This is a genomic window from Paenibacillus sp. FW104-T2 (genome assembly GCF_058789975.1).
In genome coordinates this window covers 57,860-115,530 of sequence record NZ_JBYTCE010000016.1, presented here as the reverse complement: position 1 = coordinate 115,530, position 57,671 = coordinate 57,860, and the positions used below count along the sequence as shown (strand labels likewise).

Here is a 57,671-nt window from a genome sequence, read left to right as displayed (position 1 = left end):
TCAATACGATGGTTGTCGAGATTGCACTACCGAAACCGTAACGGTAGGTTGTAAAGGTTGAATTATACATATACGTAGCGAGCAGCTCGGTTGCATGAGCCGGACCACCTTTGGTCATGATGTACACCAGATCAAACGATTTCAGACTGCCCGAAATACACAGAATGATCGCAACCTGCACGGTACCCCAGATCATGGGCAGTGAGATCGATACCAGCTTACGGATGCCCGAAGCGCCGTCAATTTTGGCAGCATCATGAATTTCACCAGGAATGTTTTGCAGTGCAGAGATGAAAATAATAAGGTACAAACCAACGAAGCTCCACAGCAGTGGCGGTACGAGAGAGAAGATGGCAATTTTGTCGTCAGAAAGCCATTGCAGCTTCCAGCTCTCCAGGCCGAGCGCATCCAGCAGGAAGTTCAGGATCCCGATCTGTGGATGATAGATATACTGCCAGATCATGCCGATAACGACGGTAGACAAGACCATGGGCAGGAAGACAGCAGAGCGCAGGAAGCGCTGCAGCGGATTGCTTTTGTGTAAAATGACCGCGAGCATCAGCGCTAACGGAATCTGACCGAACACGGAGGCCAGTACAAAAATGACGTTATTTTTCAGTGCCCGCCAGAATACCGGGTCATGCCAGATCTCCACATAGTTATTCAGGCCGATATATTTGGACTCCCCGATGCCGGACCAGTTGAAGAAGCCGTAATAGGCTGACCATACAACCGGAACAAATACAAACAATGCATATATGATGACTGCCGGAGCAAGCCCCAGCATAATAAAGCGACGACTGCGCAGTGCATTCATTCCTTCACTTCCCTTCATTAATGCCTTACATATCCCTACCACACATTGAAAGCCTGCAAATGAAACGGAAAACCCCTCCCCTGCCGGGAAGGGGCTATACTGCTCAGTTAATCCCATGAAGTACGAATCACCGAGCGTTTTCAATCTACAACCTATTCCTCATCGATTCTGTTAATTGCCAGCGGCATTAGCCTGTGCAGCCTGAATTTTGGCAGCGATATCTTCCGCTTTGCCGCCCATCAGCAGTTCCTGCAATCCATTATTAATAACTTCAACCGTTGCAGACCCCAGCTTGGAATCGTAAACCGGATTAATCTTCACTTCCTGCATCAGGTCGTACAATTCGATGAACAATGGATGTGCCTTGGATTTATCCAGCTCAATGTTGTAGCTAACGAGTGTACTGCTGTCCAGCGTAGCTTTTTGGCCGTCAGGCCCTGCCAGGGCATAGAACAGCTCCATGGCTGCCTCTTTTTGGGCACCACTCAGCTTTTTGCTTACACCCAGACCGGTACCTACAACGCCTGATGTCGTTCTTGGCTCTCCCTCACCACCATCTACCGGGGGAAGAATAGTAATATGCGTGTTGTCCAATACCTCCGCAGGTGCGTTGTTCACCAGGTTCGCCAGGGCCCATCCACCATTCATGACCATGGCTGCTTTCCCCTGAAAATACAGCTGCATCATCTGGGTTTCGTCAATGCTGTTGAACCCATCCTGAAATGCTTTGCTGTTACCAAGCTCCTGCATTTTGTTTAACGCCTCAATAAACTGCGGATCCGTAAAACTGGCACCATCCTGGGCTGCTGCTTTCAGAAACCAATCTGTACCCGTAATCCGGTCTGCCAATGTACTGAAGATCGTCGATTGTGCAACCCAGTTTGCCTTGTTCCCCAGGGCCATTGGAATAACCTTGTTCTCATTAAACGTTGCAATGGCCTGTTCCAATTCGGCCCACGTTTCAGGAACTTTGACGTTATACTGTTTAAACAGTGCTTCGTTGTAATAAATGAAGGAACTTGGCGCCAGATTCATCGGCACGGAGTAGATGTTTCCGTCAACTGTATATCCATCCAATGCATTCGGGATAAAGTTGTCCTTCCACTCCGGCTTCGCATCCAGCTCTGAGTTAATAGGCTGAAGCAGATCGCCTTTTACAAACTCTTTCGTCATGGCATCCGGCCACATCACAAACAAATCCGGCATTTCGTTTGCAGCTGCTACAGTACGGAGCCTTGTTTTAAGGCCGTCTGTCGGCAAGCCCTCATCCACCACTTCAATATCGGGATGTGCTGCCCGGAAATCTTCAATAATTTTTCGCATGGCTACTGCCTTTGCATCCTGTCCGGTCCAGTTATGCCACAGCGTAACCGTGACTTTATCGCTGCTGCCCGTTCCCTCCGAAGCATCACCGCCACTGCAGGCCGCGAGTACCATCGAAAACAAGGCAATTGCCACAAAACCCGAAAGCCATCTTTTTAACATCTCTATACTCCCCCTTGGCTGTTTGAATACCCTCATTGTAAATGGTAACGCTATCATAACGTAAGGTGACGATCCACGGATGGTGGGGTGAAAAATATCGGATGCCCCACCCAATAGCGTGTTACTTGTAATTAGAACAAAAAGAGCTCTCGATGTGAGAGCTCTTTAAGCAAACAATCTATTTCGTATGAAAAAGAATAAGTTCAATTTATTTCATGCTGCTTTTGATAAGTGCGGCAAAAGCTTCCGAGCCTTCCTTTGTCAGATGAACGCCATCTTTTTCAAAGTACTCATCGTGCCCTTCGCTTGCACTGTTCCAATCAATGAGGGAAACATTACTGTAGGATGAGGCTGCTTCGTCTAGTGCTCTGTTAACCGTTCGTTCCCAAGGACGAGGGACCCGGACAGTAACCAGATATACATGATTCTCATCCTTGAGGTAATCCAGCACGGAATCCAGGCTTTTGGAATTGAATGAACCGTTGGTTCCCAGTTCCAGGACAACCTGATTGCCGAGCTGGTCGTTTCGTTTGAGCCCATCCAGGACATCGGCTGCCTCCCACATCTGACGGCCAACATGACCGTCCACGTGTACCCCGGACATATGTTGTTCCAAATAAGGCTTGGCATCCAGGATGACCGAATCCCCTACCACGGTATAGTGGATCTTGCCGTCTTCAGCAGGGGGGGCTTTGTCTCCATCCTCTTGCGAAGCATCTCCTGGCTGATCCGGGTTCCCCGCAGAATCAGTCCCGTTATCATTGGCATGATCCTTATTTCCAGCAGCATCTCCAGCAGTCTGATTCGGCTCATCAGCAGCCGTTCCATCTCCTTCATCGGATGCCTGTTCCTCCGTTGTGGAAGGCTTTTCTGGCTTCGACGTCTGCTCTGCTGGCTTGTCTTGCTGATTGCCACCATCATCTGCAGGCTTGTCATTCTTCTGCGGTGCCGGCTTCTGACCGGAACCTGCAGTATCAACAGGAGCCGGAAGAACATCCTGTCCGATCTCTTCATGCACAGCATGTTCTCCATTCAATGTGGTAGACATCGATACAGAATGTGAGTCGGAGTTCGCTGCAGTGGAAATCATCATCTGTGACACGGTGAAGCACATAAACAGAACTGACATCACCACTCCGCCCCGCTTCAACCAGATCTGATGCGAACTAATACCGTTTCGCCCTCTACCCCATAGCCGGGACCAGGTATCAAGGAATCCGTTATAGCGGATTGGATTTTCGATAAACTTCAATGATAGTGAAGCCAGCACTACCGTTGCTGCCACCTGCAGAATCATTCGAACCGGATTTAAACCTCCCGTATCGACCACAGGACTTGTCAGGATGATTACAGGATAATGCCAGAGATAGAGCCCATAGGAACGCTCTCCAATCCACCGCAGCGGTTTTGCACCAATCAGGCGTCCCAGCATCGAAGAGGGATGAGCCAACACAGCCACCAGCAGCGTAGTAGCTATGGCTTGAAGTACCATCCCCCCTTGGTAGAGCGATGGTTCATATTCACTGCTGTTCAGCATCATGTAAACCAGCAGGGCCAGCGCTGCCAAGCCCGAAACATCGAGCACCGCTCGATTAAGGCTCGCAAGGGAGGAGGACAGTTTGCGGCTTGGCCACACAACAGCCAGGGCAGCCCCGGCCAGCAAGGCAAAAGCACGCGTGTCCGTTCCATAGTATACTCGGCTCGGGTCCAGATTCGGATTATATAGAATAGCCATTGCTCCAGCGGATAACTCAGCGGCAACGACAATAAAAACTACGAGCCATCCCTTTCTTTTGAACAGCTTAATTGAAAGGATAAGGAGCAGCGGCCACACCAGGTAAAACTGCTCTTCCACGGCAAGCGACCAGAAATGTCCGAACGGTGATGGAGGACCGAAACTCTCAAAATAGGATACTTGGTGGAAGATATACCACCAATTGCTTATGTATAATACACCCGATATAACGTCCCCACGCAGGGCAGCAAGCCGGGAAGGATCTGTGAAGAGAATCCAAATCATGACCACTGCAGTCATGGTAAGCATGCCAGGCACGAGACGCCTGATTCGTCTCACCCAAAAATCACCGAGTGATATGCGTCCATGTTCCTGCCATTGGGACACAAGAATATCAGTAATCAGATAACCTGATAAAACAAAGAAAATGCCTACACCGAGCAAACCGCCGGGAATAAAACTCAGATTAAGATGATATCCAATCACAGCAACCACGGCAATGGCCCGCAGACCATCCAATCCGTTCATATGCCGCCTGTTGTTCAACGTTTGTGACATTCGCGCCCCTCCTTGTTGCTTCGGGCCCACATCGTGGATGTCTGGGGCAGCTGCAAATCAGCTTGGCTTCGCATCGTGATTCTGGTTGTCATTAACATACGTATTGCACCTTTCGTCATTCATTTCCAATATATCGATCAACACTCACGTTTAGCATTATACGCTTAAGCGCAGTGAGATAAATTACAGCAGTAGTTACAAAGTGGTGAAACGATGTAACCTTTCCTGCCAGCTAATATAGCTGTAAAATCATACTCCAAAATTGTCGTTTAATACAGTCTTTTTCTTGGGCTGGGTAATATTACCTCACTACCATATCAATACAAAAAGACTGCCGACTTCCTCAGCAGCCACAATCCATTATAAACCTATCCCCAGCCGGATTGAAAGTTTTGCCCATAAATGCTTCTAGATGCCTAGGACTCTGGAGGTGAAAAGGATGAATCCTCTTTTATTCCGGGAATCCTCTAGTTGGAATCATCCTTTGAAGCTCGCTGATTCTACGTCAGGTCATACAAAAAGGGCGACCAAAGTGCTGGTCACCCTTAACTGTATTCTTCTCATCACATTAACCTGGATGATGTCTATCCTCTAATTACATTTGCTGTATCCACATTGGCTGCAAGTCTTGCAGCCTTCAATATTGATCAATGAAGCTGAACCACAGGAAGGACACAAATCTCTCGATGCTGTATAGGTTACTGTCGGTTCGTCAACAATTGCCGATTCAGAAATTCGATTCATACTCCGGTCTGCCTCTTCATTAGTAGAGGATGCACTCTCTTGAGAGGTGCTCTGTACATGGCTTTCGAGCGCTTTCGCTACTGCATCTGCGATGGACTCTACCCGGTTTACACCAAAGCCAATCGCTCCCGAACCACCGATGCCTTTCAGATGTTTGATAAGAAGTTCGACTTTATGTCCGTGATCACCATATCGCAGGAACAGGGAGCACACTCTTCCCAGTGCTTCCGCCATGGCGAATACATCGGAGCCGGCTTTACCCACGTTCAGGAAGATTTCAGCCGGAATGCCGCCCAGGTCGTTGATCGTAATATAAGCCATGCCAAACGGAGTATTTATTTTGTACGTTGCTCCCCGCAGTACCTGCGGACGACTCTTGTACTGTTTATCCAGTACTTTGGCAGATGACGAAGCCGCCACAATTGTTTTGCCCTTGTTCCCTGTCTCCGATGGTGTCGACGTGAAGGCTGTCGTTTCGTTTGCAGCACTCGTTTCTTTAACCGGATCTGTCACATTTGTTTGTTCACTTACTTCGCTCTTCGCCTCTTCCTTCTTCGTCGTGGAGAGGACCTGTACATCGCGGCTGCCGTCCCGGTAGATCGTTACGCCCTTACAACCGAGATCAAAAGCAAGCTCATACAACTGTGCCGTATCTTCAACCGTAAAATCAGCCGGACAGTTGGCCGTCTTCGAGATGGAGCTGTCCACCCACTGTTGAATCGCTGCCTGCACCCGAATATGATTTTCTGCTGACAGATCCATGGCCGTTACATAATAGTCGGGAAGTTCCTCGCCGGGGTGTTCATCCAGCCACTCCTGGGCAATGGGGACAAACTGCTCATCGTAACCGAGCCGGCTTTGACGGAAATATTTAAACGCAAAGTAGGGTTCGATCCCTGTCGACGTACCCACCATCGTTCCCGTACTTCCTGTTGGGGCCTGCGTGATAAGCGTTACATTACGAATGCCTTGCTTACGAATGGCCTCTCCCACTTCAGGATAGGTCCCGACCAGATTTTTCATGAATCCACTCTGTAAATACGGCTCCACTTCAAAGGCAGGGAATGCTCCCTTCTCGGCCGCAATCTCTGCTGATGCGAGGTATGCTTCTTTTGCGATAAAGCCATACAGTTTATCCAGAAATTCAAGAGATTCCGGACTGCCGTACCGGATGCGCAGCTTAATCATCAGCTCCGCGAGACCCATCGTGCCTAGTCCAACCCGGCGCTCCCGCTGCTGATTCTTCTGGTTTTCCTCAAAATGATAAGGTGTCGCATCAATCACATTGTCCAAAAATCTGGCCGAAATGCGTGTCGTCTCCGCCAGCTCCTGCCATGCTACATCATGACTGGTTTCATCGTAAAATTTGGATAAGTTGATAGCCGATAGATTGCAGACGCCCCATCCTGGCAGGCCTTGTTCGCCGCATGGATTGGTACATATAATCGGATTAAAGTACCAGCTGTTGGACATCTGATTGTAGTACTCCATAAAGACAACACCCGGCTCTGCTGATTTCCAGGCCGATTCGATAATCGTACGCCATATATCCCGGGCCTTTACTGTGCGGTAATGGATAACCTCGCGCCCGGCTTCCTTCCATTGCTGCAGATCCCCGTTCCACGCGTTGTCATACTCGGGATCGCTCGTATCCGGAAAAACAAGTTCCCAGTCCCCGTCCTGTTTGACGGCTTCCATAAATGCGTTGCTCACACATACGGACAGATTGGCATTGGTGACCTGCCCCATCGTTTGTTTGACGGTAATAAAATCCATCACATCCGGATGCCAGTCGTTCATCATCAGCATAAGTGCTCCCCTGCGGCTGCCTCCCTGTTCAATTAATCCAGTGGTATAACTGAACAGACCTCCCCAGGATACCGAACCGCTGGAAGATCCATTGACCCCTTTAACAACGGCACGACGCGGACGGAGTGACGACAGGTTGATGCCAACCCCGCCACCGCGAGCCATAATTTCCGTCATTTCAGTCAACGTTTTCATGATGCCGCCCCGACTGTCCTGCGGAGAAGGAATGACATAACAGTTAAAGAGGGTCAGCTCATCGCTAGCACCCGCACCAGCAGCAATTCGGCCTCCCGGAACCAGCTTCCAATCGTCCAGGACAGCCCGGAACTTGGATTGCCACTTTTGCTGTTCTTCCGGAGTGGACTCTACAGATGCCATCGCTCTCGCGAGCCGGTCCCACATCTCCTCCGGTGTTTTTTCTATATTAAGTGTCAGCTTCTCCACTTCCGTCTGGATCGTTTCTCCACTGCGAGTCTTCACTTTCACTGTCTGACCCTGCCGTTCCATGATTTCCCCCACTTCCTTTGTCGGAAATTTCGGGTCATCTTTCGTCAGAACGAGTACAACATCTCCTACCTTCGCATGGTTTGGATCAGCATCCTTCCAGGCATAACGGTCCAAAAATATTTTTTCACTTAGTCCTTCCAACTTGTGCGACAATTTGTTCGAATTCATTATGTTTAACAGCCTCCCCAAAAATCCCATTACATTTCTATTATGTGTTTAAATTATGCCAAAACACCACATATAGTGATTTATATTCAGTATAGTACACCATATATTGATTTTCCATGTGACTTAAGTCACAGCTTCCCTTTCTATTCGCCCTGTACTTGGACTAGCTCACTCTTACGCCATCAGACTCTCTCATTCAAAATTTGTGAATTTTTTTAGACATAAAGGTTCGAATTCGCACCTTATTTGGAGGTAGGTTATGAACTGCCTCTCATTCGTCCATACTATGAGCTACGAATAAAACGTCATCATGTATGGCAGGGGAGGAATCACCATGAACCGGAAACATCCGCTTCACATGAATCAACCTGCAGCAGAACTGCCCGTTCCGCTCGAATTCGATCGCAGCTGGCTGACCCAATTGGAGTCACGGCTCGATAAAGGCGGTCCTTGGGGAGATTACAGACTCTTTCAGCTTGGTATTCAAGCCGAAGAGACCAATCTGATTCCCAATTTTGATGAAATACAGTGTCTGAAGCATTTGCAGGGACTGACGCCGCTTCCGCACCAGATGGACACTGCACGCAAAGTATTATTTGAAATGTCAGGCCGTGCCATTCTTGCCGATGAGGTCGGTCTGGGAAAAACCATAGAAGCTGGTCTGATTTTGAAAGAATATATGGTCCGCGGTCTCGTATCCAAGGTCCTCATTCTCGTGCCTGCATCCCTTGTTCTTCAATGGGTACGAGAGCTGAATTCAAAGTTTGGCATCCCCGCAGTTGCACAGAAAAAAGCCTATTCCTGGCAAAATGAAGTGGTTGTGGCTTCCATGGATACGGCTAAGCGAGATCCGCATAAGGACATCTTGCTGAGTACGGACTATGACATGATCATTATTGACGAAGCCCACAAACTCAAAAATAAAAAAACGACCAACTATCAATTCATGCTGAAACTGCGGAAAAAATATTGTCTGCTGCTGACTGCAACACCTGTACAAAATGACATGAGCGAGCTGTTCAATCTCATAAACTTGCTGAAGCCGGGCCAGCTGGGTCGTCAAGGTGACTTTAGTGCCAATTTTGTCGTGGATAAACGAATCCCCAAAAACCAGGAACAGCTTAAGGACGAATTGTCCAAAGTCATGATCCGGAACCGTCGCGGTGAAGGACCAGTACAGTTCACCAAGCGGAATGTTTCCAATGTGAATTTGCAGCTATCTCCTGAAGAGCAGGCACTCTATGATGGGGTAACTTCCTTTGTTAAAGATCAATATCAGGAGGCTGGTGGAAACCTGAGCAGCATGCTCTCCCTTGTTACGCTGCAGCGGGAAGTGTGCAGCAGCCGGGATGCAGTATTTGTTACGTTGGTCAATCTGTCCAAGAAGCTCCCGCTGGACTCCCCGCTCCGGGACAAAATTTGGGATCTGGTTGCCCATATCAAGGCCATTAAGGAGAATACGAAGGCCGAGAAAACGATGGAACTGATTCGAAACATGAATGAGAAAGTCATCATCTTCACCGAATACCGGGCCACGCAGGAGTATCTGCTGAATTATTTTCGCAACAACGGACTTACGGCTGTTCCATATCGTGGCGGCATGAACCGGGGGAAAAAGGACTGGATGATGGACCTGTTCCGAGGTCGTGTTCAGGCCATGATCGCAACCGAAGCTGGTGGCGAAGGCATTAACCTTCAATTTTGCCACCATATGATTAATTTCGACCTGCCCTGGAACCCGATGCGTGTAGAGCAGCGAATTGGCAGGGTACATCGGCTGGGACAGCAAAATGACGTCAATATCTACAATCTGTCGACGACAGGCACAATTGAAGAACATATTCTGAATCTGCTGCATGAAAAGATCAACATGTTCGAGATGGTCATCGGCGGACTGGACGTTATTCTGGAACGCCTGGAGAAAAAGGAATCCATCGAAAAGAGTCTCTATAAAATCATGCTCGAATCCCAGAACGAAGATGACATTCGCCGGAAAATGGATTCGCTAGGACAATCGCTGAATTCCATTCAGCGTGAAGTCGCCGATGAAGTGCCCTCCGTCTCCCTTCTGGATCTGGGCAAAGGAGGACACTGACCATGACCATGTCACCCCAAGAAGTTCAAGCCTATGTGACAACCTATCTCGAAGCCATGGAATGCCAGATCATGGAGCGTTCTCCTGCACATCTAACTGTTAAACTATCGCCGGAAGCCGACAAGGCTTTAACCAACCGTCCGTACTATTGGGGATTTGTTGAGCGCACTGGAGCTCCGGCGGAAACGATGTCCTTTACGTTCGTATTTGATCCGGCAGCACATCAGCAAGCCATCGAGGCAGCAGAAGCCAGAGCCGCTCAGGCATCTCCCTCGCTCTCTGCAAGTCAGAGCGGACCTGTCGGCCCAGGCAGCGCTGGGTCTGGTTCTGGAGCAGATGCACCTAAAGAAACCATTCTTGGCCGCTATTTCGGCATTACTCCAGCTCTCCCGCAGCTCGGGCCAGGCCGCATCCTACGTGAAGACGTCGTCTATGGCAGTCGCAGGCTGCAGCAGATCTTCGAGGCAGCCCGTGAAGGCGGCGCATTCGTGAACCTGTTTGAGCAGGCACCCAAACGTCAGCTGCGCGCTGCCGCACCAGCTGTATATGAACCATGGCTTGGTGTATGTTTCAAAGTGGAATTCGCCTGTGATTTGAAACGGGAGGAGCTCCATTTTCTTGGCATCTCCCTTCGCACAGGTGAAATTATCGAACAATTCGGTTCCAAGCTGAACCGACGAGACCTCAGCCCAAGGCTGGCTGAGAACATGCATGTCCAGACAGCCAAGGTATCGCTGTCGGATGCTGGAGCAGCACTCGAGAAACACCTTACCAGGCGGCTGCTGGAACTGGATTATGGTTGGGCTGAACAAGCCAAGGCACGACTGGACCTGGAACTTGCTGTGGTTGATGCGTATTACGAAGCCGTACTGAGGGAGGATACACCTGAGGTTGAGTTAGACGACAACTCCGGAGGAGTTGGTCATAATTCTGCATCCACCAAGCAAGAGCCCGTGACGAACGCCATGAGGATTCAGTCTACTGCGGGGGATCACTCCGGTGTACCTCCTGTGAATCGAATATCCGCAGGCATGGCTAAATTGGAGACACACGCGGATGCCGAACTTGCTGCTGAACAGGCTGTCCCTTTCGATGAGGAAACGGATACCGAGCAGGAGAAGGCACGCCAGGCAGTTCTGGACCGTGAAGCGATGAAACTGCAATACGAAACCCGCCGGACAGAAATGATCTGGCAGTATGAGCCGAAAGTGAAGGTCACGGCCATAAGCAGCGGCATGTTTCATTTAAGATAGACGCAGACACTACTTTTCCAGCAAATGACGGCAAAAGTAGTGTTTATTCATGAGCAGCCACCCGACAGGTTACAGCAACCTTTGCATGGCTTGTCCACTAGAATGAACCTAGAAGTGATCGTGCAGCGAATAATCGTCCCTGTTCGTCATAATGTACTCCAGAAAAAGAAGGTGTTAATTGTGAACCAAATCTTCCATAGGCCATGGCTTGTCATCCGCCGGGCAGCCGGCGTGGGTGTCATGTGCCTTTTGGGTTTAACTACGTTGTCCACAACATTGCAGGCAGAAGATGTCTTAGATTTGCAAGCAGCCACCACAGAACTTTCCTACCAGCTAACGACGGCAAAAAGCGATGCTTCCCATGCATCTGACAAGTTTGCTCCTGCTGTTGTTCAGCAGTTTGCTCTTCAACAGGTCAAGGCCTTGGGCTCCTTACAACAGATGGACCAAGGCTGGAACCAGGCGCAGCTAGACTTTACGCCTCTTGGTCCCGGAACACACAGCTGGCTTGTAAACGCTCATATCGATGGAACATCTGTTGGATATATGATCATTACAGCTAACCGTACAGGGAACCTGCAGCTAAGCGAGTACGGACAGGGAGAACACAATCCATATGACCTCTCTCTGCTGCTGCAATCTCTTCAACGACATCATCTGAATCTGGAGGAATTGTCACATGCAGAAGACATCCAGTTACGTTATGCCTCCCCTCTTCTTGCCTATTGGAAAGTAGAGCAATCCGGTGCTGGCACCATCTATATCGATGCAACCAACGGTGACACTTTACCGAATGGTGCTGTAAAGGCCATGGAGCGTGAATCTCGGGTTGAACATACTCGGCCGCCTTCTCCTACGCTATCCTTGTCTGTACAACTCCAATCCAGAACAGATGAGGTGCCCAAGATTCCAGCCTTTTCAGCGGATCCGATCCACGTGCAACCGGATTTTGATCCTGCCGATAATCTCTTGTGGATTACTTCAGAAGCCGTCCCTGTAACAAGTTTACAGCCGTTGATACAGCAGTGGAAAAACCATCAGGCCGTTGTCTTTTCGGCAGATGAGCGCAATGTATTATATGGAGGCCCTCTTCCTGTTACCGGATATCAGATCTGGAGAATGGATGATGGTTCGGAGCATATGGAATATGTAGCGATTGGGGGACATTCTTCCGTAAAACGGTTCGTTCTGATCGACACGTTAATGAACGACGGTCATTTTTATACTTTCAAGCCGTGAAGCCGTGAGTTTTGTATAGTCTCAAGCAAATACAAATAAGACGCCTTCCTCTGATTTCAAAATCAGGAACGCGTCTTTTTATGTTGTGGCTAAAAGCCGTTTATCCCTTTCCAGAGGAGCTTCGCTTCTGCATTTCCCCGCGTGGATCCAGTGCTTTTTCCTTTTTCCCTACCCACAATGATACGGCAAAGGGGAGCATGCCAAACCATTTCATCGCCCAAGGCTCTTTTACCTTGGAGCGCCCTTTCCGCTCTTCCTTCGGTGTATCCATAAAATGAACAACCCGCTGCGTAATGTACTTCACCAGCTCATCACTCTTGGCCATCCATCTCTGCCTCCTTTTATACCTGAGCATTTATGTGAACTGCTCAACTGTAATGCGCAAGCTTACGATACATCTATTGTGTGCAAAACGGCCCATGCATAAACATTTTTTTTGCTGCTGAGAGTATGAAAAAACCAAGAATGCACAGTCTAATGCCAAAGGTATCCATCCTAATACGCTTTTGCAAGAGATGCCTATGAGAAAAAGGAGCGTGCATACACATGGTTAAGCTGCTATCTGCGTTAGTGGCATCGCTGATCGCGTTCAATTCTATACTTGTGTTATCTGCGCAGGTATCCTCCGCGGCTATTCCGTCAACTCATCCCAACTCAAAATCCGTGAGTCCTTCCTTGCTGCCTGTAACGGATGGTGACAGTTATCGTTCCACGCATCACGCATTTGCTGCACCAGTTATATTGCTGGATGTTGGACATGGTGGTATTGATGGAGGTACGTCTGATCATGGGGTGCTTGAAAAAGACATCAATCTGGCTATCAGTCAAAAGGTGTACCTCCTGCTTCGCAGCAAAGGATATGCTGTCATCATCAACCGGCTGGGGGATTATGCCCTTAGTGACGAAAACCGCTGGCTGAACAGCAGATCCCGCCATCGCAGGGATCTGGCACAGCGCAAGAGTCTCAGTGAAGAAGTAAGCACGGATATTGTGGTCAGCATCCATGGGAACTGGAGTCCAAAATCGTCTACAAGGGGGCCAGTTGTCCTTTACCAGAATGAAGGCAGGAGCTACCTTCTGGCAGACTCCATCCAGACCGAGCTAAACCATCTATTTGGCACTCGGCGCGGTGTTGTGTGGGGCAAGCCTTTCTACCTGCTGAATCAGATTAAACAGCCGGCCGTTATCGTTGAGACCGGATTTCTGAGCAATGCAGAGGACCGGGCCATGATGAATGATCCTGCAGAGCAGAAGCGCATTGCCCAGTCCATTGCAGACGGCATTATTTATTATTTGTCGGTAGTGTAGGGGCAGCATGCCAGTGCCAAACTTCACGCACCAGATCACCGATGCCAACAAACTCTATATCACCCTTCAGCTGGGTGACGGAATCGCGAACAACGCTGGATGTGTTTAGTCCCGTCTGACCAACATGCCCAATGACAACGCACATATTCTTCTCGACGGCTCGCTTGGCTGCCAATTCCATCTGATGGCGAATATGCGGCTTCGAATTCCGGTCGTCCAGAAAAATATCATTACCGACCGGAGGCATGCCTTTGGATACCGCGAGTTCACCCACGACCGAACGGAAATTGGTACGACTATCTACAAAAAACAGTCCTCGTTCCCGGCAAACATCAAGCACAATTGACATGATTCGTTTGTCCGAAGTAACTTTGGAGCCCATGTGATTGTTCATGCCGATGGCGTAGGGAACATCATCAATGGCTTTCTCCACTCGTTCGCGGACCTCATCGTCTGTGAGACTGGATGTAATCGCACCGGGACCGAGCCATTCAGGTCTTCCTGATATGGGTTCCATGGGCATGTGAACGATTACATCCATCCCTTTTTCATGTGCAGCAATAGCGTCCTTTTTCGTGGTGGGCAAAAACGGCATGACCGCAAGCGTCAGCTTGACTGGCATGTCCAAAATTTCCGCCGTGCCTTTCATATCGTTTCCCGCATCATCAATGATGATCGCCATTCGTTTGAGCTGTGGTTGGGATGAAGTCATTACCGCTGCCTGAGCAGGTTCTGTGACCAGTGATTCTGCACTACAGGTAAACGAGTTTACTCCATAAGTAATAAACAGCATATTCACCATCACCCATGCAGTACGAATCGTCCATGTACTGGACCATACTTTACGTTCGGCCTTTTTCATCCATCGTTCCCTCCTTTGTTCGTTCCCCTCATTATTTGAACATTGAAGAAGGAATATGTTAGACAAAAAAAGCCTGTTCCATGCATAAGAAAAGGCCCTCCCTTAGGAGAGCCCTCCACAATATCGTCATTCCGTGCAGCTTACTTGGTTCCCCATACTTCCATACGCTGAGCGTATTTCTGGTTAATAATATCCTCTACTTTCTCATCCCCTGCCTTTTTCATATCCTCTAGCATTTTGTCAAATATGGCATTGGCTTCCGCTTCAGTCGGGGCAATAATGGCTCTAGTAATGCTTTGGTCCATAATATCCTTGACCTTTTGTGCAGTCAGAGCTTCCGGTGTTCCCCCATCCGGATTGAGGTTATCATATTCAGCGGTATCCCATACCGAATCGCCCAGGCTCTTGATGGCCAGTTCATCCACTTCGCTGCGCTGATATTTGACGGCCATGTCGTACGGCTGTCCGTTCGGATCCAACCCGTTTTTGATAAACCACAGCCATTTACGAACCCCGCTGGTTTTCACCGTTTCATCCCAGTTATCCTTGAAGCTCTGCAGGAATGCAGGATCAGGTTGACGTTTGCCATCCACCATGGTGTATTGTTCGCCTTCCTTACCCCATAGGAGCAAGTGCTGTCCTTCATCACTCGCCAAATAGTTGAACAGCTTCATCGTTTCTTCCGGGTGTTTATTATTTTTAGTTATGGCAATGGCATCCCACCCAAGTGAGCTTCTCGGTCCAAAGGTCGTTTGAGCAGGGTCCACACCAGGAGCTACGACTTTATATGCGAATAATTGATTCTTCTCACCGCCATCCTTTTTCAATGCGGCATTGCCGTTGCCCGGATCCCAGTACGCGCCTGGTGTAGAGAATACCGCACCTGTTGTGAGCTTCTGAATCCATGTTTGCGTTTTGCTAATAGCGAATTCCTTCTCAATCAGCCCTTCTCGATATAGACGGTTCATATATAACAGCATTTCACGATACTTAGGATCCTTAACATCATATTGCAATCTACCATTATTATCGTAATAAGTTTTTAGACCCCACATGCCCTTGAAGGTACCCAGATTCGCCCCCATATTCTCGCCATTCATCGTCATGGGAACCGACTCTTTACCATCAATCGTGCTGTATTTTTGTTTAAACTGTTTAAGCAGTGCTTCAAACTCGTCTGTCGTGAGCAGCTCGGATCCATCCGCTTTCTCAGGAGCAAGCTCTTCCAGCAGGCTTTGCCTCATCAGCATACCGAAGACTGGATCACTGTCGAGCCCGTACCAGTTTGCCAGATAATAGTTTTTGCCGTCCGTATAACGTGTCTTGGTCAACGTGTCCCCGTACATTTGCTTTAAATCTGCTCCATATTCCTCGATTAACTCATCAAGCGGAATGAAGGCTCCGCTAGAAATATATTTGTCCAGTGAGGCATCTCCGCGGCTCATCACCACGACATCGGGGTAATCTCCGCTCGCCAGCATCAAGCTCAGCTTCTCCGTCGGGTTTCCCGTCGGCTGCTGTATGGAGATCTCTATTCCGGTTTTTTCGGTGATTTGCTGTGCAACCGCATCAGTGAATGGCTCACCTTTGGTATTACCATCAAACCAGGTCAGCGTAATCGGGCCTTGTTCAGCTCCTTTTTCATCTGTACCTGCGCTACCTGTCCCCTCGCTCGAAGAACATCCCGCAAGCAAGCCCACGACTAATGCAGTAGTAATACCCATAACCATCCATTTTTTTGTCTTTTTCATTGACACCCTAATTCCTCCCAATGAATGAAGTGACTTGCGTGTATAATGGAGCAAACCAATGAAGCTGTACCACCCCCCTTTCAGGAGTGCCCGCCGAGAGTTCTTCTCTGGCAGCCAGACCAGCAATGATTAACTCTTTACTGCTCCAAGTGTCATGCCTTTGACAAAATACTTCTGCAAAAACGGATAGACCAGAATGATTGGCAACGTAGCAACCATGGTCGCAGCCATTCGTATGGTGTCACTCGAAACAGCATTTCGCTTGGCTGAGTTGGCCAGCATCTGCGTTTGAGAGATCATCCCACCGGTCTGAAACTGACTCAGGATTTTGACAAGTACGGCTTGTAAGGTTTTCAAATCTAAGCTGTACGTGAATGCATAAGAGTCAAACCAGGAGTTCCAGTGTCCAATGGCCTGAAATAATCCCACTGTCGCGAGTACAGGCGTGGTCAGCGGCATAACAATTCGGAAAAAAATCGTAAGATCATTAGCTCCGTCGACTTTGGCCGATTCCTCAATCTCATGAGGAAGCTGCTCCATGAATGTTCGTACAATAATCATGTAAAACACATTCATCAGACTGGGCAGAATGAAGACGGAGAACGTATCAATCATATTCAGCGCTTTGAGTACCATGTAATAGGGAATCAATCCACCGCCAAAATACATCGTGAATATGAAGTACAAATTCCAACCCTTGCGCCCCACCAAATTCCGCCGGCTCAACGGATACGCCAGCATCGTGATAACCAGCACCGAGAGCGGTGCACCAATCAGCGTTCGTTTGACCGTAACCCACAGCCCATTCAAAATCTCACTGTCTTTCAAAATCTGGCTGTAGCTGTCCAAGGTTGGAACGCGTGGCCACAAGTAGACCCCACCACGAACCGTATCCTCCGCGCTATTCAAGGAGAGGACAAGTATATTCCAGAAAGGCAGAAATGTAACCAGTAAAACCAGGACCAGAATGAGATATACAAAGAACTTAAATATCCGATCACCGAATCGGTTCAATAACATCATGAGCACTCCTTTCCTTCTTGGTTAGAACAACGCCTGATCATTCACCTTTCTTGAGATCCGGTTCACAATAACAACGAGTATGAAAGCAACGACAGATTTGAACATTCCAACAGCAGCTCCATATGAAAACATGCTGTTCTGCAAGCCGTATTTGTAGGCATAAATATCGATGACTTCCGAATACTCAAGTACAGTGTTGTTTTGCAGGAGATACTGCTGTTCAAAACCCGCATTCAGAATTCCGCCGACCGCAAGAATAGCCAGTATGACAATGGTTGGACGCAAAGCCGGCAGAGTAATATGCCACATTTGCTTAAATCTGCTCGCCCCATCTACCCTCGCAGCTTCATAAAGTTCAGGGTTAATGGAGGAAATGGCCGCAAGATACATGATGGCGCTGAAGCCCATCTCTTTCCACATGTTCGACAAGGCGATAATCCACCAAAACAAAGGTCCATTTTGCAGGAAAGCGATCGGATCATCCACAATACCCAGCAGCACCAGAATATTATTGAGCATACCGTCTGAAGCCAGGAGTGTAATGACAATATTGGCCGCAATAACCCACGAGATGAAGTGGGGCAAATAGGATACCGTCTGTACAAAACGCTTGAAAAATCCCTGTCTGGCTTCATTCAGGACAAGCGCAAGGATGATTGGCGCAGGAAACCCAAACAACAGTGTGAGCAAGCTCGTTGCGAGTGTATTGCGCATAACCCGATAGAAATCACCTGTTGTGAAGAAATATTCAAACCACCGGAAGCCTACAAACTCTGCATGAAAAAACTGCCTAAAAAAAGACTCCCCTCCCGGCTGATAATTCGTAAATGCCATGTACAGTCCGAACATGGGACCGTAGGAAAACAGCAGGGTTGCAACGAAGGCAGGCAGCATAAGCACGAATAACCATTTTTGTTCTTTTAGTCTGCTGATCAGATTATTGGTTCTGACTGTTTTGATAGCGCTTGCCTTATGCATCAGATGCCCTCCCCTTTCTTTATACCATCATGATTGGCCTGATTCAGATTCAGCTGATTACCTTTTTATCTTAATTTTGATAGCGCTTGCTTTCTATACTTCAATTCTCCGATAAATGCCGCTTTTTAAAGATGTTTTCGGTGAAAACCGTTATTGGATTTCCATATTTGGTCTGCTATGATGAACTCTATGTAATCACTTTCAATTGAGAGAGGGCTGCTCCATGCGTCCATTTTACCGAAAATACATTTACATGCCTTTTGTTGATTTAAGCTTCAGATCCAAACTCTTTCTTGTTTTTGTGCTGGTCACCATTATCCCGATGATGCTGCTGGTTTATTTCTCGTTCGAACTTACCAAATCCAAGCTGACGGAACAGCTGTACATTAACATGATGAATTCAACCGCCCAGATCACCAAAAACCTGGAGAATAAACTCGATAGCTATGAACATATTTCAGCCTCCATTTATCTGGATAATCGACTTGCCAATTACCTGACGACAGAGTATCAGGATGATCCTTCCTATCTGGATGTTTATAATTACATTGGCAATCGCATCGATACCATTATGGCTGCCTACCCTGATTTTGATAGCGCATTCATTTATTCGGACAATCCGTCTCTGCCTAAGGATAACTACTATATCAAGCCCATTACACCCGAAGTTGAGGAGACCGAGCTGGTCCAGAAGCTGAAACAGTCGTATGGTAATATCATTCACCTCTCCTCCCCGCAAACGGCGGATGGACCTGCCATGTTTACCCTTGCGAGACTGCTGAATAATAATAGCAATCAATATCCGTATGGGATGCTGGTATTCCAAATTTCCGAGTCGGTTATCTATTCGTTAATGGAGAAGGAAGCCGGAGGCAAAGACATTTTTATCATGAATGACCAAGGTGTTATTCTATCTTCTGCAGACAAAAAATTAATCAATACACGGTTGCCGGAACTGCTTGACCAACAGTTTGATGACTCTCTTTCCGGCAGATTCGACACGACCTATCAGGGCGTTAAAGCACTAGCCGTCTATAACACACTCAAAAATGGCTGGAAGACCGTCTCCATCTTCCCTTATGAAAGTATTATTAAAGATGCCAAATCACTGTCGCAGCTTATGATTAAAGTGTCACTTGCCTTTATAGGTGTGGCTCTGCTGCTCATTTATATTACGGCTTCACTGTTCAGCAAACGCATCCGGACCTTAATCCGTATGATTCGCCGGATTGAGCGCGGAGACTTCACACCAACACATGAGGAACAATTGGGCAGTGATGAGATTGGACAGCTTCACTTCGCGTTCCAGCAAATGACGATCCGGTTGAGAAGTCTCATCACCGAGGTATATCAAAAAGAACTGCAGAGCAAGGAAGCCGAGCTCGATCTTTTGCAGGCCCAGATTAACCCTCATTTTCTGTATAACACACTGGGCTCGATCTCTTCTCTCGCGATTAAACATCAGGATCCGCAAATTCAGGAGATGGTATTAAATCTTGCCAAGTTTTATCGGATATCTCTGAACAAAGGAAAAAGTGTTCTGACTATCAATGAGGAGTTGAAATTAACCCAAAGCTATAACGCCATTCAGCTGATCCGATTCAAGGGGCAGTTAAATTTCATTTATACCATTGATCAGGCGATTTTACCCTACTCCACGGTTAAGCTTGCTCTCCAGCCATTTGTTGAAAATGCGATTATTCATGCTGTCTGGAATCAGGAAAGGCCGCTCAACATTCATATCAAGGGGGTCTTCGAAAATGACTCGATCATCCTCTCTGTCATAGATGACGGGATGGGCATGTCGCGTGAAACTCTTCTATCTCTACTTGAAGACAAACCAGGACGGGGATATGGTATTTCCAACGTGGACCGGCGGATTAAGCTGAAGTTTGGAGAGAATTACGGTGTCCACGTATACAGCAGATTGGGTGCGGGGACGACTGTGCAAATCATCCTTCCACAAAATGCCCTTTTATAGCAATCATGAATGCTATCGTACTATTCTCTACAAAAATACGGAAATAGGGCTGCGGATTACTCTGCAGCCCTTGACGTTTTATTTCAAAATCAAATTGTAGATGATCTGTGCCGCTTCTGCCCGCGATGCGATCCCTTTGGGCTCAAACTTGGCATGTCTGTTTCCTTGAATCAGGCCCCGATTGGCTGCTTCAGTTACTGAATCAGCTGCCCATGGTGAAACCAGATTCATATCGCCGAATATGGTATCGTTGGAATCAACAGGCTCCTGAGCCTTCCCCAAGGAATAACCCTTCATTACCATGACTGCCATTTCCTCGCGAGTAATCGGCAGATCTGGTTCGAAGGCATCCCGACTTTTGCCGCTTACAATCCCAGCCTTGTACGCGATGGAGATCGGCGCAGCATACCAGCGATCCGCCGCTACATCGCGAAACTCCATTTCCCCGGCTGTGGTCAGTCCCAGGGAATGTACGAGCATTGAAGTGAACTCGGCCCTTGTGACCTCACGGCCTGGTGCAAACAGGCCTGCATGTGTACCTTGAACAATCAGCTTGGCCGTCAACTCATGAATAACAGGGCTCGCCCAGTGGTAAGCAGGGACATCTGTGAAGGAGCGCTCCAGCTCCAATACAGCGTATGTGCCGAATGGACTGATTTCCCCTGTCAACATATTCGCTGCATATTCACCTCGGACAAATTCAAGCTTACCTTTATCTCCAATCGCATACATGCCACCTTTAGAAGAATCGAAACCTTCGGCCGCATGCAGACTCAACACGACGGACTTATCAAACTTGGAGAGTGTTTCATTTAACCCTGTTTTGCTCTGAATGGATATACTGAATTCGTAGATTTCACTCTTCAATGAAACCTTGGCTTGCGTCATGTCCTGTGCTGCGGCAATGATCTCATTACCTTTTCTGACGAGTTGAACCATCTTGAGAGAGACGATGCTGCCTTCCTGATGCTGTTCTGGCAGCTTTTTCATAAGCTGCTGAAGCACTTCTGCAGGAATTTGAAGGCTTAGCTTGCCCGATTTCAACACCAGTGCGTGGTTTCCAAGCTGCATGACAACAGTTGAGGATAACTGCACTTCCTGCGTGTCAGCCTTGATTTCCACTACGGCTTGACCTGACTCGTTGTTCGTTTCCAGCATATCTGCTGTGATGGACAGGGCTGTACTCACACTTTCTTGACTCCCATTGCTCTCATTTATGCTGCTGCCATGAGTATTGCCAGTGCTTCCTGAGTTTCCTGGCACGCCAGGGTTCCCTGGATTCCCCGGGTTGCTCGGATTGCCCGGATTGCTCGGATTCCCGGGAGTCCCCTGCATTTCCGTCAATTTCACCAATCTTGATTCAGCTGCTTCCAGCGTAACCGACCATGAACCCGTTACGGACGAAACTTCGCCTGTCCAGAGGTCTTTGAGCGAATACGTTTGGACAGCATTCAACCCTGCGCGTTCCAAGTTAATCGTCCGCTCAACAGGACTGGTCGCATTGTAATTAAATAGGGCAAGGTAATAATCATCTCCATCCTTCAACACAAACGTATCCGCAGCATTCGCGTTGGTGTTGCCTTCAAGAGGCCTGAATACTTTCCCTTTCCTCGCAACATTTAGAACATCCGTATTGTTGTACAGTGCAGTCATGTACTCCTGAGCCTTGGGATCATTCACATCATCGGAAGCCATCATGACCGTTCCCGCAATGACACCCGAGTTCACCCGGCTGCGGGCTTCAGTCAGCCTTGATGCTTTGGCCAGTACCAGATGGTCAGGGTCGGTATAGGAATATATGGTTCCATTTTGCCAGTAGCCGTAGGTCAGCGAATTTAACATGTATTCTGTCTCATTAATGCTGCCGTACGAATCGCAGGAGATGCGTCTGCTGTGCGCATATTGGCTTGGAAAGATCGGTGCAATGGATGCACTTATGAACATTTTTCCGTCCAGTCGCGCTTCCACATAACGCATACCTTGATTGTAAGCCTGGATGCCGGTGGTTACTTGCTCGTCATAATGCTTCCCTTCCAGAGAACCGTGCGTCAGAAAATCCAGTTTGATGTAGGTGAAACCGAGATTTTTGAACTTATCCAGAAAATAATCCATCCTTATCTTGGCTCCTGGATGTGTCACATCCAGGGGATACGCCCCGTCCAGGGTTGGCAGCGGTTTGCCGGTAGAGTCCTTAAGCACGATATCGCCATAGGTATATTGGTTGTTGGTGCCTTCGACCGTCTGACTCATATTGTTTCCCCAATACACGAATGGTGCCCAATAGATCCCCGCATGCTGACCGTTGCCCTTTATAACGGATACAGCCTGTGCAAGTTCTTCATCGCTCAGGTTATCCCAGTAGGAATCCATGTTGATAAATACATTTCCATCATTGTTAAAGTTCTCTAAGTTGTTCTTAAAATAGTTGGAGACATCCACAACGTTCTGATAAGACAGTGTACTGCCATACGCTCCCCAGCTATTCCAGCCAAAGGGAACGCCTTGCGGAAGTTCCGGATTTAATTCCAGTGGTGGCGTGATGACTGCATTGGCCTTACCGTATTCTTCAAGACCTGTCCGGTAATCACTGAACCCTCCCACCATAATCAACGGCGAGGACAGCTCCGTTCCCGTCAGACTGCCATGCGGCTGGGTGTCTCTTGTCACATCAGTGGCAGCTCCGCCATATACGGAAAGTTCATGAATTCGGTTGGCAGATCCTTGCCAATCAATACCTGTTTTCCAAGTATCATGTGTTACCGAACCAATCACCAATCCGTTACGTGTTGCGTTATTGAAGATGGCCGTCATTTCATAACTTGTATCTGTCCGATTCATGGTTTGAGATTTATACCTAATCCATGCATCATTGTCAAAAGGCACGGTGAGTACACGATTGTCCGAGCTAACACCGATGTCCACCCCACCTGTATTGGTCACCGTAATCGGGGACATGTAATTCGTTTGGATCTCCGTTTCCCCAACTGCATTTAAACCGGTCAGAAAATACGCCTTATCTTCATAGAAACGATACACCTGCTTCAACGTCGGTTTACCAGCAGATGTGTGGACAAATGAAAGCTCGATTCCTTTGCCGAATCCGTCTTCCAATTCCAGTGGTGCGCCAGCAGTGGTATGTTCCTCATAATCTTTGCTCTGCACGAGAGACTCATCACCGAGTTTCATGCTGCTGTATACGCCCCGTAGCTTCTGCCCGTCAGCCCAGCTGTAACCAACCAATCCTGACTGGGTATTATAAGTTACTTCATAATGTTCGTTTTCCACGAGAAATCCGTACGTATAATCCGTTACCGAGATTGTTCCATATTGGTGTGTATCCCCTGGTGTGCCCAGGTCTTCTTCTTCACCGGGATTCCCGGGCTCTGTCTCACTATCATCCAATCCGGCAATGACAATTTTGTCGATATCAGGTGAATACCAGTTGTTGTCATCGATCAGGATCGAGTTGTTCCCTGCGTTCAAGGGCAGCGTTACATCATATGTGCCTACGGTATCCCAATCCGCAGTCTTCGGTGGTTCTTCGAATTGTTTTGCCCCGCCGTTGGCACTTATGTTGAACGGCCGGGGATCACCCGAAATGTAATAAACGACAACTTTATAGTTTCCCGACTCGTTTACGATCACGTTATTGAATTGCAGCGAACTGCCTTGGTACATACCTCCGACCTTTTTGCCCCCCGATGCAGATGGACTATCCGATACACTCGCATTTCCGCTCAGCGTATTCCCATCCGCTTCGGCTTCATAGCTGTTAGGTTCACTGGCACTTACCATGGCTGCCGTTGGACCGATACCTGTCACCAGACAGAAGATCAAAAGGATTATAAAGGATTTTTGCAGGACTCGTTCTAACATAACATCCCTCCAACTTCAATAATTAGGCTAACGTTAGATTTACATGGATGATAGAGCAGTGAATCACATTTTTTGTAATCGCTTTCAATTTATAATTTAGTTTCTCATCCTCCTTTGTTCTTTCAGTGTTATAAGGGCTGCATATTGGTTACATGCCTAATTGTAAAAAGAGCGACAGGAATGATCCATATCGCAATGTTACGATTCATATTTGAATTTCTCTCTTTTACACAACAATCGGGCGATTTATAAACGTTCAGATCGTTTTCCTGTATTCATTCGGCGTTACTCCTTCATTCTTAAGAAAAAGGGAAATGAAGTAGGACGTGCTCTCGTAGCCTACTCTCTGAGCAATATCATGAATCTTGAGCGAGCCATCCGCGAGCATCTCCCTTGCTTTGCCAAGCCGGATACGCGTCAAATAATCATGGATGGTCATTCCTGTCTTTTCCTTGAAAATGGACCGCAAATAGTTAGGTGACAGATAAACCTGTTCAGACAGGCTGTTAATCGTAACCGGATGATTGTAATTTTGATCAATGAGGGTGCGTACCTTATGAATCAGTTTTTCATTTTTATCCATAAATCGCTCTCCCAGCAGATTCACGGCATGACCTGCCGCATCCAGAATTAGCCCCTCGATCTCATGCAATGTCGATGCATTATAAATGGAGTGGTATAACTCTGCACGTTGAACCCCCTTCGAAAAGGGCTCCTGCACCTGTTCCAGCAGTTCATCGACGAGATCGATGGACCAGTCACATGTCATCTTCTTCTTGATTCGCATGGCAGCCAGAGCTTCAATATATTGATGCAGCTTCTGTGCTGCCCACTCAAAATCCAGTTGATGTATGGCTTCAAACCATTCTTTCTTCTCAAAAGGCGGCATATGTTCGCTGTACAATTGATTCGTTACGGCTTCTGCATGGATCATCGTTCCCGTTCCTTCGTAGAAACGTTCGTTCAGGATCACACGCATTTGCTCATATAAACCGTGGAGATTGGACAATTCGGCAGCTTCGGCGCCTACCGCTGCAGTCACCGTAAAATCGAGTGCACTTCGCATTGCCACTGCCAAGTCCTCCCATGCATAATATCCTGGCTGTTGGTCTGCTTCCATAAATAGTCCTGTCTCGCCTTCCTTGTAATCAACAAAGCTAGCCTTCAGATTCTTCGCCTGGAAATAGTAATTCAGATAAGACACCAGCCGGGTGGTACATTCCTCCAGACTCTGCTGCTCTTCTTCCGCTTCGATGGGATCAATGCTGAACAAGGCCAAGGCGTACCGTGATGTAACGGGCAGACGGGTCAATCTACTATAGTCGGACGCAAGCTCCGCAGCACGAGTCATATCTTTTTCATAGGAAAGTTCCTTTAGAATCGTTGCTTTAGCAGCCTCAGTGGAACGTTTCTTGATTGCAACCTCTTCACAGCGCTGTTTCACTTTCGAAATAACGCTTTCAATTTCATTCAAATCAAGGGGTTTAAGCAAATATCCGACCGCTCCGACATGAAGCGCCGATTTCACATAATGGAATTCATCATGTCCCGTCAGGAACATCACTTGAATGGAATCATACAACTCATGTATTTTTCGAGCCAGGTCAATCCCGTTCATAATGGGCATCTGCACATCGGTAAGTACAATATCAGGCTGTAGGGCCTCGATTTTCTCCAAAGCCTCTCTGCCGTTGCTCGCTGTCCCAATAATGTAGATCCCCATCTCTTCCCAGCGAATATAATCTCTCATCATCCCAAGCCCGAGCTCTTCGTCGTCTACGAGAAAAATACTGTACATTGAAGTCCCCTCCCTTTAAGCTGTCTCTGTCTCTATTATATGTTTTCTCTCCCATTCGACCAGATCGGTTATGATACAGTTGCTTATTGGCATGATTCATTGATCAATCAAGTCCAGCTCACGATTCAATGTGTAGCTTCCTCCCGCTTCGGCATGAAAAGTCGTTCTCCGTTCTCCTCTGCATACAGTGTACTTTCCATACGTAAACGTACGGATGGTGGCAGATGTCAGCTCCCCATTCTCCCAGACTGCATCTACTTCGGCATTGCCTTTGGCTCTTAGCCCGGTTACCTTCCCTTTATTCCAAGCCTGCGGCAGTGCTGGCAAGAGATGAATTTCGCCTTCGTAACTTTGCAGCAGCATTTCCGCAATGACTGCTGTTCCTCCGAAATTTCCGTCAATGACGAAAATATTGGTTTCCGCACCGGCAATGCCTGACTTGGAATACGTAAACAAATTATCGAAGCACAGTCCACTAATCAGATGCGAGACATGTTTGTAAGCCATTTCTCCATCATGCAGCCTCGCAAAACCAAGTCCAAACAGGGCAGCTGTAAATTCCACATCCTCCAGTTCCTCTTGCAGCATCCGGTTTTGCATCGTCACTCTTGCTGCCGCACTAAGCTCAGGTGTCCGCTCAGGCGTGATCTGATGCCCTGGATACAGGGGGAATAGATGTGACAGATGTCGATGCTCCGGCTGTGCTTCCTCATGGTCCTCCAGCCATTCCTGCAGCTGTCCTTTCTTCCCAATCTGCAGCGGTGGCAGCATATCAACAGCTTCTCTCAGTTGTTCACCGAACTCCTGGTCCCTATCCAGCAGTTCAATCGACTTCAGGCAAAATTCAAACAGCTCACGCACCAGAACCTGGTCTAATGTCGTTCCCATGGAGAGCTGGTGCACAGCACCGTCAGCTGTACCCGGATAGAAATGATTCTCCGGAGAATTGGATGGACCCGTCACCAGCCAACCATATTCGGGATGAATGTCCATATAGTCCAGATAGAATACTGCGGCTTCTTTGAGCACAGGATACGCCGTACTTTCCAGAAAAGCACGGTCCTGGTTATATTCATAATGCTCCATTAAGTGAGTGGCGAGCCACAGTCCTCCGGTAACATTCAACCCCCACGATGTATCCCAGCCGGGAAGTGTGAATCCCCAGACGTTAGAGAAGACATGCGCAACCCAGCCTTCACTGCCGTATAAGTTACGTGCCGTTGACTTTCCGGCTGCTGCCAGGTCTTCAACATACCTCATGAGCGGAAGATGGCTGTCTCCCAGGTTCGTAATCTCTGCCGGATAATAATTCATCTGGGTATTGATATCCAGGTGATAATCACAGCTCCAGCCCATACGGCATGCTTCTCCGTCATTCCATATTCCCTGAAGATGAAGAGGAAGCGGAGAATTGGCACGCGAACCGGCAATGGTCAGATACCGGCCATATTGCAGAAATAGCGCAAAAAGCTGGGGATCATCATCCCCACCTCGGGCCAGCAGCCGGATGCGCTGATCTGTCGTCAGATTACTTTTGCTTGCAGTCCCAAGCTGAATGTCGACCTTGTTATACTGCTCTGCGTAATCCTCGATGTGATCCGTTCGCAGAAGGGAATATCCTTTGCCTAGTGCCTTATCGAGTATTACGCAGCTCTCCTGTTTCCACTCGGGTCCCATTTTGCGATAATCGGTACTGACCGTAAAGTAAATGGAGGCCTCATCCGCTCCATGGACGGTCAATCTTCCGTCTCTCCCGGTAACCGTACCGCCAGCCACAACAATCTTCACATACCCTTCGGCCGATACACCGCAGTTCCCATTGCTGTGGACATTTTCGGTAGCCTGGCCCTCAAACTTCAATGTACAGTCATCCATTGTTAAGCTGCGGAACGATCCCGCGTCTCCCTCCAGGCTGAGCGAAAAGGATACGCCCCCAGAGCGATCACTCCAAACCCTGGAAACAACCAGGTCGTCAGCATGTGAAGCAAAAACCTCACGATACACGGTTGTATCCTTGTTCCTCCAGGCAGCCTTGGCCAGCGCACGGTTTAAGTCCAGCTCACGCCGGAAGCTTCCCTCTAGCGTTCTGTCAGGGCTCTGCTCGGCAAATTGAATGACAACCTTGCATAACCCCAGATTGGTGCCAAAATTCTGCTTGTCGGGCTGCAAATATCGCTTCGCAAGACGATCTCCCTCATCATAATTGCCGGAATAGAACTGAAGCCGCATTTCCTCCAGCGCTCTCTTCCCTCCTGCAGGAGTCGGCTCTGGATCTGCTTGACCGGACCAGTAGGTCACCTCGCTCATGCTCCACACTTCACGTTGCGGTGCAGCCATGACCACAGCTCCCATTCTTCCGTTCCCGAGCGGCAAGCCTTGATTCCAATTCACTGCTGGGGTTGAGTACCATAATGTAAAATCGTCCATTTCACGCCCTCCTGTTCTAATGGATTATCTGAATCTATAATCGCCGAAACCCAAATAAAGCGCGCTGTCTGTGTCCAACAAAAGCGCGCCTATTATTAGGTTAATGCAGATTGTCAGCTTCTTTTCATCGTTAATCTAAAAATTTTAGACTCTGCTGGTTCCAGCGTTACGCTCATGTGGCCAATGGTTTCCCCTTGTGCCCCTTCCCATAAATCCTGATAAATGTACACCGTACTTGCATCCAGTCCGGCTCTCTCCAGGGAAACCGTTCTACGCGCAGCATTCGCAGCATCAAAATTAAAAACGGCCATATAAAAACTCTTGTCGTCTGCCGATTCCAGTACAAATACGTCTGATGCCTGCTTCCCGCAATCTCCTTCCAACGGACGGAACGTTCGGCCGAGTCGGGCGATGTTCATGATTTCCTTATTCGCAAGCCAGTCTTTTGCCCGCTCCGCAGCCTCTGCCTGACGGAAATCATCTCCGAGCAGCAATACCGTACCCGCAATCACCGAGGCGGTCAGACGGCTTCTTCCTTCGTGCCAGCCAGTTACTTCCTGGTTGAAGCTCTTATACAGCACGGAATGGTCCGGATCATTGTAGCGGTACAGCGTATTGTTCATCCACCAGCCATGGGTCAATGAATTTAACAGGTATTCCGTATCCTGAAGCGTACCGAAGACATCGCAGGAAATGCGGCGACTGTGAGCGAAGGCGTACGGAAAGATCGGCGCAATGGACAGGTTGATGAAGAACGGGCGGCCAATAGCCTCCGGTGAGAACTTTTGCTGTAAATAAAACATACCGTGGCGATAAGCTGCAATCCCTGTTGTGATGTCGGGGTCGTAATGCTGCCCTTCAAGGGCGCCATGTGCAAGGAAGTCCAGCTTAATATACTCGAATCCTTCCGAGACGAATTTATTCGCAAACCAGTCCATTCTCAGCAGATTTCCGGGATGTGTCGGGTCTATAGCCAAACCGCCATCCACATCCGGCAAAACCTCGCCTTCCATGTCTCTCAGCAGAATATCCCCGTAGGTATACTGACCATCCGTCCCTTCCACGACTTGGCTGAACTGTTCAGGGCTCCCCCAGAACGTAAATGGCGTCCAATACGTTCCGGCTCGGTGTCCGTTTTGCCGTACCCGGTCCAGCGCATCTTTCATCTGTTCAGGTGTAAAGTTGTCCCAGAAGGCATCAAAGTTAACGTATAAGGTCTCTTCGTTCTGGAAACCCACAGGCTGTACTTCCTTCTTCAAAAAATCACTAGTCGACGTATACAAGTCATAATCGAGTGTACTCATCGCTGCAGACCAGCTGTTCCAGCCGACCGGAACGCCGCCCTTCCATGGCAGTGGAGCCTCCACCCAGGTGTTAGCACGGCCGTAAGCTTCGAGTCCATCTCTATAATCTTCGTAAAATCCGATGAATGCGAGTGGTGATTCAATGTTTTTTCCTCTCACATATCCATGCGGCTGGGAATCGCGGGTCAGCTCACTGACAGCTCCGCCATAGAGATCCAGGTCTTCAATGTGGCCGCTCTTCTCGCTTTTAAACCGGATTCCCGTTTTCCATACCTTATGCGTGAGTGAACCCAGAATCACTCCCCGGCGGCTATCCGGCTCGAACACAGCTGCAGCTTCATAGCTTTCGATATCCACTGGAGGTTTGATAACCGTGTATCGAACCCATTTGTCGTTATCATAAGGAATCCGCAGGATGCTGAGCCCTTCCTGTTGACTTCCTTCGTTAAGTGATACCTGCTTGGATTGAACGACCGCGAAGCGATTGACCTTGATCTCTTTATCACTTTGGATTGTGCTCTGTACTAACACAAATGGTACAGACTCGTATACATAAAAATGCTGTTCTAATTGGGGAAGCTTGGACGACTGGTGCAGGATTACCAAGTGCACTCCTTTGCCGAATCCTTCCCGGACAATGCCTTCCTTGCTTTTCAGCTCATGTCTCTCGTAGTGTTCCGTGCTATATTCCCGACCTTGCCAGCGAAAAGCACTGCGAAAATGGTTAACAAGACAAGCGCGGTTGTCATTGCACGAAGCCTCACCATTTTCAAGATGAATCTCCAGATTTACATGGCCGTTGCTCACTTGGATCCGTGTGTCATTCTGCTGAACTTCAACGGCTGTATCGTTCTTTAGCATCATATGCCTCCTCGAGGTTGCATGGTTGGTTGGCAGGAGCGGTCGTTCCCTCCCCCAAGTCTGCCCTCATTATAAAGACAGGACAGACCGTAATCCATGCACCGATCTTCCGATCCATATCGCGATTTAACACACTTCCTGGCAAAATGTTTACTGGTCACCCTCCACTGCAATACTGTACGTTTGGCCAGCTGATGTCGGAAATTTCAGTGTCGAGGCATTGATGCGGATCGCATCCAACCGAGTGCCGTTCGAAGTTACGATGAGCGGGACATCACTACGAAGTACACAATCCGTACCCAGCGTAGAGGTGATCTGCGCTTCGGCGAGCTGTCCCCTATCCCACCAGATGCTAACTTCAAAACCGCCTCGGGCACGCAGCCCGGATACGCAGCCCTTCTGCCACGAATCCGGTAGGGCCGGAAGCAATTCAAGATACGAAAGGTGAGACTGCACCAGCATCTCGGCAATGCCGGCGGATGCAGCGAAATTGCCGTCAATCTGAAATGGCGGATGCGCGCCAAGCAGATTGGCGTACACTCCGCCGTGGTTGTACTGCTCCGTGTCCCCGTCCTGAACCAGGCGGAGCATGTTGGAGAGCAGTCGCAAGGAACGGTTACCATCCCGGAACCGACTCCAGAGTGCAACACGCCAGCCCAGGCTCCAGCCTGTACTTTCGTCTCCGCGACGCTCCAGTGAAGTTCTTGCCGCGGCAAACCATTCCGGCGTTTCCTCCTCGGACAACTGCCGTCCAGGATATACGCCTACAAGGTGCGAAGTATGCCGGTGGTAGGTATCCTCATCTTCGAAATCCTCCGACCATTCCTGAAGCTGACCATACTTACCGACTTGCAGCGGCTGCAGGCGTTCTCGTGCACGCTCCAGCTCCTCCCTGAATTCCATGTCTGTTCCAAGTCGTTCCGCGGCTTCCATGCAATTCGTGAACAACTCCCAGATCAGGGAAATATCCATCGTTGAACCCGAGCTGACTGCTGCTACACCTTCCGCTGTGCGAAATTTATGCTCCGGAGAAGTGGATGGGGCTGTAGTCCAATTTCCGCTTCCATCGTCGATAAGCCAATCAAGTGCAAAGAGTGCCGCCTCCTTCATGATCGGATAGGCAGTTGTTCTCAAATACGCTTCGTCTCTGTTAAAGGCGTAATGCTCCCATAAGTGCTGAGTCAGCCATACGCCACCCATTGGCCAATATGCCCAGCTTGGATCTCCACCTCCGTAATTTCCAACCGGGGCTGTATGCGCCCATAGATCCGAGTTATGATGAGCCGTCCAGCCACGGGTACCATAGTTAACCTGTGCAGTCTCAGTACCTTTCTCTGCCAGATTACCGATCAGATCCAGCAGAGGCATATGGCACTCCGCCAAATTACAGACCTCAGCCGGCCAATAGTTCATCTCCGTGTTAATGTTCAAGGTATAATTGCTGCTCCATGGCGGGCGGGTGAGTGCATTCCATATTCCCTGAAGATTGGCGGCCTGTGTACCAGGGCGAGAACTTGAGATCAGCAAGTAGCGTCCATATTGAAAGAGCAGCTCCACAAGTCCCGGATCTTCTGCCGCATAGGTCGTAATCCGCTGGCTTGTAGACATCCCTTCCGGGGCGATCGGCGTACCGAGGTGCAGTTTCACTCTGTCAAACAGGGAGCGATAATCCGAGATATGGGCGTCACGCAGACTTATATATGGCTGGGCTGTCGCCATGTTGAGTCGTGAATTATTCATCCCTGTGACCTCTCTTCCCTCCCCTACAGGCATGTTGTCATAGCCATTAAAACCTGTAGCTGCACTGAAATAGAAGGTGGCAGCGGTTGCCCCCAACAGATGAATGCCTTGACTATCCACAATCACCTGTCCATCCTCTGCTATCACGGCCAGCTGTCCTTCGAAAACCATGCCCTTCCCGGCTTCCGGTTCACCGTATCTAATGGGATGATCGCTTGTAACATAGCTGGGATCTACATGTTCCGGAGCGGTACCTGATAATACGAAGCGATCTTCCTTTACTTGAAGTGTGTGCCGAAGCGGGCTGTCCAGAGCGGCATGCACATGGAGTTTCCCCTGTACACTCGCGGTCAGACGCAGCACAATCACCTGATGGGGATTCGAAGCAAACATCTCACGCTTGTAGGTGACGTTCCCAACCTGGTATTCAACGCTGTGCAGCGCCCGTTCTATATCCAGCGTCCGTTTGTAGGAATGATGAATCCCCCCATGCTCAAAACGAAGATGCAAATCTCCGAAGGGCAAGTAGGATTGCGTATAGGGTCCCTGCATCTCTCTCGTCAGCGTATCTGCCTCTTGGTAGCGTCTCTCCTGTATCAGCTTGCGGACCTTCGGCAAAACCTCCTTCGCACCCGGATTATTACCGTCCGTTGGATAGCCCGACCATAAAGTGTCCTCGTTCAGACTGATTTTCTCCTGCTCTACTCCTCCAAAAATCATGCCACCGAGACGACCATTACCAATGGGAAGCCCCTCGGTCCATACACTGGCGGGTTTGTCATATTGAAGTTTCATAGGTTCTCTCCCTCATTCCGTTTTGGTATTGCTAATGACTGTATTGCCTTGAATATCAGCTTCAGTGCAAGCGGTGACATGGACGAAGTCTTCAATGCAGGACCGCAGATCCACTCCGCCAGTACGGATGATTTCATTCGATGTGAAGACTAGTCCGGAGGTACTCTTGGCACACAAGAGCATAACGTTGCTGCACGTCTCGAATTGATTGTTCTGAATAATCACCTGCTTGTGAACGGGTAAACCCTCATCCATCTCTTCGTTTTCCGGTGCAATGGAGATAACCGGGTATTCCTCGCTCCCGCATTCAACGAAACGATTGCCTGTAATGGTCACATCTTCTGCCCTCCCCGACTCATACCATGACTTGGCATCCGCCGCGATCAAAATAGCACTCATGTGCATCCGTTCGAACACATTGTTAGCAATCCATACTTTACGCCGGGTGGTTACCAGAATGCCCCGAGTCGGGACCCTGGCAAAATAGTTATTCACAATCTCTACCTCAGGTGTCCAGGTGATGTTCTCAATCACATCCTGGCTGCCTATATCTTCCGGAAGATCATGGGCAAGAGTCAAAATGAACTCGCGCGCAGTCAGCGGTTGGACTCCCACCACTTGGTTCGCTGCATAGGTGGTAAGAGAGCCAGCACGAACAAACTCGATCTCGTCCCCTGGGTAAAACGCAGGGAGACCATACGTCTGGGGATGCATGAAACGGACTTTTACGGAATTCTTCCCCACTCGCTGGATGATACGAAGATAAGTCCCATGCACATTAATGGAATCATCGTGTGAACCTATCAAACGGCTGTCCTCCACCACGACCTTGCCTCCACAGCTGGACAGATGAAGAAAATCGGCGAAGCCGGCAACCGTTCTTCGGGTTTTGGTACGAGGAGTCATATTCATTCGGCGAAAGGTAAGATTACGACTGAATTGGCTCACAACACCAAGTCCATGCATGAAATGCAGACCGACATTTGCAAAGGTGACGTCTGAGCATTCGGTGATAAATACACCCACCTGGTCACGAAGCCCATCCCGGTTTTGCAGGACATGACCCAGGCCAACATCAGGGGAGAAATCAAAATGAAAACGAAGCAGCCTCGGCTCGATCTCCTCAACATTTTTCGCCTGCTCCAGCCAGTTGTCCATTCTCCATGTTATGTTGCGCGAGGGATCATAGGTCTGCATCGGCCCGTTCATAAAGCTCCAACCCTCTCCGACCCAGGCCAGTTGTCCGTTAAGGATCTCATACCGGGAATCCGGATGAACCCTGGCATCAAAATAGCTGCTTCCCCTGTCTACAATCGTCATCTCGGTCACCGTTGGCTGGTCATAGTCAATACGCAGATTGCATATTTCCACACTGGTGCAACCGTCCAGAACCAGCATCGTCTGCTTCCCGTGGAAAATAAACAATGAGTCGTTGCCTTCCAGTTTCAGTCCATTCAGACCTTTCAACCACAAGCCAATCGTCTTGGTGATATCCGGGTTCTCTTCCTCACTGGCCGTATTTGAAATGTAATAAGGAGCCTGAATGGCCTCATGAGGATAAAAATGATACCTCCCTTGAGCACAGTCCAGCACCACTGGTCCGGAGATTTGAGAAACCGCCTGAATGGCACGAGTCATGGCAGGCTGAGTATCCTGCTCCGAATCCGGCTGAGCCCCATAATCCGTTAATCGTATGATCACAGGTGCAGCCTCTGCAGCTTGTTTCGACCGATGAATGAATATCCCCCCTTTCTTGTTGGTCATTGAACGAAGACTATTCACATCATCCTTATGCTGTGGATGCAACAAACATCAGGTGCCTGGTCCAACTCAGGCACCTGATGTTCGAATCTTCACCTGCTATTTGGATGCCTCATAGGCCTTTTGCAAAATTTCAAGATAGCGGTCCAGCTTCAGGTTTTCCAGACCTTTGACATATGCATCCCAATCTTTGTTCAGATCCTTGTTGCCCGTAATGAATTGAAGCTGGTTCTGCTCAATGTAGTTTCGGATATTGGTTTGCAGCAAGCTTGCTTCATCAATTTCGGAAGGGTCAATCCATACAGACCAGATCGGGAACAGCTCTTCTGGCTCGTGTCCTTCATACAGCAGCGTAGCATCATACAGTCTGCGCTCATAGCCGTCGGAGGCGTAGATATCCGTGCCTTGAACAAAGGTATCCCGATACTCCTTCGGCATATAGAAATGAGCCATTCCGCTCCAGCCCGCATTGCGCGGCGCTTCTCCCTCAGCCATTGGAATCTGTTTAACCATCGGCTTGGAATCCTTGCCCAGTGCCACGTCGCCTTCTCCCGGATCGGTCCAATCGATTCCTTTCAGACCACTCGCCCCGTTCGTTTGACCTTCGGCAGTGAACATATAGTCCACCATTTTGATTAGAGCGATCTGCGCTTCTTCGCTTGCCTTGTTGGTAATGACGAATTTGGCTCCCGGAGATACGCCGCCTCCATCATGCGTCGCGTACGATACGCCTCCCGGTCCGGAAATCGGAGGTACAGGGTTATAATGTGCCGAGCGTGTATTGCCAGGATCAATGTTTACGAAGATTGCGGGGTGCATTCCTGCCCCGACGCCGAGAATTTCCGCATCTGCATTTTCCCCAATTTTCTTAAAGGCTTCCGCGTTCTGTGTAAAAGCTCCTGGATCAATAAGACCTGCATCGTACAACGATTTGATATAGGTCAATCCTTCCTTCCACTCCGGCGTAATGGCTGCGGATTGAACCTTCCCTCCGGTCATTTGCAGGTAGTTGCGGTCATCATCGTACACAAAGGCATTCATGAGGAATGGGATGATGCGCACACCAAATTCTTCGATGGAACCGCTAAGAGGTACTTCATCGGCTTTGCCATTTCCGTTCGGGTCCTGCGTTTTGAACGCCTGCAGCACATTTTTGAATTCCTCCGTCGTGGTTGGCATCTCCAAATTGAGCTTTTTGAGCCACTCCGTATTCATCCACATCTTGCTCGGATAAGAGCAGTGGAAACATTCCGTATAAGCAACGAGGCCATAAATATTGCCATCCGGTGCTGTGTTAAGCGTTTTCAAATTTGAGTTACTTTCCATCGCTGCTTTGATATTGGGCGCATATTGATCAATCAGATCGTTGAGCGGCAAGAGGACGCCCTGTTTCCCATATTTCAAAAGATCCGCTTGGGAGAATTGGTCAATGTAATGAGTAAGCAGGTAGGCATCAGGATAGTCGCCACTTGCGAGCGAGATCTGGCGCTTCTCCTTGGCTCCGTCCGACGGATTGATCTGCCAGTTGAATTTGATGTTGAACTTGTCTTCCACGAATTTGGTGAATTGGTTGGTCGGGATATCGATCCCCGATTCCTGTACGGAAAATACACTGATGTTCACCGGACCGTCTCCTGCAGCCGGCTCTCCTGATTCAGGGCTTGACGAGTTGTCACTCGAGCATCCGCTCATTACAATCGTGAACGCCATGAGCAGCATGAGTATGATTGTCAGACTTTTCTTCAAATTGGATCACTCCCTATAGTAATTTACCGGTGAAGAAAATGATTTCCTAACTCAAGCTGTGAATTAGCCCTTAATGGAACCAACCAGCATTCCCTGTACAAAATGACGCTGTACAAACGGATAGATCACCAGCACAGGCAATGTAGCCACCACAATCAAGGAATATTTTAACAGATCGGCAAGCTGCTGTCTCTCCACCATTTTTGCCGCATCCATCGCTCCTGCACTGTTGTTCTGAATAATAATGCTGCGCAGAATCAGCTGTAACGGGAACAGATCAGCCGATTTAAGATAAATAAGAGCATCAAAATAAGCATTCCACTGCCCAACCGCATACATGAGTACCAGCACAGCGATAATGGGCTTGGATAGAGGGAGAACGATACTCCAGATGAAGCGCATGTCACTGCAGCCGTCCATCTCGCTGGCTTCCAGCAATTCCTCGGGAATGGAGGATTTGAAGAAGGAACGGGCAATGATGACTTGCCACACCCAAATGGCATTAGGAATCAGCAGCGCCCAGCGTGTGTCGATCAGATGAAGCTGCTTCACAACCATATACGTCGGAATTAACCCGCCGCTGAAAATCATCGTAAAGGTGATAATCATCATTAAGGCATTTCGGCCAAAAAAGCTTCTGCGGGATAGCGGATAGGCAATCATGATGGTCAGGACCACACTGATAAACGTACCTACCACCGTATAAAAGATGGAATTACCGTACCCTTTTAAGATTTCAGGTGTGTTGAATAGTGCCTTGTAACCACTGAATGAAATATCTACAGGCCAGAGCCATACACGGCCAGAAGTGACGGCTGCCGGGCTGCTTAACGAGCTGCTTATAATAAAAATCAGAGGATAGATCACCGCCAGTACAACGAGACTGAGCACAATATAGATCGTAATCAGGAACGCTCTGTCGGCGGCAGATTCCCTAATCCTTTTTGGTACCGTTGCTGCCACTTGAGGACCCTCCTTTCCTACCAGATACTATTGTTGGTCACTCGTTTCGCCAAACCGTTCACGGTAACCAGCAAAACGAGATTAATCAGCGAGTTGAACAATCCGACCGCGGTCGCAAAACTATAGTTGGCATTCAACAGGCCAATGCTGTAAACATAGGTTGCAATAATTTCAGAGTTGGCTAGGTTAAGCGGATTCTGCAGCAGGTAGACCTTTTCGAAGCCAATGGCCATGACATTCCCTACATTGAGAATCAAAATAATGACGATGGTCGGAACAAGACCTGGGAGGTCGACGTGTCTGATCTTTTGAAACCGTGAAGCTCCATCAACTTTGGCCGCTTCATACAGCGTCGGATCAATTCCGGCAAGAGCTGCCAAATAGATCACTGCACTGTATCCTGCGGTTTGCCATATATCCGACCAGACATAGATGGATCGGAACATCCCGGGTTCGCCGAGGAAATTGACCGATTCAAGCCCGAAAAAATTCAGGGCAATGTTGGCAAAGCCAAGCCGAGGTGCCAGAAACAGCATGATAATGGATACCATTACGACTGTTGAAATGAAATAGGGCGCAAACGATACGAGCTGTACGAACTTTTTAAACTTCGTGCTCCGCACTTCATTAATCATAAGGGCTAAGATAATTGGAATCGGGAATCCCGCCAGCAGCAAATATCCGCTCAGTATAATCGTGTTCTTCACCAGTGTCCAAAATAACGGATTTTCGAAGAACAGACGGAAGTTTTGCAGCCCCACCCAGGGACTTCCCCAAATACCCTTAATGACGTTATAGTCCTTAAAGGCAAGGACTGCATTAATCATTGGGTAATACTTGAAAATAAGAAAAAACAGCAAGGGTGGAATCACCAGTAAATGCAATTGCCAGTGCTTCCTCATTTTCCTGCGGGCATTGCTCCATAAGCTCGTTTCTTTTCTCTGTGGCAATGACCTGTGATTCACAACGACTTCCTTCTCCAGAACAACCCCCCCTGACTTCAGTCTGTGATGTTCAATGATGATAGCGCTTACTACACATTGATCATAGTGGATCGAGATGGCTTCTTAACAGGTACAATTGAGCTGTAGAGCGTACAGTTATCCCTTTTTCGAGGGCACAAACCAGCAACAGAACGGCCATTTCTCCATATAAACCGCTAGATTGCACCAAAAAGACCGCATCGTCCTCTTGGGACAACACGGCCATAAGACCTGAATGATTTCATTCGTAAGGAGTCTGTCTATACACACTCGGAGAAATACCATTCAATCGTTTAAAGGCACGCCGGAAGGAATGTGAACTGTTGTACCCCACTCTTGCTGCTATTTCGTCCACTGTATAATTACTATCCCTTAACAGGATCATCGCCTGATCCATTCGCACTTTGATCAGATGATCAGAAAAATTAACCCCCGTATACTCCTTGAACAGTTGGGAAATGTATTTTTCAGGTCGCTCAACGTGTTCAGCAACGCGATACAGGGTTAGCTCGGCATCCGAATACATCTCTGCAGTATACGCTTTGATCTGTTTAACGATTTGACTATGGGTATCCTTCTTCTTGTTTGCAATCAGTCCGCACAGTTCTTCCATGATTTCGTACAATTCAGACTTAACGGTCTCCAGTGGCTCCGCGGACCCAATGTCGATGATCCGCCGTTTAACGTTTTCGATGGAATCATATTCCGTAAATGCCTTCTGATCAAGCAGCTTGATAAAGGTTCCCTTCATCTCGCCAATCAGTTGATGTTTCATTTCCATGGATAGCTCCCGCTGCTCCATGTTCTGTACCATGATGGCTTCGACAATCCGCTTGGCTTCCTCAAGTTCTCCGGCCCGGATCGTTGTAATCAGTCGCTGCTCGGAGTCGAGCGGATAATAATAGGTCGTATTTTCGGTCTGTGTTTCACTGCTCCACACCATACCCCTTTCGTTCATGTAGATAGCATATTCAAGAGCTTGATTGGCTTGGTCGAAGGAATCACTGACCTCCGTCACGGACGAGAAATGGTTGCCGAATCCTGACTGGATGGTGATCCGGTAATCATTAAACACAACCTGTGCCAACTCATCCATGGTCTGCGTAATATCTTCTACGGTGCGTTGTGTATCAGCTTCCTCATCCGTGGAGAAAAACAAAGTGGCTACTTTATCCGATCCCCAATCGGTCATCAGTACATTAACACCAAGCTCGCTCAGCGCCTGCTTCAACAGCAACCGAGAAGCATTTAGTTCATTCAGGATATCAACGTTATCCATGCTGCCATAACCTTTGATCTGAACGAGACCCGCATATCCTGCTCCCTGATGCAAAAGAATATCCGCCTGTTCGGCCGCAGACAGAATCTCGTCACGTGATTTGAATTCACCCGAGATCAGGCGCTTCAAAAAAGCATCCCTTACGAGTGGCAGCTGGCGATTCAATTCTGTCTCGAGCAGCTTGTTCTTGGTGATCATATCCGAGATGTTTCCGCTTAGAAAATCAAACTCATTCCTGGAAGTCTCGTCATCTCGTCCGAATTGCTCCTTCATCACACTTAGCAGTCGATTGATTGGGGCGCTATGACGATAAGCAAGCACCAGTCCTACGAGCAGTCCAATCAGTAGTGTTCCACCTGTAATGAGCATGCTCATCTTCTTGATCTTGTTTGCATTTTCCAGAAGAAGGTCACGCGGAATCCCTGCCTGATATACCCAGCCGTTAGAATCCGATTGCGTAGTGATGACCAAATCATCCTTATAGAACTGACTAACCTTGTTCGGATCGAATTTCGGATCAGAGATCATCTTGGCCATCTCAGGTTCTCCACTGCCCTTCAGCGCAATGGTTCTCCCTTCCGCATCGCTAATGTGAACCCAGCCGCCATATCGGTCCGTCATACTGGACAGCAGTCCTACGATCAACTTCTCATCAATGACGACGACAGCTACCGCCGGCGAGGAATCGTTGAAGCTGTCCAAAGGCAGTGATTGCATATATGTAATGACCGAAGTTTGCTGGCCTCTGCTGACATAGGAGCTGAGCGGCTTAATTTCACTACGATGTGTTTGTTGTAATACTTGCTTCATCCATTCCTCCAGGGACAGATCTGTATAATGAAAATCGGCATAATAATGATTCGGCCTGTAGGAGGAACCCGGGGTAAGAATTAGATTATAATTGGCTAAATAAATATAATAATTTTGCAGGAAATCATTCGTCTGCCCAAATGTCAGCACATTCTCCATGGCTCGCCATATGCCATATACATTCGTTTCGTTATCCCTTTCATTCATTAGGACGTTCAGTTCCTGATTCACGGCAAGCTGTCTGGTGAAGCCTTCGACTTCAGCCATGCGCCGTTCCAATATTTCTTGGCCCTTCTCAAGCTGAGTAACCCCATTCTCAATGGAAATGGATTGCGTTACGGAAATCGAAGTCAGATAAGACATGTAGCCACCTATGCTGGGTATGACCAAAATGATGACATATGAAATGAGAAATTTCCGAAAAACACTGGAATTTCGAATGGGCAGCCCCTCCATCGCCGAGTTGTTGGTAGCGCTATCATAATCACAGATTATATCATTTTTTGGCTTAGTCAAATGTTTTCTTGCTTGTGCAGCAGCTCATGCATTGCGCTTTACTGATGCAGCCCACCCTTTATTAAAATGATTCAGAAAGAAGGGGACCTATATGGTCCCCTTCTCAATTAGCACTATTTTCAGCTATTCAACCCATTGCTCTCCGCCACTTGCAGCAGGCTTCGAACCATGATTAACTGACGCTTCCTCAATATCTTCAAATGCCCAATGGAAAGGTGATACATCCTTCCACTTAGGCTGCGAAACTCCCTTAAGTGGTCCTCTTCCCAGCGCCCGGTTAATGATAACAACGGCTTCCGCTCTTGTCAGCTCAGTATTCGGCCGGAAGGTCCCGTCATTGTAACCTGTCAGAATTCCCAGCCCTTGGGCTTTTTGAATTGCATCCTTAGCCCAATGACTGCCAATATCAGAGAACCCGCTGCCTGGTTTGGTCGTATCCGGAGCCAGGCTCACAGCCAAACTTGCCATCTCTGCACGGGTCAAGGACTGATTCGGTTTAAATGTGCCATCCTTGTAGCCTTGCATCAGTCCCATTTTTGCAACCTTGTCGATTGATGCTGCTGCCCAATGGGAAGAACTCACATCACTGAACGTCACGTCTAATGATGCAGCATCTTTTTCAACGACTTTGGCGAGTATGGCTGCCATCTCTGCACGAGTGATCTTGTTATTCGGTCTAAACAGTCCGTCCTTATAACCGTTAATATATGCCTCATGCCGAGTCGTCTCCGTATTCCCGGAAGGTTCCTCTCCTGCTTCTGTTTCAGGAACCGGAGTAACTGGAGGCTGTACAACAGGAGTTGACGGTCCACCCGGATTGGAAGGTCCAGAAGGATTGCTCGGATTTGTTGGGTTTGTTGGGTTTGTTGGGTTTGTTGGCCCGCTGTCCCCAGCAGCTATCGTAAATTTCAATTGATCCGTGAGCATGAGCTCACCGGACTTTTTGACCGCCTTCAGCGTATGCACACCACTTGTCAGTCCTGTTATGCTGTAGATTTCCTGGCTATTTTTACGTCCCTCACTGTACGTATCAACGGTTTGCACCAGATTTCCGTCGATGTAGATTTCCACCTCACCCTGCTGCGGCCCAGTCGGAGTAATCATACGGATGCCAGTACCTTTGAAGACATACTCAAAGGAATCACCGTTTACAGCCGAATAATGAACATCATTGAGATAATCGCCGCCAAAAACAAAACGGAGGTTCAACGTGCCGAGAGGCTGTGCAGCAAGGTAGGATTTTCTAAGCGTCACCCTATCCCCTGCTACCTCGTAATCGGTTCCCTTTACCAGCTCAAGTGAGCCATTCATAATCTTCTTGAAACTTTCCGGTTCCTGCAAAAGTGTCACTTCAATATCAGTTTGAGCAGATTCAGCTTTGTCAAAAACAGCACTCACCGGCTGAATGATATTTGGGATTTCCACCTTGAGGAAGTCAAGAAGCATGAACCGCCCTGACTTTTTCACGGCTTTAAGCGTATGCAGCCCATCTGGCAGCCCTGAGACACTATAGACCTTTTGCTGCGCCAAACGTCCGTCACGGTAAGCACTTACCGTTTCCTTAAACTCACCATCTACGTAAATATCCATGTCGCCCTGGGACGGATCCACTTCCGTAAAAAACTGAATACCCGTTCCCCTGAATTCATACTCAAAATAATCGCCGTTCTGCTCGGCGTAATGCACATCATCCTTATAGTCGCCAAATGCTCTCCCCGTGCTGCGTGACCAGTTGCCGCTATACTTAATTCCAGGATCGTCATTGTTAATCATCGCGAATCGGATTCCTGAAGTGTCAATAACCTTAATCGCCAGCGTCTGCGGATCCCCCGCGCTAAATACCACGTTAAACTTCGTTGTGCCAACGGGCAGCTGGGTGAGGTATTGTTTCTTGATCGTTAACGTGTTGTCAACGACATCGTAGTCATCTTCGCTGAGATTGCCCCCGTCGTATGTCACACCAGTTAACGTATTACCATTCAGGTTTAACGTGATCTTCACATCCGCCTGCTGATCCACTGCTTTATCAAAGTCTGCAGCGACTGGGCTTATTCCACTGTTCTGCCCACCAGACTCTTTTTCCCTGGTTACCTTGAGTGCATCGAGAAGCATGTATTGGCCCGATGCCTTAACGACCTTCAGGGTATGTGTTCCACTTGGCAGATCTGTTTTGCTGTACAGCACCTGCTGGGCTTCCCTTTCTCCATCGGTATACGCGCTTACCAGTTCTGCCTCACCATTATCGAGAATAATGCTCATGTCCCCCTGCTCTTGATGCTTCTCTGTCAGCAGCTCGATACCTGTACCTGTGAACGTGTATTCAAAATAATCGCCGTCTTTTTCTGTATAATGCACATCGTCATTAAAGTCCCCGAAACTTCTGCCGGTATTCGCATTCCATGAACCTGTGTAATGTATCTCACTGTCGTCATCGTTAACGTAGACCACCTCGGTAACCGTGGTATCCTCTCCAGCAATGGATGGTTCAGCAGCCAGTTCATCTGCTATATTGGAATTGCTCGCTGGATCAGCAGTCGTTCTATCATTGCCTGTGGAATCCTGAATTGCTATAGTCAGGTCCTGTGAACCCTCTAATTGTTCCTTGCCTCCATTTCGCTTCCAATCTCCGGTATAGCGCATGCCTGTATCATCGTCATTCACCGTCGATGTTCCGCTCAGTGCCTTGACTTTCAGCATTCGTGAAGCATGAGGCTCCAATAAACCACTGCTAAATTCCTCGTTAAAGGTACCCAGTTCGGAATGGCTCCACAGGTCACGGACCGATGCAGGTCCTTCCAGACCGATATCGCTCCAATTGACCTTGACCTCAGCACTCCGGTTGCCCAGATTAAACAGAGCCACACTGTACGTTCCATCTCCGTTATTGGCGTACCATACCTGCTGCTGGGTATCCATCGATACCGGATGAGCCGGACGTCCAGCCTGATTGACAGCGATCACTTCATCATTGGTCAGAAGTTCAAGTCCATAGCTATCCAGCCTGGTCATGTCATTCCCTGTATACAACGGTGCAGACGAGATCGCCCAGAATGTCATGGCTGTCTTCCGTTCATCCTTCGTGAGCCCATCCATGGAACCGTTGCCCACGTTTAGCGAGTCAAAATCATTCCACCCGCCAGGGCCTGCATCACGCCACCAAAGCGCAGCGATTGGAAACAATCGTGCAATATTAGCCCACTGCGTTAAACCCACATTGCTGTCGTATGCTTCGACATCCCAGTCAATACGCCAGCCATTGGCGTGTTTTTTCCAGAAATCCACGTAGTTATGGTCCAGTGCCCATGAAAGCTCGAACCAGATATTATGCCTTGCCAAAGCCTTGGACCAAGCCTCCACATCTCCTCGTGCATCCCTGCTCAGATTGTTAATGCCTGATCCTGGTGTCACGCTGTCGAATTTGACAAAGTTAATGCCCCACTCGCCCAGTAGATCTGCGATGGAATCGATGTATTTCTGAGCACATGGATTCGAAAAATCAATCTTGTAGGTATACGCATTCCAAGCATCCATCACGGTAAGCGGCTGATATGCAATATCCTGCATTCGGCAAGTTCCGCCTGTTCCGTAAATCTCGAGGTTTTTATTGTATGCATCAATGGACAATCCGGGAATCAGATAGATCCCGATCTTCTGACCATTGTTATGAACATAGTCGATAACCTCCTGGAATCCGTTCGGATACAGCTCTTGGTTAGGAATCGGTCTTCCGTATTCATCATTATCTCCGTTCCATCCTGCATCAATATTGATATATTCATAGCCATGAGCCTGTAACTTCTCGCGCATGGCATCCGATTGCTTCTTGATGCTCTCCGCTGATGTCCATTTTACGGAAGGGTCATACACCTGCATACTGTAACTGCTCCAGCCCATGTACGGTTTCTCAGCCAATGTTTTCTCCGCCGCTGCTTCAACCACACGACCTTTGGTCCCTGTAAAACCAAACTGAACTGCTGCAAAGATGAACACCAGAAAAACCATCGCCATCCGTTTACCCATTCGCTTCAAATCATCCCTACCCCCTCTGAAATAATGAATTTAAATCCATAATGATAGCGCTTTCCTTACGAGAAAAGAATAGTGGATACGCGATTTCCAGAATAGGTACACTTCGCCTTTTAGCGTACATTTCACCTTGAAAGCAGGGGCATAGCAGGCTAGAAACAGGCATTTCTCCAAATAGCACTGGATCTATACCTTAAAGAAAGTTGGAGTGGCTGCCCTAGGGGATTAACCGATGCCGCAAATGAAGCAATATGGACTGGCGCAAGTTGATGTCATCTATTCGGAAAATGTTATGACGTACAGTATTTATCAACGCAAAAAACCACCAGTATAAACTATACCGATGGTCTTATAATCAACAGATACGATCAGACAACAGCAATTCGAAGTTAAAGAGCATATCAAGGTGGCTTTTCTTGCCTCGTATCGGTGCGACCGAGCTGAATACCTTGAACGAGCTACTCCAGCTGTTTATTTATCAATGCACTATTGGTTTCTTTGAGTCTTTTTGGTCAAAAGGTTAAGCAAATAATCTTTTAAATCCACGATTCGTAAATACTCAGGCTTTTGGTCTGTTCCGCTGATAATCAAGGGAACAAGCGATTCCTGTTTACGAATTGATCCGTGGCCTCCTCCGTCCTTGTGCGTTGGTGAATTGCCACTGGTAAATTCATAGCCCGGTTTGGCCGTGACAACCAAAAATTCACCTTGGTGTGAACGGAGCGAGCTTGACAAGCGTTTCAGGACATCCGGATACTCATCGTATTTCAATGTATGTTTAACCTTGTTTGTGCTTAAGTCCAGTACCTCTTCATCCTGTTCAACCGTCCATGATTGGTTGTATGAATCGGTCAGGTTACCTCCTGATTTAAATCTGAGCTGTTTGCCTGTGGATCCCTGAACTGCGTAATTCCACTCGTTCTCTTTCCAGGAAATAAAGTCAATGCGTGGATCATCCTTTAGCAGGTTTGCTATATCTCTAAGGGAACGGTCCACCTTCAATGAATATATATAGGCCATCGTTTCATTGACGGCAAGGATGAGTTCAGCCTCCTTCGATACAGCATCACCCGGACGCATAATTTTGGCATCTCCCAGCAAAGAGGGCAGATCAATGACCGGATTCTGATCTTCAGGCAGAATACGAGTCATTCCGCTGTCACCCGCAATGATAAGGATGGCATCTTGCAAAGCTTTTTCCGGAGAACCGAATGTTTTCAACACGGATTGAAGCTGCTGATCTAACTCCTTGACTCCACGAAGTCCCGTAGGGCCTTTCTTATGTAACTCCCGGTCTAAATCCGGTAAATAGACAAACAAAAAATCCGGTAATTTATTGGATTGAATTAAATATTTTAAGGCTTCAATCGCAAATTCATTATGAATCCCCATTCGCTTCGTTAGACCATCCGGCAAGTCTTTAATCCCTTGAAACGGATTAGACAAGGCACCCAGGGACATTAAGTCCGGCCCTTTCACATCAATCTCTTTGGGTAAAGAAGCAGCTGCTTGAATCCATTGAGGTATCGACAGCTTTTGAGCGGACATCCCTCTGTATATCAGGCCGTTGATTGAACCCGATTTTAATCCTTGCCGGGCAAGATCCTCATAGATCGTAGGTAAATTCCTGTTCAAATGACTCCCGTTTAAATGGATTAGAGCATCGGTCACTACCGGGTGCACTCCTTGTTTGAGCACTTCCGTCGGGCCGGTTCCGTACATGATCATTTTTTTGTATTCCGCAGAATACCAAGTCAGACCCGGCACACGGTGAAGGTCCGAATATGCACCGGTAAGCAAGGAGCTGTCGATCGTGACGGACATCGTGGGAAAAGAACTGACCAGATTTTTATAATATTGCCCGTTCTTGATCAGAAATTGTAAGACAGGAAGCTCCTGCTTGCTGATTCCTTGGTCGATCGCCTGATACATTAAAGAGTCCACCATCAGGAAAATGACTTTTTTCGCATTGTTACCATTAGCGGAATTTATCCGCATCAAATCCTGTTCTTTAGGTTTCGAGCTCTGACATCCGATAAGCATGGCCAATAACAAAATCCAAGGCAATTTCCGAATCCCTTTTTTCCTCATAGACAATTCACCCCATTTATGTACATTTTGTCTTGAAAATCCTGGGGTTATTCGAGGTGCTTTTTGCCAAGAGGCAATGGGACCTGAAGAAATGCCTATTGTTCAACAATATCCTTTTTCAGCCGGCGCTCCAAACAGAAGCTCGACTTGCATACAGCTATTTTGTTTTTCTCATTTGATGAACTGCAGCATCTATAATGTATTTAAAAAACAAAAAGGTCCCCAATCTGCCAGAAAAAGCAGATCAGAAACCTCATGTATGAATTGATGCGGTCGAGAGGACTCGAACCTCCACGGGGGGTTAGCCCACACGGACCTGAACCGTGCGCGTCTGCCAATTCCGCCACGACCGCATATGGTATATCTCCGAGATAATCTATCGCGGCGACAAGAAATAATATATCATGTGAAATTCAATGTGTCAACAATTAAATGATTTGGTATAAAACTACGATAACCGAAAGTTATAAAATCTGGTCGAGACCTGACTTTCCCTGATGAGAATGAACCGTGCTCTCCTCTAATACTCCAATTTACTTATTTGTCCAATTTCTGTGCTGATGAAACACAAATTACGTTTTTGTCATCATAAATAAACATGGAGAACTACTATTTTTCACAAAAAGTCTTGAATTCCGTTAACATTGCAGAAGGAAGAAAGGTTTGACAATTACGCATTTATGCAATATAGTTTCAAAAGGTTACAAAAACTTAATTATTCATTTGCCGAGTTTCATGTTTGAAAACGGGGGAACCATTTTGGGTGAATTATTCTTATACATAGGAAATATAGGGAACCTTCTACCGAACCCTTAGCTAACTCCGTAGGCATCGAAGGGAGAACATTGATTTTGAAAAAACTGATCATTTCTATTTTTGGCGCAGCCGTTCTATTCACATCTGGTGCAGCAAGCACTGAGGCAAGCAGTATCAACACCGTCGTTAACAACATGACTGGAATTCCTTACAAGTGGGGCGGCACGACGCTGGCCGGGTTTGATTGCTCTGGATTTATGAGATATCTCTTCCAAAAATATAGCATTGATTTGCCACGTACTTCACAGCAGCAGGCCAAGGCGGGTACTCCGGTATCCAAAGCCAATATCCGCACAGGTGATCTGGTATTCTTCAACACTTCAGGCAGCGGCATTTCGCATACAGGCGTATACATCGGGGGCGGACAATTCGCTCATGCTTCCAGCAGCAAAGGTGTCAGCATTACCAAATTATCAAATCCGTATTTCAACACTCGCTACGTTACCGCACGCCGGGTGACTGGACAATTTATGTATAACAAGATGCTAGGAAAAATATAAGTTGGACAAGAAACAGGCTCTGGATCATTCCAGAGCCTGTTTTGCTGTCTAGTTATTCAGCTCACTTGCAGGAGAAACCTTAGTGCAATGCCTTTTGCACACGCATTGCGCCTTGAGACAGCGCGTGACCGCCGCCTACTGCTCCGGCTACCGCAACCGTCTCCATAATCTCCTGATCGGTTGCGCCCTTCGCACGTGCCTCTTCTACGTGGTAAAACGTACATACTTCGTTATTGGCAAACAATCCGATGCCGAGGGCAATCAGCTGCTTGGTTTTGGCATCAATGGCACCTGACTGAAAGCATTCACCCGTAAATTCGTGATACGCTTTGACTACGCCAGGCAATACATCGCTTAATTCTCCAATCTGATCCTTGTAGGCATGTACCTTATCATTCATCAATGTCATGGCTACCCGCACATCCTCTCGGCTGATAAGTTTACGAATTCTCGCTGTACCTATCTTCTCTCCCGAGTGTCGGAATTATGCCAAACCATCCATGGTAATTCCATGCATCCGTCTCCAGAGCGGCTCTATTCATCAGCCGGGCTTTGGCGCGGTTCGCTAAAGAGCTGATAGCGATAGCTGCGGTCCAGCTTGACCACACGTCTGTTCTGGCGACGGATAAGCACCTGTTCCCCATCCCATGCAACGATAATCCCTGTTACATCGTTGGACTCCAAACCATCCCGTACCACTCTTACTTTTTCACCCGATAAGCGCAGTGCATCCAATTCTGCATCACTAATCATGTCTATGGCTCCTATGTTCCAAAATAATTTACAAAAAGAGACCTAAATGAAGAGTCATTTAGGTCTCACGTGACTGTATTGGACTGTTATGTCATTCGAAAAATGTCCCGACTGAAAGTTACCGCTGCGCGTGCTCTTTGCTGTCGTTCTTCTCGAACCAAAAATCAAGCACTTTGGCGGACATCACACGTTCTTCAAGGTACTCCACTTGATGTGGTGTAAATTGTTCTTTCCAAGCGAAGGACAACTCTTCACACAAGCCTACAATGGTCAGCAACTCTGACCAGGCAACATAGCGTTTGTACCAGAAAAATTGAGGATGTTCAATCATATAGGGATAAAGGTCATCAAATTCCGTATGTTTACAATCCAGGGCACGTTCAAAATGAACTTTCGACTCCGCCAGCTTTTCAATAAAAAATTGTTCTGATGCCGGTTGGTTCCCCATGGTGTTGCCTCCTCTCCCTAACATAACCCCATTATAAATGAAATCCGCGGTCATGCAAAGGCATTGTTCAAAAAATAGGCTTTTTCCTTTAAACTGTCACATTTAATTATCGTCGAATTGCACGGTTCCATCATTCAATGAACGAATGCGCACCAAGGCTTCCACCGGAATGCCCTGCTCACGGATCGTACGTGCACCGGCCTGAAAACATTTCTCAACCACGACACCGAATCCGACGAGCTCCGCCCCTGAACGTTCAATGATTTTAATGACACCGCGAGCTGCATCTCCGTTGGCGATAATATCGTCTATAAACAAAATACGGTCGTTCTCATGAATATATTCGCGGGATACCATAATATCGGTTACGATCCCTTTGGTAAAGGAAGGTACGCGTTCACAGTAGGCATCGGGATCTGCCAGAAGTGTCTTTTTTCGACGGGCAAATACGAGCGGCACCCCAAGTTCATGTGCTGCGGCAAAAGCAACCGGAATCCCTGAAGACTCCACCGTGATGACCCGTGTCACTCCACTTTCACGAAAGCGAGCGGCAAACTCGCGGCCCATCTCCATTGTCAGTGCAGGATCAATCTGATGATTCAATAATCCGTCCAGCTTCAGCACCTGATCCGAGATGACTACGCCTTCTTGTAATATTCGTTGTTTTAATACTTCCATCATTCGACCTCCCAAGCCTATCCTATGAGGTAAAAGTATCATAGATGAGGCTGTCAGTTCAAGCGAAATCGGCTTTCCTCCATCATTGACCGATTCTGGGGACGAAAGCTTCTTACAATTGTCATGAGTTACCAGGGTCAAGCATACCTTGTACCATGGTACCCGCATGTCCAAACTATTATGGGGCCTGAGAGGGGAAACGCATGAAACAGGCATTCCGGGTGCTGCAGATCGCATTTACATACATCGGAACGGTTGTAGGGGCAGGCTTCGCGACAGGGCAGGAAATATTGCAGTTTTTTACCCAGTATGGCAAATGGGCCACCATCACCATTGGCTTATCGACCATACTATTTGTCTGGCTGGGCACCAAAATGATGCTCATCGCCCATGATACCGGCTCCCGCTCTTACGAGGACCTGAACAAGCACCTATTCGGCCAAAAGGCTGGAAAGTGGATTACCTGGATAACGCTTCTGATACTTATTGGTGTAAACAGTGTAATGCTCGCCGGAGCAGGCTCTGTCTTCGTGGAGCATCTTGGACTGAATTACCAGACTGGTTTGATTATTACGATAGTAGGAACGTACCTGCTTCTTGGACGAGGCATCAAGGCCATATTGCAAATGAATAGCATTGTGGTTCCGATGATGCTCCTGTTGTCCATTCTCATGATTACAAGCACCATACACCATCCCGGTGCCTTACGGTTCGTTACGCTGACTACAGATACCAATCCTATACAGGTGTGGCTGTCTCCACTATTGTATTCATCCTTCAATCTGGTACTGGCCCAGGCTGTTCTGGTGCCGGTAGGCAATCAGATCCGTGATCGTAATGTCCTGAAATGGGGCGGTGTACTCGGCGGAATCGGCGTAGGCTTCATGCTGTTAGCCGCCCATTTCGCCATGTCAGCACAGATGCCAGGTATCATGCAATTCGAAATTCCGATGGGGAGCATCGCCTTCCAACTTGGATGGGCTGTGCAATCTGTGTATGTAACTCTGATCTTCATGGAAATATTCACAACGTTCGTCGCAGATATCTATGGTATGACTCTTCAGCTGGGTCAGCACTTACAAGTACCCCCTAGATTAATTACATTAACCATTATGATGCTGTGCTACTCACTTAGCCAGTTTGGATTCAGTTCTCTTCTATCCATTCTCTATCCAATCTTCGGCAGCCTAGCCCTAGTCTGGGCCGGAAAATTGGTGATCGACCGTTGGGGAAGCTTTCGCACGAGACATAAAAACTTGTAAGTTATACTGCGTGCCAAAATGTATTATATTTTAATACCATATTCTCTCAAGCAAAAAGCCGCTGTTCTCCAGCGGCTTCTTCTGTTTATTTTATTTCAGGGATGAATCTAGGCTTTGCTCGCGTATTGCAGGTACAGCTTTTTCAGTTCATTAACCGATCTGCCCAATGAATAGTGCGTTTTGGCCTTTTCACACGCCGAGCGTGCAAGTTCGTACCGATACGAAGGATCCAGCATCACTTTCTCCAACGCCTCAGCAAGTGCCGAGGGATCCTCAGGGGGAACAAGCAGCCCGTTGCTGCCGTTCTCGATCTGTTCAGGAATGCCGCCCACATCCGTACCTATAAGTGCAAGACAACTCAGTGCTGCCTCGGCAAACACGGAACCAAACGCCTCTGCCCTGGAAGGAAGTACAAATATATCGAAAAATGGCATGAACTCTTCCGGATGCAGGGTGTATCCATAAAAAATAGTCTCATTATAGATACCCAAACGCTGAGCCAACTCTTCCAAATCAGGTCGAATCGGACCATCCCCGATAATATGTAAAACATAGTCATGTCCTCGACCTTTGAGTTCCGCGCAGGCTTTGAACAAAATATCCAGTCCTTTGGCCGGGACAAGCCGGCATACCGTAACCAGCTGCGGAATCGCATTATCATGAGGAATGGGTTTAAAACGTTTCTCATCAAATCCGTTCGGAATAATGCCAATGACGTCAGGCTGCTTCACATAAGGCGTTAAATACTGCCGAAAAGATTCGGAGACGGTTAACAACCGCTCTGCCTGATGCTCCAGCTCGCCGTAAATGGCAATCAAAAACTGATGATCCAGACCGTCTGGCTCGATTCTTCCATTCAGAATCAACTCACGCTCATAACTGGAGTGAATGGTTTGAATAAGCGGTGTATCGGGAAATACACTTTTCATGGCAAGACCCGCAATGGGATGGTGAGCGTGAATCAAATCATAAGGCTTCTGAATGCGCAGCTTCGTCCACCATAAATAATCACGGTAAGTCTGCATATATTTTTGAACGACAGGACTTTCCTGATACTTGGTCCAATCGAACGTTTCGAACTGCACGTCCTCCCTGCCCTTGTTGCGAATTCGCTTCGGCAGCGAAAACAAGTCCATCTCCCACCTCGGGGACGTAAACCTCTCCTGCATATACGGAATCATAGAGGATACACCTCCGGGCTGCTCCGGAGGAAAGAAAAGCGCCTGCAGCAATTTCACCGTTAGTTTCCCCCTTTCTAGCTTCAGTCTTTCAGTACATCTTCAATCATGATATATTAGAACGTATGTTTCAGTAAAGAAATAACTGTTTATTCCTCACCATTTTAACAACAACGTTGCAGCTTGCTGACCCTGAGGGTTATCTGGGGAGGGTCACGCGGACAAGCTAATGAAAAGGAGAGCAACAAGACATGAGCAAGCCTTCACTCCCTGAGTCGTATATACATCATATTCGGGAAATGCTCGGCTCAGAAGCAGAAGCATTTATTGACAGCTATGATCAGCCTCGTGTACAGGGGTTGCGTTTTAACTCCCTTAAAGCTACACCAGAGCTCAAAAAGCAGGTGATAGAGCAGTTTAACCTGACCAAGGTTCCCTGGTGCGAGACGGGATACTACTACCAATCGAATGAGCGTCCTGGCAAACATGTGTATCATGCTGCAGGACTGTACTATATTCAGGAGCCCTCTGCGATGTCGGCGGTGGAGATGCTGAACCCACAACCGGGTGAGATCATCTTGGATCTCGCGGCTGCACCAGGCGGCAAAACAACCCACATTGCCTCACTCATGGAAGACCAGGGACTGCTCGTTTCCAATGAAATTCATCCGGCCAGAGCCAAAATCTTGGCAGAGAACGTGGAACGAATGGGACTCTCTTCCGTTGTTGTTACAAGTGCAGCACCCGGAGAATTGTCGGCGCGCTTTCCTGCAGCCTTTGACCGGATTATGCTGGATGCCCCTTGCTCTGGCGAAGGTATGTTCCGCAAAGATCCGGATGCGGTCACCGAGTGGAGCGATGATCTGGTCACACTGTGTGTGAACAGACAATGGGACATTTTGCAGGATGCCTATCTCATGCTTAAACCGGGCGGGACTTTGGCTTATTCCACTTGCACCTTCAATCGCCAAGAGAATGAAGGCATGATGGAACGTTTTGTTACCACTTATCCAGATCTGACTCTTGTACGGACTGAACGAATCTGGCCTCACCTGGCCCAGGGCGAGGGACATTTTGTAGCTGTAGTGACCAAAGCAGAATCCCAAGCTTATGCATCCCAAGAACAGGAAGAACAACCTCGCAAACGCAAAGATAAAAGAGGCAGGAATCCACGTCAAACGACAGCATCCAAAGAAGTAGAATCCGCGTGGAATGCTTATCTGGCCTGGAGTTCTGACCATACAGACACGGTAGCTAACGGAACTGGCAGACCTCTGCTTTTTGGTGAAGCTTTATATGTATTGCCAGAGCGTGCTGCACAGCTGCTGACCGATGATCGTTTAAACAGATTGAAGCTGCCCCGTCCAGGGCTTCATGTCGGTGACTGGAAAAAAGGGCGCTTCGAGCCTGCTCATGCACTCGCGCTGGCTCTGGGACAACAGGAGGCTGTCAAGATGCAGCATGCAGCACTAGATGCAGAGACCAGCCAAGTGGCGGCATATCTTCGCGGTGAGAGCCTTCCTGCCGAAAGCGGACTTACCGGATGGACGCTTGTGACGTTCAACGGGCTCCCACTGGGGTGGGGAAAAGCCAGTGCAGGACAGTTAAAAAACCGTTTACCTAAAGGCCTTAGACGCATGCAGTAGACTAACCCTAACACGACTCAAAGCCGGTGAGCATTGGTGCTCCCGGCTTATTTTCCGTTCATTAATGGAGTTGAGTTAACAGGTTGATGAAATGAAATGACCTGTTTTTTTTAAATTTCATTTAGGATTGAAGTGGCTTCTCAAACGTACTATACCCATTAATTTTCCCCACAAAGGTATATCCGTTCCGAGGGTAAAATTCATTCAGCCTCTCATTGTCACCCACACAATCCAATCGCATGACGTGTTTGTTGTCAAATTGGATTCCACTGCTGGACCAACCCAAAATGTCCCGACCCAGTCCGGTACGGGCGTACTTTCTCCGAATGGCCAAACGATGCAAATAAACGGCGCCATCCGCTTGATGCGCTTGCGGTCCCCATAGCTCGGAATCCCAAGCACTTGGCTGCTGCATCAGAATAACCATGCCTGCCACATCGCCTTCTTTCTTGAACACAAACACATCACCGCGACGAATGGCTCCTGCTGTATCGTGGGAATCTTCACCTTTCAAAAGCGCACTCCACTGGGAAGATCCCTGGCTGCGTAACCATTCAGCTGTCTCCCTAAGCAAGGATAGTACATCTTCCGTGTCTTCCGGCTGAGCCCGCATTGCTCTAAAATCATCGTTAATATATTCTGTAATGATTGTAAATGAGTGCTTCATGGTTCTCCTCCAATTCCAGATCTCTTAAGAACTATTGGAACTATACCCGGAAATGAATTTTTCGTCAAAACAAATCAAAAAAGGTAAAAGGCCTAAGCCTCTTACCCGTCGATCTTCGCTTCATCTATAATCTGATTCCGGTACAGCATGGTAAGGTGCAATGTGTCGAATTCAAGGTCCTTGTCCAGTTCCTGAAGCAGCACCTCAACCAGATCCCGCCGCTGTGCACTGGTTCCGGGTACCTGGTAATCCATATAGCCCGTCAGGTCGGCATGAGATGTATCAATGGTTGCTGTCCCTACAGGTAATCCGCCACGTTCTTGCAGAAATAGCTCATAGACCCTGAATTCACGGTCCTTGCGCACCAACATGACATAACAGGAATCCTCTGCTTCGTCTATCTCGTCTTCAGAATCATCCCAATCCTCGTATTCGGTAAATTCCTCTTCCTCCGAGTCATCCACAAAGTCGCGGTGTACCCACTCCATGGACTCCAGCTCATTCCCCTGATGCCACATGCGAAGAGTAATCGTGTCGATCACTTCTTCGTCGAGTTCTCTTACGAGCAGCTCTGCCGCAGCATCAAGCTGGCTCTCAAGAGGCACGTCATACCAGTGTATCTCGCCTTGAATGTCGGCCCCATATTGTTTCAATGAAGCTTCTGCCAGCTCAGTCCCGTCAGCATCGTTAAACACATAGGTCGATATACTTCGTCCAGCGGTTACAAGCTCCATTTCCAGCACATGTTCCCGATCTTCATATGTAAAAGCTTCATCTGCTGTATCCGGAATTACGCGAGAATCATCCACATCCAGGTCATCCAAGTATTCATCAGCCTCGTAGTGCATATCATCCGACTCACGCTCTGGATCAAATTCAAGGTTTTGCAGAACTGAATGCAATGTGCCACAGCTGACCAGCACTTCATAATAGATCGCCTCCACTGCATCCGTAAGTGATCGGATATATGCATGAACCTGATCAATGATGTGCTTTTCCTCATCCGCTGAAACCAATTCCCGCTCCATCTGAAGACTGCCAGACAAACGGTCTCCTTCTCTATATACCAGCAGAAGTGAACCCGCGTATTGATCATTCACCATTATATCGAGCACTTCACCACCTGATGTACGCAGATCCGGAATCAGCTCCACTTTCTGTTTCATGTGCCTGTCCTCCTCCATTTCTAATGGTATTCTCATAGGTTACCCATGAGGCCAGTAGATTATGAAGCAGGAGCCTTTGAAAATGAAAAATGTGGTTGTTATTAGACAGCTAGGACGTGTTTTTGGACAGCATGCGCAACACCCTGCTCGTTATTGGAGAGTGTCACTTCATCCGCAGCAGCCTTCACCTCTTCCGGCGAGTTGTCCATGGCGATCCCAATGCCTGCATATGTCAGCATCGTGATATCATTGTAGTAATTGCCGATTGCCAAAATTTCGGAAGGTACAATACCTTTGGATTCGGCCAGTCTCTTCAGCGCCGCTCCCTTGGAGGCTTCCGGGTGCATCAGATCAATGAAAAAGTCTCCGCTGCGAGTCATGTAGTAAGGCAGATTCCAAGTTCCCCATTCCTGCTGAACCTTGTCCATCTGCTCTATGGGCCCAAACGCGGTGAATTTGGCAAGCGGTTCTGACAGGTCTGCCCACTGCGGAAGCTTTAAGGGCTCCATCATGAAGTTGTTATACATCTCCCGAACCTGTAATTCCAATCCTTCCGGCTGATCCACATATAATCCAAATGCCGTGTTGATGTCAAAATGCACACCGTTTGTACGGCAATATGTGACAAAGGGCTCCAATCCCTGACCATCCATGGCAAATCTGTGCACAATTTCACGGCTCTCCACTCCGGCCGTCACGGCTCCGTTATGTGTAATCACATATCCGTCAAGCCCCATTCGCTTCATAAAAGGAATGGTGTTGGCCGGACCTCTGCCCGAACACAGAACGATCTCGGCTCCCTGCCGGGAAGCACGGATCAGAATCTCTTGGGTCCATTCGGTAAGCTCATGATGATCATTAAGCAGCGTGCCATCTACGTCAAGTGCAATTAATTTGATTGTCATCGGGTCTTCACTCCTCAACTGTTTAAGTAATCGCACCCTCCCAAACCCTCCCTTCCGAGGGAGGGCCCCAGAGGGCTCTGCCCTCTGGACTCCCGTCTGTTCACCGACGTTTGGTCTGTTCTTGCTATGTGACGGTGGGTGTGGGAGCGCTTGTCTGCCTGGATCTCCGCTTATCGCGAAATCCAGGCCAAGCTTAAGCGCGACCATTTCGGGCAGCGCTTCGCTCTCTGCCCGGGGCTCCCTGCTCCGCTCCGCGAAGGGCGGGAGCTTGCGCCTGCGACGCTGAGGGCAGCGCTTCGCTCTCTGCCCGGGGCTCCCTGCTCCGCTCCGCGAAGGGCGGGAGCTTGCGCCTGCGACGCTGAG

At 48.2% G+C, this 57,671-nt stretch carries 38 protein-coding genes, 1 tRNA gene and 1 riboswitch (1 of these 40 cut by a window edge); of the genes, 8 read left to right on the top strand and 31 right to left on the bottom strand.

Going from position 1 to position 57,671, the window contains the following annotated elements; genetic code table 11:
- The 4 genes from AC3WQ3_RS19830 to AC3WQ3_RS19815 form a co-directional block, all read right to left on the bottom strand.
- Nucleotides 1-817: the 5' portion of a carbohydrate ABC transporter permease gene (locus AC3WQ3_RS19830; protein ID WP_095287994.1), read on the bottom strand. Its footprint begins 62 nt before the window's first position; the window shows 817 of its 879 coding nt (coding positions 1-817); its start codon is at nt 815-817; its stop codon lies beyond the left edge, outside the window.
- 171 nt (nt 818-988) lie between these two features.
- Complete coding sequence (locus tag AC3WQ3_RS19825) at nt 989-2,302, bottom strand: extracellular solute-binding protein (protein ID WP_492473252.1); 1,314 nt, start codon at nt 2,300-2,302, stop codon at nt 989-991.
- 208 nt (nt 2,303-2,510) lie between these two features.
- A complete protein-coding gene (locus AC3WQ3_RS19820; RefSeq protein ID WP_492473251.1) occupies nt 2,511-4,595 on the bottom strand; it encodes an acyltransferase family protein in 2,085 nt (694 codons plus the stop codon).
- A gap of 591 nt (nt 4,596-5,186) precedes the next feature.
- The gene (locus AC3WQ3_RS19815; protein WP_492473250.1) at nt 5,187-7,823 is read right to left on the bottom strand and encodes an adenosylcobalamin-dependent ribonucleoside-diphosphate reductase; all 2,637 of its coding nucleotides are present in this window, start codon (nt 7,821-7,823) and stop codon (nt 5,187-5,189) included.
- A 334-nt stretch (nt 7,824-8,157) separates the two neighbouring features.
- On the opposite strand from AC3WQ3_RS19815, the gene AC3WQ3_RS19810 reads away from it, so the two are divergent.
- The 3 genes from AC3WQ3_RS19810 to AC3WQ3_RS19800 are packed head-to-tail and all read left to right on the top strand — an operon-like array spanning nt 8,158 to nt 12,410.
- The gene (locus tag AC3WQ3_RS19810) at nt 8,158-9,918 is read left to right on the top strand and encodes a DEAD/DEAH box helicase (protein WP_154893672.1); all 1,761 of its coding nucleotides are present in this window, start codon (nt 8,158-8,160) and stop codon (nt 9,916-9,918) included.
- A 2-nt stretch (nt 9,919-9,920) separates the two neighbouring features.
- Complete coding sequence (locus AC3WQ3_RS19805) at nt 9,921-11,171, top strand: YqhG family protein (protein ID WP_492473249.1); 1,251 nt, start codon at nt 9,921-9,923, stop codon at nt 11,169-11,171.
- Nucleotides 11,172-11,195: 24 nt separating this feature from the next.
- Nucleotides 11,196-12,410 (top strand): hypothetical protein, encoded by a 1,215-nt coding sequence (locus tag AC3WQ3_RS19800; protein ID WP_492473248.1) that lies wholly within the window; start codon nt 11,196-11,198, stop codon nt 12,408-12,410.
- A 100-nt stretch (nt 12,411-12,510) separates the two neighbouring features.
- On the opposite strand, the gene AC3WQ3_RS19795 is transcribed toward AC3WQ3_RS19800, so the two are convergent.
- Complete coding sequence (locus tag AC3WQ3_RS19795; RefSeq protein WP_095358801.1) at nt 12,511-12,735, bottom strand: YqzE family protein; 225 nt, start codon at nt 12,733-12,735, stop codon at nt 12,511-12,513.
- Nucleotides 12,736-12,956: 221 nt separating this feature from the next.
- Between AC3WQ3_RS19795 and AC3WQ3_RS19790 the strand changes: the two genes are divergently transcribed.
- Nucleotides 12,957-13,718: an N-acetylmuramoyl-L-alanine amidase gene (locus AC3WQ3_RS19790; RefSeq protein ID WP_492473247.1), complete on the top strand. Its 762-nt coding sequence runs from the start codon at nt 12,957-12,959 to the stop codon at nt 13,716-13,718.
- Here AC3WQ3_RS19790 and AC3WQ3_RS19785 read toward each other — a convergent pair.
- From AC3WQ3_RS19785 to AC3WQ3_RS19770, 4 genes are all read right to left on the bottom strand, one after another.
- Nucleotides 13,693-14,580 (bottom strand): divergent polysaccharide deacetylase family protein, encoded by an 888-nt coding sequence (locus AC3WQ3_RS19785; protein WP_492473246.1) that lies wholly within the window; start codon nt 14,578-14,580, stop codon nt 13,693-13,695. The genes AC3WQ3_RS19790 and AC3WQ3_RS19785 overlap by 26 nt on opposite strands.
- Nucleotides 14,581-14,720: 140 nt before the next feature.
- Nucleotides 14,721-16,331, bottom strand: a complete 1,611-nt coding sequence (locus AC3WQ3_RS19780; protein WP_492473245.1) for an extracellular solute-binding protein — start codon at nt 16,329-16,331, stop codon at nt 14,721-14,723.
- Between the two features lie 129 nt (nt 16,332-16,460).
- The gene (locus AC3WQ3_RS19775; RefSeq protein WP_492473244.1) at nt 16,461-17,351 is read right to left on the bottom strand and encodes a carbohydrate ABC transporter permease; all 891 of its coding nucleotides are present in this window, start codon (nt 17,349-17,351) and stop codon (nt 16,461-16,463) included.
- Between the two features lie 24 nt (nt 17,352-17,375).
- Nucleotides 17,376-18,332, bottom strand: a complete 957-nt coding sequence (locus AC3WQ3_RS19770) for an ABC transporter permease (protein WP_492473243.1) — start codon at nt 18,330-18,332, stop codon at nt 17,376-17,378.
- 253 nt (nt 18,333-18,585) lie between these two features.
- On the opposite strand from AC3WQ3_RS19770, the gene AC3WQ3_RS19765 reads away from it, so the two are divergent.
- Nucleotides 18,586-20,313: a cache domain-containing sensor histidine kinase gene (locus AC3WQ3_RS19765; protein ID WP_492473242.1), complete on the top strand. Its 1,728-nt coding sequence runs from the start codon at nt 18,586-18,588 to the stop codon at nt 20,311-20,313.
- Nucleotides 20,314-20,391: 78 nt separating this feature from the next.
- Here AC3WQ3_RS19765 and AC3WQ3_RS19760 read toward each other — a convergent pair whose 3' ends face one another.
- The 13 genes from AC3WQ3_RS19760 to AC3WQ3_RS19700 all read right to left on the bottom strand — a co-directional run bounded on the left by AC3WQ3_RS19760 (nt 20,392) and on the right by AC3WQ3_RS19700 (nt 47,642).
- A complete protein-coding gene (locus AC3WQ3_RS19760) occupies nt 20,392-24,189 on the bottom strand; it encodes an S-layer homology domain-containing protein (RefSeq protein WP_492473241.1) in 3,798 nt (1,265 codons plus the stop codon).
- A gap of 256 nt (nt 24,190-24,445) precedes the next feature.
- Complete coding sequence (locus AC3WQ3_RS19755) at nt 24,446-25,987, bottom strand: response regulator (protein WP_492473240.1); 1,542 nt, start codon at nt 25,985-25,987, stop codon at nt 24,446-24,448.
- 96 nt (nt 25,988-26,083) lie between these two features.
- Nucleotides 26,084-28,414, bottom strand: coding sequence for a glycoside hydrolase family 95 protein (locus tag AC3WQ3_RS19750; RefSeq protein WP_492473239.1), 2,331 nt, complete (start codon nt 28,412-28,414; stop codon nt 26,084-26,086).
- Between the two features lie 113 nt (nt 28,415-28,527).
- Entirely contained in the window at nt 28,528-30,579 is a 2,052-nt protein-coding gene (locus tag AC3WQ3_RS19745; RefSeq protein ID WP_492473238.1) for an alpha-galactosidase, read from the bottom strand.
- A gap of 150 nt (nt 30,580-30,729) precedes the next feature.
- Nucleotides 30,730-33,114 (bottom strand): glycoside hydrolase family 95 protein, encoded by a 2,385-nt coding sequence (locus AC3WQ3_RS19740; RefSeq protein WP_492473237.1) that lies wholly within the window; start codon nt 33,112-33,114, stop codon nt 30,730-30,732.
- Between the two features lie 12 nt (nt 33,115-33,126).
- Nucleotides 33,127-34,878: a right-handed parallel beta-helix repeat-containing protein gene (locus AC3WQ3_RS19735; protein ID WP_492473236.1), complete on the bottom strand. Its 1,752-nt coding sequence runs from the start codon at nt 34,876-34,878 to the stop codon at nt 33,127-33,129.
- 96 nt (nt 34,879-34,974) lie between these two features.
- A complete protein-coding gene (locus tag AC3WQ3_RS19730) occupies nt 34,975-36,621 on the bottom strand; it encodes an extracellular solute-binding protein (protein WP_492473235.1) in 1,647 nt (548 codons plus the stop codon).
- Nucleotides 36,622-36,684: 63 nt separating this feature from the next.
- The gene (locus AC3WQ3_RS19725; protein ID WP_492473234.1) at nt 36,685-37,584 is read right to left on the bottom strand and encodes a carbohydrate ABC transporter permease; all 900 of its coding nucleotides are present in this window, start codon (nt 37,582-37,584) and stop codon (nt 36,685-36,687) included.
- Between the two features lie 17 nt (nt 37,585-37,601).
- Nucleotides 37,602-38,486, bottom strand: a complete 885-nt coding sequence (locus AC3WQ3_RS19720) for an ABC transporter permease (protein WP_221192575.1) — start codon at nt 38,484-38,486, stop codon at nt 37,602-37,604.
- A gap of 322 nt (nt 38,487-38,808) precedes the next feature.
- A complete protein-coding gene (locus AC3WQ3_RS19715) occupies nt 38,809-41,172 on the bottom strand; it encodes a helix-turn-helix domain-containing protein (RefSeq protein ID WP_492473233.1) in 2,364 nt (787 codons plus the stop codon).
- A gap of 123 nt (nt 41,173-41,295) precedes the next feature.
- A complete protein-coding gene (locus tag AC3WQ3_RS19710; RefSeq protein WP_492473273.1) occupies nt 41,296-45,192 on the bottom strand; it encodes a X2-like carbohydrate binding domain-containing protein in 3,897 nt (1,298 codons plus the stop codon).
- A gap of 492 nt (nt 45,193-45,684) precedes the next feature.
- Nucleotides 45,685-47,289, bottom strand: a complete 1,605-nt coding sequence (locus AC3WQ3_RS19705; RefSeq protein WP_492473232.1) for an alkaline phosphatase family protein — start codon at nt 47,287-47,289, stop codon at nt 45,685-45,687.
- 268 nt (nt 47,290-47,557) lie between these two features.
- Nucleotides 47,558-47,642, bottom strand: a tRNA-Leu gene (locus AC3WQ3_RS19700).
- Between the two features lie 361 nt (nt 47,643-48,003).
- Nucleotides 48,004-48,135, top strand: a riboswitch (cyclic di-AMP (ydaO/yuaA leader).
- Nucleotides 48,136-48,140: 5 nt separating this feature from the next.
- On the opposite strand from AC3WQ3_RS19700, the gene AC3WQ3_RS19695 reads away from it, so the two are divergent.
- Nucleotides 48,141-48,605 carry an NlpC/P60 family protein gene (locus AC3WQ3_RS19695; protein WP_154893689.1) on the top strand — a complete coding sequence of 155 codons (465 nt, stop codon included), beginning with the start codon at nt 48,141-48,143 and terminating at the stop codon, nt 48,603-48,605.
- Between the two features lie 79 nt (nt 48,606-48,684).
- On the opposite strand, the gene AC3WQ3_RS19690 is transcribed toward AC3WQ3_RS19695, so the two are convergent.
- The 4 genes from AC3WQ3_RS19690 to AC3WQ3_RS19675 form a co-directional block, all read right to left on the bottom strand.
- Entirely contained in the window at nt 48,685-49,014 is a 330-nt protein-coding gene (locus AC3WQ3_RS19690; RefSeq protein ID WP_095358830.1) for a carboxymuconolactone decarboxylase family protein, read from the bottom strand.
- A gap of 125 nt (nt 49,015-49,139) precedes the next feature.
- On the bottom strand, nt 49,140-49,358 hold the full coding sequence (locus tag AC3WQ3_RS19685) for a hypothetical protein (protein WP_492473231.1): 219 nt from the start codon (nt 49,356-49,358) through the stop codon (nt 49,140-49,142).
- Between the two features lie 118 nt (nt 49,359-49,476).
- Nucleotides 49,477-49,806: a hypothetical protein gene (locus AC3WQ3_RS19680; protein ID WP_095287969.1), complete on the bottom strand. Its 330-nt coding sequence runs from the start codon at nt 49,804-49,806 to the stop codon at nt 49,477-49,479.
- 102 nt (nt 49,807-49,908) lie between these two features.
- Nucleotides 49,909-50,484, bottom strand: coding sequence for a xanthine phosphoribosyltransferase (locus tag AC3WQ3_RS19675; protein WP_336780215.1), 576 nt, complete (start codon nt 50,482-50,484; stop codon nt 49,909-49,911).
- A gap of 203 nt (nt 50,485-50,687) precedes the next feature.
- On the opposite strand from AC3WQ3_RS19675, the gene AC3WQ3_RS19670 reads away from it, so the two are divergent.
- A complete protein-coding gene (locus tag AC3WQ3_RS19670; protein ID WP_336779517.1) occupies nt 50,688-51,746 on the top strand; it encodes a YkvI family membrane protein in 1,059 nt (352 codons plus the stop codon).
- Nucleotides 51,747-51,853: 107 nt separating this feature from the next.
- Here the strand turns inward: AC3WQ3_RS19670 and AC3WQ3_RS19665 are convergent, their stop codons facing one another.
- Nucleotides 51,854-52,984: a glycosyltransferase gene (locus AC3WQ3_RS19665; RefSeq protein WP_154896039.1), complete on the bottom strand. Its 1,131-nt coding sequence runs from the start codon at nt 52,982-52,984 to the stop codon at nt 51,854-51,856.
- Nucleotides 52,985-53,175: 191 nt separating this feature from the next.
- Between AC3WQ3_RS19665 and AC3WQ3_RS19660 the strand changes: the two genes are divergently transcribed.
- Nucleotides 53,176-54,570, top strand: a complete 1,395-nt coding sequence (locus AC3WQ3_RS19660) for an RsmF rRNA methyltransferase first C-terminal domain-containing protein (protein WP_492473229.1) — start codon at nt 53,176-53,178, stop codon at nt 54,568-54,570.
- A gap of 121 nt (nt 54,571-54,691) precedes the next feature.
- Here AC3WQ3_RS19660 and AC3WQ3_RS19655 read toward each other — a convergent pair whose 3' ends face one another.
- The 4 genes from AC3WQ3_RS19655 to AC3WQ3_RS19640 all read right to left on the bottom strand — a co-directional run.
- Nucleotides 54,692-55,237, bottom strand: a complete 546-nt coding sequence (locus AC3WQ3_RS19655; protein WP_492473228.1) for a GNAT family N-acetyltransferase — start codon at nt 55,235-55,237, stop codon at nt 54,692-54,694.
- Nucleotides 55,238-55,338: 101 nt separating this feature from the next.
- The gene (locus tag AC3WQ3_RS19650) at nt 55,339-56,403 is read right to left on the bottom strand and encodes a hypothetical protein (protein WP_492473227.1); all 1,065 of its coding nucleotides are present in this window, start codon (nt 56,401-56,403) and stop codon (nt 55,339-55,341) included.
- A 101-nt stretch (nt 56,404-56,504) separates the two neighbouring features.
- On the bottom strand, nt 56,505-57,308 hold the full coding sequence (locus tag AC3WQ3_RS19645; protein ID WP_492473226.1) for a Cof-type HAD-IIB family hydrolase: 804 nt from the start codon (nt 57,306-57,308) through the stop codon (nt 56,505-56,507).
- Between the two features lie 170 nt (nt 57,309-57,478).
- Nucleotides 57,479-57,671, bottom strand: a 193-nt coding sequence (locus AC3WQ3_RS19640; protein WP_492473225.1) for a hypothetical protein, incomplete at its 5' end; no start/stop codon positions are given.

Bases quoted from the DNA above. Each gene is read 5' to 3' on its own strand.
- AC3WQ3_RS19790 (WP_492473247.1), top strand. From the start codon at position 12,957: ATGGTTAAGCTGCTATCTGCGTTAGTGGCATCGCTGATCGCGTTCAAT.
- AC3WQ3_RS19815 (WP_492473250.1), bottom strand. From the start codon at position 7,823: ATGAATTCGAACAAATTGTCGCACAAGTTGGAAGGACTAAGTGAAAAA.
- AC3WQ3_RS19685 (WP_492473231.1), bottom strand. From the start codon at position 49,358: ATGATTAGTGATGCAGAATTGGATGCACTGCGCTTATCGGGTGAAAAA.
- AC3WQ3_RS19675 (WP_336780215.1), bottom strand. From the start codon at position 50,484: ATGGAAGTATTAAAACAACGAATATTACAAGAAGGCGTAGTCATCTCG.
- AC3WQ3_RS19810 (WP_154893672.1), top strand. From the start codon at position 8,158: ATGAACCGGAAACATCCGCTTCACATGAATCAACCTGCAGCAGAACTG.
- AC3WQ3_RS19720 (WP_221192575.1), bottom strand. From the start codon at position 38,486: ATGAGGAAGCACTGGCAATTGCATTTACTGGTGATTCCACCCTTGCTG.
- AC3WQ3_RS19750 (WP_492473239.1), bottom strand. From the start codon at position 28,414: ATGGACGATTTTACATTATGGTACTCAACCCCAGCAGTGAATTGGAAT.
- AC3WQ3_RS19775 (WP_492473244.1), bottom strand. From the start codon at position 17,351: ATGTTATTGAACCGATTCGGTGATCGGATATTTAAGTTCTTTGTATAT.
- AC3WQ3_RS19760 (WP_492473241.1), bottom strand. From the start codon at position 24,189: ATGTTAGAACGAGTCCTGCAAAAATCCTTTATAATCCTTTTGATCTTC.
- AC3WQ3_RS19710 (WP_492473273.1), bottom strand. From the start codon at position 45,192: ATGGGTAAACGGATGGCGATGGTTTTTCTGGTGTTCATCTTTGCAGCA.
- AC3WQ3_RS19785 (WP_492473246.1), bottom strand. From the start codon at position 14,580: ATGAAAAAGGCCGAACGTAAAGTATGGTCCAGTACATGGACGATTCGT.
- AC3WQ3_RS19765 (WP_492473242.1), top strand. From the start codon at position 18,586: ATGCCTTTTGTTGATTTAAGCTTCAGATCCAAACTCTTTCTTGTTTTT.
- AC3WQ3_RS19655 (WP_492473228.1), bottom strand. From the start codon at position 55,237: ATGAAGCACTCATTTACAATCATTACAGAATATATTAACGATGATTTT.
- AC3WQ3_RS19755 (WP_492473240.1), bottom strand. From the start codon at position 25,987: ATGTACAGTATTTTTCTCGTAGACGACGAAGAGCTCGGGCTTGGGATG.
- AC3WQ3_RS19800 (WP_492473248.1), top strand. From the start codon at position 11,196: ATGACGGCAAAAGTAGTGTTTATTCATGAGCAGCCACCCGACAGGTTA.
- AC3WQ3_RS19770 (WP_492473243.1), bottom strand. From the start codon at position 18,332: ATGCATAAGGCAAGCGCTATCAAAACAGTCAGAACCAATAATCTGATC.
- AC3WQ3_RS19795 (WP_095358801.1), bottom strand. From the start codon at position 12,735: ATGGCCAAGAGTGATGAGCTGGTGAAGTACATTACGCAGCGGGTTGTT.
- AC3WQ3_RS19680 (WP_095287969.1), bottom strand. From the start codon at position 49,806: ATGGGGAACCAACCGGCATCAGAACAATTTTTTATTGAAAAGCTGGCG.
- AC3WQ3_RS19670 (WP_336779517.1), top strand. From the start codon at position 50,688: ATGAAACAGGCATTCCGGGTGCTGCAGATCGCATTTACATACATCGGA.
- AC3WQ3_RS19780 (WP_492473245.1), bottom strand. From the start codon at position 16,331: ATGAAAAAGACAAAAAAATGGATGGTTATGGGTATTACTACTGCATTA.
- AC3WQ3_RS19740 (WP_492473237.1), bottom strand. From the start codon at position 33,114: ATGAAACTTCAATATGACAAACCCGCCAGTGTATGGACCGAGGGGCTT.
- AC3WQ3_RS19705 (WP_492473232.1), bottom strand. From the start codon at position 47,289: ATGAGGAAAAAAGGGATTCGGAAATTGCCTTGGATTTTGTTATTGGCC.
- AC3WQ3_RS19820 (WP_492473251.1), bottom strand. From the start codon at position 4,595: ATGTCACAAACGTTGAACAACAGGCGGCATATGAACGGATTGGATGGT.
- AC3WQ3_RS19660 (WP_492473229.1), top strand. From the start codon at position 53,176: ATGAGCAAGCCTTCACTCCCTGAGTCGTATATACATCATATTCGGGAA.
- AC3WQ3_RS19650 (WP_492473227.1), bottom strand. From the start codon at position 56,403: ATGAAACAGAAAGTGGAGCTGATTCCGGATCTGCGTACATCAGGTGGT.
- AC3WQ3_RS19745 (WP_492473238.1), bottom strand. From the start codon at position 30,579: ATGCTAAAGAACGATACAGCCGTTGAAGTTCAGCAGAATGACACACGG.
- AC3WQ3_RS19825 (WP_492473252.1), bottom strand. From the start codon at position 2,302: ATGTTAAAAAGATGGCTTTCGGGTTTTGTGGCAATTGCCTTGTTTTCG.
- AC3WQ3_RS19805 (WP_492473249.1), top strand. From the start codon at position 9,921: ATGACCATGTCACCCCAAGAAGTTCAAGCCTATGTGACAACCTATCTC.
- AC3WQ3_RS19690 (WP_095358830.1), bottom strand. From the start codon at position 49,014: ATGACATTGATGAATGATAAGGTACATGCCTACAAGGATCAGATTGGA.
- AC3WQ3_RS19645 (WP_492473226.1), bottom strand. From the start codon at position 57,308: ATGACAATCAAATTAATTGCACTTGACGTAGATGGCACGCTGCTTAAT.
- AC3WQ3_RS19735 (WP_492473236.1), bottom strand. From the start codon at position 34,878: ATGACCAACAAGAAAGGGGGGATATTCATTCATCGGTCGAAACAAGCT.